52 protein-coding genes and 1 tRNA gene (2 of these 53 only partly in view) are annotated in these 57,671 nt (G+C 26.9%); 10 read left to right on the forward strand and 43 right to left on the reverse strand.

The features are described from left to right. The 30 genes from ACJA22_RS04390 to ACJA22_RS04535 form a co-directional block, all read right to left on the reverse strand. Positions 1-538: the 5' portion of a deoxynucleoside kinase gene (locus ACJA22_RS04390; RefSeq protein ID WP_406617044.1), read on the reverse strand. Its footprint begins 125 nt before the window's first position; the window shows 538 of its 663 coding nt (coding positions 1-538); it begins with the start codon at positions 536-538; the stop codon falls past the left edge of the window. A 186-nt stretch (positions 539-724) separates the two neighbouring features. Further along, positions 725-1,441: a purine nucleoside phosphorylase DeoD-type gene (locus ACJA22_RS04395; protein ID WP_406617045.1), complete on the reverse strand. Its 717-nt coding sequence runs from the start codon at positions 1,439-1,441 to the stop codon at positions 725-727. A gap of 69 nt (positions 1,442-1,510) precedes the next feature. Further along, entirely contained in the window at positions 1,511-2,206 is a 696-nt protein-coding gene (locus ACJA22_RS04400) for a variable surface lipoprotein (protein WP_406617046.1), read from the reverse strand. A 306-nt stretch (positions 2,207-2,512) separates the two neighbouring features. Next, positions 2,513-4,534: a PA14 domain-containing protein gene (locus ACJA22_RS04405; protein WP_406617047.1), complete on the reverse strand. Its 2,022-nt coding sequence runs from the start codon at positions 4,532-4,534 to the stop codon at positions 2,513-2,515. Between the two features lie 387 nt (positions 4,535-4,921). Then, positions 4,922-5,533: a hypothetical protein gene (locus ACJA22_RS04410; protein ID WP_406617048.1), complete on the reverse strand. Its 612-nt coding sequence runs from the start codon at positions 5,531-5,533 to the stop codon at positions 4,922-4,924. Positions 5,534-6,319: 786 nt separating this feature from the next. Continuing rightward, on the reverse strand, positions 6,320-7,510 hold the full coding sequence (locus ACJA22_RS04415; RefSeq protein ID WP_406617049.1) for an Mbov_0401 family ICE element transposase-like protein: 1,191 nt from the start codon (positions 7,508-7,510) through the stop codon (positions 6,320-6,322). A 48-nt stretch (positions 7,511-7,558) separates the two neighbouring features. Continuing rightward, on the reverse strand, positions 7,559-8,353 hold the full coding sequence (locus ACJA22_RS04420) for an Mbov_0400 family ICE element protein (RefSeq protein ID WP_406617050.1): 795 nt from the start codon (positions 8,351-8,353) through the stop codon (positions 7,559-7,561). Between the two features lie 399 nt (positions 8,354-8,752). After that, a complete protein-coding gene (locus tag ACJA22_RS04425) occupies positions 8,753-9,928 on the reverse strand; it encodes an IS30 family transposase (protein WP_406616729.1) in 1,176 nt (391 codons plus the stop codon). A gap of 33 nt (positions 9,929-9,961) precedes the next feature. Further along, positions 9,962-12,817 (reverse strand): Mbov_0399 family ICE element protein, encoded by a 2,856-nt coding sequence (locus ACJA22_RS04430; protein WP_406617579.1) that lies wholly within the window; start codon positions 12,815-12,817, stop codon positions 9,962-9,964. After that, the gene (locus ACJA22_RS04435; protein ID WP_406617051.1) at positions 12,751-13,008 is read right to left on the reverse strand and encodes a hypothetical protein; all 258 of its coding nucleotides are present in this window, start codon (positions 13,006-13,008) and stop codon (positions 12,751-12,753) included. Before ACJA22_RS04435 ends, ACJA22_RS04430 begins: the two co-directional genes overlap by 67 nt. 82 nt (positions 13,009-13,090) lie before the next feature. Then, entirely contained in the window at positions 13,091-13,687 is a 597-nt protein-coding gene (locus tag ACJA22_RS04440; protein WP_406617052.1) for a hypothetical protein, read from the reverse strand. Next, the gene (locus tag ACJA22_RS04445) at positions 13,669-14,349 is read right to left on the reverse strand and encodes a hypothetical protein (RefSeq protein ID WP_406617053.1); all 681 of its coding nucleotides are present in this window, start codon (positions 14,347-14,349) and stop codon (positions 13,669-13,671) included. The genes ACJA22_RS04440 and ACJA22_RS04445 overlap by 19 nt, the downstream gene beginning before the upstream one ends. A gap of 54 nt (positions 14,350-14,403) precedes the next feature. Further along, positions 14,404-14,694, reverse strand: a complete 291-nt coding sequence (locus tag ACJA22_RS04450) for a single-stranded DNA-binding protein (RefSeq protein WP_406617054.1) — start codon at positions 14,692-14,694, stop codon at positions 14,404-14,406. A gap of 129 nt (positions 14,695-14,823) precedes the next feature. Further along, the gene (locus ACJA22_RS04455) at positions 14,824-15,012 is read right to left on the reverse strand and encodes a hypothetical protein (RefSeq protein WP_406617055.1); all 189 of its coding nucleotides are present in this window, start codon (positions 15,010-15,012) and stop codon (positions 14,824-14,826) included. A gap of 77 nt (positions 15,013-15,089) precedes the next feature. Beyond that, entirely contained in the window at positions 15,090-15,896 is an 807-nt protein-coding gene (locus ACJA22_RS04460) for an Mbov_0398 family ICE element protein (RefSeq protein WP_406617033.1), read from the reverse strand. A 64-nt stretch (positions 15,897-15,960) separates the two neighbouring features. Beyond that, a complete protein-coding gene (locus ACJA22_RS04465; RefSeq protein WP_406617580.1) occupies positions 15,961-17,325 on the reverse strand; it encodes a VirB4 family type IV secretion system protein in 1,365 nt (454 codons plus the stop codon). A gap of 30 nt (positions 17,326-17,355) precedes the next feature. Then, positions 17,356-18,729 (reverse strand): hypothetical protein, encoded by a 1,374-nt coding sequence (locus tag ACJA22_RS04470; RefSeq protein ID WP_406617056.1) that lies wholly within the window; start codon positions 18,727-18,729, stop codon positions 17,356-17,358. Positions 18,730-18,742: 13 nt separating this feature from the next. Further along, positions 18,743-19,909: an Mbov_0396 family ICE element transmembrane protein gene (locus ACJA22_RS04475; protein ID WP_406617057.1), complete on the reverse strand. Its 1,167-nt coding sequence runs from the start codon at positions 19,907-19,909 to the stop codon at positions 18,743-18,745. 1 nt (position 19,910) lies between these two features. After that, on the reverse strand, positions 19,911-20,267 hold the full coding sequence (locus ACJA22_RS04480) for an Mbov_0395 family pilin-like conjugal transfer protein (RefSeq protein ID WP_406617028.1): 357 nt from the start codon (positions 20,265-20,267) through the stop codon (positions 19,911-19,913). Between the two features lie 440 nt (positions 20,268-20,707). Further along, positions 20,708-21,691, reverse strand: coding sequence for a CDS14 family ICE transfer lipoprotein (locus ACJA22_RS04485; protein ID WP_406617058.1), 984 nt, complete (start codon positions 21,689-21,691; stop codon positions 20,708-20,710). Further along, the gene (locus ACJA22_RS04490; RefSeq protein ID WP_406617059.1) at positions 21,651-22,112 is read right to left on the reverse strand and encodes a hypothetical protein; all 462 of its coding nucleotides are present in this window, start codon (positions 22,110-22,112) and stop codon (positions 21,651-21,653) included. The genes ACJA22_RS04485 and ACJA22_RS04490 overlap by 41 nt, the downstream gene beginning before the upstream one ends. Before the next feature lie 294 nt (positions 22,113-22,406). Next, a complete protein-coding gene (locus ACJA22_RS04495; RefSeq protein WP_254735168.1) occupies positions 22,407-22,622 on the reverse strand; it encodes a hypothetical protein in 216 nt (71 codons plus the stop codon). Positions 22,623-22,631: 9 nt separating this feature from the next. Next, positions 22,632-23,330, reverse strand: coding sequence for an Mbov_0392 family ICE element protein (locus tag ACJA22_RS04500; protein ID WP_406617026.1), 699 nt, complete (start codon positions 23,328-23,330; stop codon positions 22,632-22,634). Beyond that, a complete protein-coding gene (locus ACJA22_RS04505; RefSeq protein ID WP_406617025.1) occupies positions 23,330-23,548 on the reverse strand; it encodes a nuclease PIN in 219 nt (72 codons plus the stop codon). The genes ACJA22_RS04500 and ACJA22_RS04505 overlap by 1 nt, the downstream gene beginning before the upstream one ends. Positions 23,549-23,569: 21 nt before the next feature. Next, entirely contained in the window at positions 23,570-25,117 is a 1,548-nt protein-coding gene (locus ACJA22_RS04510; RefSeq protein ID WP_406617060.1) for a type IV secretory system conjugative DNA transfer family protein, read from the reverse strand. A gap of 122 nt (positions 25,118-25,239) precedes the next feature. Further along, complete coding sequence (locus ACJA22_RS04515) at positions 25,240-25,851, reverse strand: hypothetical protein (RefSeq protein WP_406617061.1); 612 nt, start codon at positions 25,849-25,851, stop codon at positions 25,240-25,242. An 8-nt stretch (positions 25,852-25,859) separates the two neighbouring features. Beyond that, positions 25,860-27,116 carry a hypothetical protein gene (locus ACJA22_RS04520; RefSeq protein ID WP_406617062.1) on the reverse strand — a complete coding sequence of 419 codons (1,257 nt, stop codon included), beginning with the start codon at positions 27,114-27,116 and terminating at the stop codon, positions 25,860-25,862. A gap of 204 nt (positions 27,117-27,320) precedes the next feature. Beyond that, positions 27,321-27,396 (reverse strand) — tRNA-Asp (locus ACJA22_RS04525). Between the two features lie 34 nt (positions 27,397-27,430). Beyond that, positions 27,431-28,225: an MAGa4850 family ICE element protein gene (locus tag ACJA22_RS04530; protein ID WP_406617022.1), complete on the reverse strand. Its 795-nt coding sequence runs from the start codon at positions 28,223-28,225 to the stop codon at positions 27,431-27,433. A 180-nt stretch (positions 28,226-28,405) separates the two neighbouring features. Continuing rightward, positions 28,406-28,630, reverse strand: coding sequence for a hypothetical protein (locus tag ACJA22_RS04535; protein WP_406617063.1), 225 nt, complete (start codon positions 28,628-28,630; stop codon positions 28,406-28,408). A gap of 300 nt (positions 28,631-28,930) precedes the next feature. Between ACJA22_RS04535 and ptsP the strand changes: the two genes are divergently transcribed. Further along, complete coding sequence (ptsP, locus tag ACJA22_RS04540) at positions 28,931-30,643, forward strand: phosphoenolpyruvate--protein phosphotransferase (protein ID WP_406617064.1); 1,713 nt, start codon at positions 28,931-28,933, stop codon at positions 30,641-30,643. A gap of 54 nt (positions 30,644-30,697) precedes the next feature. Here the strand turns inward: ptsP and pyk are convergent, their stop codons facing one another. Further along, entirely contained in the window at positions 30,698-32,131 is a 1,434-nt protein-coding gene (gene pyk, locus ACJA22_RS04545) for a pyruvate kinase (RefSeq protein ID WP_406617065.1), read from the reverse strand. A gap of 152 nt (positions 32,132-32,283) precedes the next feature. Continuing rightward, entirely contained in the window at positions 32,284-33,798 is a 1,515-nt protein-coding gene (locus ACJA22_RS04550; protein WP_406617066.1) for an MAG1430 family protein, read from the reverse strand. Between the two features lie 270 nt (positions 33,799-34,068). On the opposite strand from ACJA22_RS04550, the gene ACJA22_RS04555 reads away from it, so the two are divergent. The 3 genes from ACJA22_RS04555 (at position 34,069) to ACJA22_RS04565 (ending at position 36,343) form a co-directional block, all read left to right on the forward strand. Beyond that, positions 34,069-35,244 carry an IS30 family transposase gene (locus ACJA22_RS04555; protein ID WP_406617067.1) on the forward strand — a complete coding sequence of 392 codons (1,176 nt, stop codon included), beginning with the start codon at positions 34,069-34,071 and terminating at the stop codon, positions 35,242-35,244. 286 nt (positions 35,245-35,530) lie between these two features. Then, complete coding sequence (locus ACJA22_RS04560; protein WP_406617068.1) at positions 35,531-35,902, forward strand: hypothetical protein; 372 nt, start codon at positions 35,531-35,533, stop codon at positions 35,900-35,902. Between the two features lie 9 nt (positions 35,903-35,911). Next, positions 35,912-36,343, forward strand: coding sequence for a hypothetical protein (locus tag ACJA22_RS04565; protein WP_406617069.1), 432 nt, complete (start codon positions 35,912-35,914; stop codon positions 36,341-36,343). Between the two features lie 154 nt (positions 36,344-36,497). Here the strand turns inward: ACJA22_RS04565 and yihA are convergent, their stop codons facing one another. The 11 genes from yihA to ACJA22_RS04620 form a co-directional block, all read right to left on the reverse strand. Further along, entirely contained in the window at positions 36,498-37,085 is a 588-nt protein-coding gene (gene yihA, locus ACJA22_RS04570) for a ribosome biogenesis GTP-binding protein YihA/YsxC (RefSeq protein ID WP_406617070.1), read from the reverse strand. Beyond that, positions 37,085-37,516 carry a pantetheine-phosphate adenylyltransferase gene (coaD, locus tag ACJA22_RS04575; RefSeq protein ID WP_406617071.1) on the reverse strand — a complete coding sequence of 144 codons (432 nt, stop codon included), beginning with the start codon at positions 37,514-37,516 and terminating at the stop codon, positions 37,085-37,087. Before coaD ends, yihA begins: the two co-directional genes overlap by 1 nt. Before the next feature lies 1 nt (position 37,517). After that, positions 37,518-38,708 carry an acetate/propionate family kinase gene (locus tag ACJA22_RS04580; protein ID WP_406617072.1) on the reverse strand — a complete coding sequence of 397 codons (1,191 nt, stop codon included), beginning with the start codon at positions 38,706-38,708 and terminating at the stop codon, positions 37,518-37,520. Between the two features lie 23 nt (positions 38,709-38,731). Further along, positions 38,732-39,679, reverse strand: coding sequence for a phosphate acetyltransferase (locus ACJA22_RS04585; RefSeq protein ID WP_406617073.1), 948 nt, complete (start codon positions 39,677-39,679; stop codon positions 38,732-38,734). Between the two features lie 188 nt (positions 39,680-39,867). Further along, on the reverse strand, positions 39,868-40,845 hold the full coding sequence (locus ACJA22_RS04590) for an ABC transporter permease (RefSeq protein WP_406617075.1): 978 nt from the start codon (positions 40,843-40,845) through the stop codon (positions 39,868-39,870). Beyond that, positions 40,845-43,295, reverse strand: coding sequence for an ABC transporter permease subunit (locus ACJA22_RS04595; protein WP_406617076.1), 2,451 nt, complete (start codon positions 43,293-43,295; stop codon positions 40,845-40,847). The genes ACJA22_RS04590 and ACJA22_RS04595 overlap by 1 nt, the downstream gene beginning before the upstream one ends. After that, positions 43,285-44,907 (reverse strand): ABC transporter ATP-binding protein, encoded by a 1,623-nt coding sequence (locus ACJA22_RS04600; RefSeq protein ID WP_406617077.1) that lies wholly within the window; start codon positions 44,905-44,907, stop codon positions 43,285-43,287. Before ACJA22_RS04600 ends, ACJA22_RS04595 begins: the two co-directional genes overlap by 11 nt. 212 nt (positions 44,908-45,119) lie before the next feature. After that, positions 45,120-46,772, reverse strand: a complete 1,653-nt coding sequence (locus ACJA22_RS04605) for an IS1634 family transposase (RefSeq protein ID WP_406617078.1) — start codon at positions 46,770-46,772, stop codon at positions 45,120-45,122. A 225-nt stretch (positions 46,773-46,997) separates the two neighbouring features. Next, on the reverse strand, positions 46,998-48,467 hold the full coding sequence (locus ACJA22_RS04610) for a BMP family ABC transporter substrate-binding protein (RefSeq protein ID WP_406617079.1): 1,470 nt from the start codon (positions 48,465-48,467) through the stop codon (positions 46,998-47,000). 222 nt (positions 48,468-48,689) lie between these two features. Next, positions 48,690-49,004 carry a thioredoxin family protein gene (locus ACJA22_RS04615; protein ID WP_406617080.1) on the reverse strand — a complete coding sequence of 105 codons (315 nt, stop codon included), beginning with the start codon at positions 49,002-49,004 and terminating at the stop codon, positions 48,690-48,692. 167 nt (positions 49,005-49,171) lie between these two features. After that, entirely contained in the window at positions 49,172-51,121 is a 1,950-nt protein-coding gene (locus ACJA22_RS04620) for a DNA topoisomerase subunit B (protein WP_406617081.1), read from the reverse strand. 237 nt (positions 51,122-51,358) lie between these two features. Here ACJA22_RS04620 and ACJA22_RS04625 point away from each other — a divergent pair, with 237 nt between their 5' ends. From ACJA22_RS04625 to rplK, 6 genes are all read left to right on the forward strand, one after another. Beyond that, positions 51,359-52,954 carry a DUF2179 domain-containing protein gene (locus ACJA22_RS04625; RefSeq protein ID WP_406617082.1) on the forward strand — a complete coding sequence of 532 codons (1,596 nt, stop codon included), beginning with the start codon at positions 51,359-51,361 and terminating at the stop codon, positions 52,952-52,954. Between the two features lie 352 nt (positions 52,955-53,306). After that, positions 53,307-54,959: an IS1634 family transposase gene (locus ACJA22_RS04630; RefSeq protein ID WP_406616883.1), complete on the forward strand. Its 1,653-nt coding sequence runs from the start codon at positions 53,307-53,309 to the stop codon at positions 54,957-54,959. Positions 54,960-55,212: 253 nt separating this feature from the next. After that, entirely contained in the window at positions 55,213-55,473 is a 261-nt protein-coding gene (rpoE, locus tag ACJA22_RS04635; protein WP_406617083.1) for a DNA-directed RNA polymerase subunit delta, read from the forward strand. Position 55,474: 1 nt separating this feature from the next. Then, positions 55,475-56,350: a class II fructose-1,6-bisphosphate aldolase gene (gene fba, locus ACJA22_RS04640; RefSeq protein WP_406617581.1), complete on the forward strand. Its 876-nt coding sequence runs from the start codon at positions 55,475-55,477 to the stop codon at positions 56,348-56,350. A 107-nt stretch (positions 56,351-56,457) separates the two neighbouring features. Next, positions 56,458-57,021 carry a thermonuclease family protein gene (locus ACJA22_RS04645; protein ID WP_406617084.1) on the forward strand — a complete coding sequence of 188 codons (564 nt, stop codon included), beginning with the start codon at positions 56,458-56,460 and terminating at the stop codon, positions 57,019-57,021. 200 nt (positions 57,022-57,221) lie between these two features. Continuing rightward, positions 57,222-57,671, forward strand: the 5' portion of a protein-coding gene (gene rplK, locus ACJA22_RS04650) for a 50S ribosomal protein L11 (RefSeq protein ID WP_406617085.1). The gene runs 153 nt beyond the window's last position; 450 of the gene's 603 nt are visible here — the first part of the coding sequence; its start codon is at positions 57,222-57,224; its stop codon lies off the right edge, out of view.

Here is a 57,671-nt window from a genome sequence, read left to right on the forward strand (position 1 = left end):
TTTCAAAAAGCTTTTTGTAAACATCAAATAACTCTTTGAAGTATTCTTCGTTAGCATAAAAGTTATCAATTTCAACTTTTCTACCACGTTCAAATAAACGTTTTTTGAATGTGTCTCAAGTCATATCAAGATAAATCGCTAAATCTGGTGTTTCATCCTTTGTAATTAAATGTTCAAACAATGCGTCATAGCCTTGTAAATATTTTTTGCCTTTGGGTTTTAAATTAACATGAGCAAAAATATAATGTTCAATACTAAAACGATCTAAGAAAATATGATCTGAATGTCAATCCTTGCCTAATAAATTAAATTCATCAATTAACTCGTTTAATTTAGTTGTGTGGTTTTCAACTACATAAGCCTGAAAACCCATAGTTAAGTTAGGTTGTTTTTCATATAATCATTTTAAAAATGTATTGAAAACCTCGTTATTTTCTTCAAATTCTTCAAGCATAATGCTTGTACGATAATGACGTGTTAAATTCTTTGTTAAAGTGCTTTTACCACTACTAATCATTCCACTTATTCCTATTAACATATTGCCTCCTATTTTTATATTATTTATTTATTATAATGGTTTTAACACTCGGCAAATTTTATTTATAAAAAATTATGAAAAAACCATTTTTAAATTACAATATTAGGCAGGTTTTTTATAACAAGAAGTTATAAAAAAATAGGCTATTTTACCAATAAGCCTACATTTAAACGAATTAAGTTATTTTTATAATGATTTGTTAGTTGTAATGGTTTCAAGAACTATTTGAAAAGCATTGAAAATATCTTGTTCTCTTTCAATTTGATCAATAAATTCCATGTTAGGTAAATTATCACTGATTTGCAATACAGCAGCTGCTTTTTTATCATATTTTTTAGCTACCGCGAAGAGCGCAAAGCATTCTGCATCAACTACAGTTGAACTTGTTTCACTAATAGTATCTTTAATCGAACGGTTACTATAATACACATCAGCTGAGTGAATACTTGCTAAAGTATAAGGAATATCAAGCTTCTTAGCTGTGTTTTCAAGCTCATCAGTTAATATCTTATTTGGATAATAAACATGCGATAATTCATTATTAACTAGTCTCGACACAGCTAAATTATCACTATAAGCACGATTAATAATAACTGTATCAAGTAATTTTAATTCAGGAACATATGAACTAGCTGAACCACAACGGATTAAAACATCAACACCGTATTCAACAATTAATTCTGTTGCAATTGTACCTGCTGAATATTGTCCCATACCATGGCTACCAAAAGTAACTTTTTTACCTTTATATTCACCGGTGAAAAAGTTTTGGTTACGCATATTACTTACTTGTTTAACATTTTTTAAGAATTTATAAGCCATGAATTCCATTCTTTTAGGATCACTAGAAAGAACTACAATTCTTGCTATTTCATTTTTCTTGGCGTTAACATGTAATGACATAATCACCTCCATTTATATTAATTTATAAAATTTTACTATAATTTCTGCTTTTATAAGCGGCTTCAATTTTTATTGTTGTTTTAATAAATCTTTAGATGTAGCAATTCATGAATAAATCTTCATGAATGTTTCTTTATCAATTACATGTGTAATTAATCTAGATTTAAATGATTTGACGCCTCCAAATTGTTTTACATATTCTTCTGAAGGGGTTTTAGCAAATATTTCATCAACAATATTTTTTAATTCTTGAGTTTGAACGTCAGTTAATATAGTACTTAGTTCACTTAATTTCTTTTTTAATAAAGTAACATCTTTGCCAGCTGATTGTTCTATTTTTGTATTTAATTTTTTCTTCAAATCAAACATGTAATAAATTGCTTCAAAAATCATTTTATTTGGAGTTTCTTCCAATTCATATAAATGTTTAGCCTCTCTATATAAACCATTTAATAGAATTATTTGATCATCTTCCAAAATTGGGTTTTCTTTATTTTTCATTGAAGCTGATATAGTTTTAATTTGAGAAATAATTCGAGCAAACTCTTGCTTAATATTTAAATTTGAACTATTAGTTTGAGCAAAAATCTCATTTGCTAAATCTTGATCAATATTTCAAGCATATGATAAATATTGGTCTCCAAATTCAAGTGCTAATGTACCATCTTTAGATATTGATTTAGTTGTTGGTTGGCAACCAGCAGCTACTAAAGGTATACTCAAAGCAATAACTGGTGTTGATAATAAAAACAATTTTCTTTTCATATAAGTTCCTTTTAATATGCGTGTCTTAAGTAACAGAAAAATTTAAAATTTATTCTTGTTATTTATTTCATTTAAAATCTTGCCAAAAATATAACTTCTAATTTAGAAAATCATAAGTTAATACTCAAAGATAAGAAATAAGAATCGTTATTTTTGAAGTTCACTAAAAGCAAAAAACAACACGAATAACGTGCTTATACCTACTTTAATTTCAAGGTTTTACTTTTTTTATTATTAGTCTGTTTTATAGGTTAATTAGTTAATTTGGGCTATAATAAAAAGCACCATAAATGATGCTTTCTAAAATTAGTTTTTGGTACTGAAATAAGTAAGAATTAAAGGTTCATTAGTCTTATTAACAATTTTTACTTTGTGTTTTGTATTATTAGGTTTTGAGAAATCAAAGTAGGTAAATAATGGAGCGCTATAAGAATTAGCTATAGCTTTTGTTGAAACGTTTTCAGCTACTAATTGATCATCAACATATACATCAAATAATGTTTTCGATTCTGTGCTTGTTTTACCATATATAGTAAAGTTAACATCAGAAACTTCAAAAGTTAATGTATCATTTTTTCTTTTTGATTTAATTGAAACGCCATTAACTGGAGAGAAAGCTTCTGTACTATCATTATTTAATCATTCTCATGAACCGCTCGTATCAATAGAAGAATGATTAACTAAAGGAATAATGGTATTTTGTTTTAATGCGCTTACACCAAATTGTAATTCAGCAAATACTAAGCCTGTACCTTTACCGTCTACTCTTTTTGCTTCTACAATAAATGATTTAGCTGATGTTGGATTGAATCATAATTGATTATTTCATGTTTTACCTTCAAAAACAACTTTTTGATTATTGTTTTCATCGACTGCAATTAACTTAATAAAGTTAGGAACATAACTGCCGTGGTTATCTTTACGTGGCACGATTTTTAAAGTATCTGTTGTGATTGCTTTATCGAAGTTTACTTTAAATTTAACCTCATTTGTGCTTCATGTTTCTAAGTATGTATTTGTATTATTGTCAACAGTTGCAGCAAGATTTTTGTCTGGATTTATTGGTTTATATTTGCTTAATTCTTCTACTGTAGCTTTAAACACTGGTTGTTTAGATCAAATCAATTTAGCAAATTCGATATCGAATCTTGGATCTTCTGGTTTAAATCTTTGTTTATACTTATAAACAGGGTCTTTAAGGAATTTATCAATTTGTTCTTTAGAAAGATTTGCTACATCTAATAAATCACTTAATGAGTTTTCATAAATACTGTATTTTTGACCATTTAAATCTAAATAAGTATCGAATGAACCGCCACCGCCTTCATTATAAATACCAAGTGTTATATCGTAAATTTTGCCTTCTTCAAAGTCATATGAACCCATGTTTTCAAAACTAAGGTTATATTTATTCTTTTCAGAGATAGCTTTACCATTTACTTTAACAATCATGAAGTCATCATGTTTAGACATAAATGTGTATTTACCTGTTTTTGGAGCAACAAATTTGAATCTTGACTCAACATATTGTCTTTCTTTTCTTATGTAATTTATTCTTCCGTTTGTTTCATCTGGAATTTTAATTAAAGAAGCTTCTAAATTGTTATCTTGAATTAATTTTGGCAAATCACTAGCACCTCTTGGTTTTACGCCAGCAGGTAATTGATCATAAATATATAATGTTGGTTTATTTACAACATTTCTAACTTTGATTTTGAATTTATATGAAGGCACATAATTATCAGGTCTTCCTTCAAATTTTTCTGGAATAACATCAATATCAAATTCATCGATTTGATCATAACTTTCTGGATTAGCTGTATAAACTAATTTCTTTTTATCATTAGCATCAAAGGTTAATGTACCGCCAAGTTTAGATTTATCAGAAACTTTAATTTCTTTGAATTTAAATTTTGGATTAACTGAAGTAATTGCTTTGTTAAAGTCGAATGTATATGAACCACCAGCTGGAATTTCAAATGCTGGAGCTGTATCACTAGTATATTCAAAAGCGTTTTTACTTGGTTTATATAAGTAGGCGCCGCAAGCATATAAGTTGCCTACAAAATCAAATCCCATTTTACTTTTAATCCTATTTAATACTGCTTTTTGTTCTTTACTTAATGAACTAATGTTTTCTGGAACAGCTTTTTCAAAGTTAGGTCTATCTTTTAAATAAGGCGCAAAACTTTTTAGAGCGTAGTAGAAGTTGAAATCAAAATAATTACTTAAATATTCAGTTGTTAATAAGCCTTTATCATGAAAACCATTTCTACCTGAAGCTTTAACATAATCTACAAAGTTTAAAGGTCCTAATGAATAAACCATCGCGGCATAAAGACTATATCAGTCTTTAGAACCTTTAGTAATTGTATAAAGATCTGATAATCTTGATCATCCATCTATAAATTGTCCATTGGTTGTTATTAAGTTTCTATATCTTGTATAGTCATTTACAAATGATAAGTCAATAACTGTTGGAATATTTGTTCAACCATGGTCCCTAACATTAAATGGATCTTGATAGTTTTCAAAGTTATGGTTTACTTCGTGGTAATTTCCTCAGTTTGAGAATGAAAATTCATCTGGTCCTTGTAAGTATTTGGCTCCTCATGATACAGGAGCATATAAGTTATAACCTCCACCTCAAGCAGCAGCTCCACCTCAAATATCATCGTTATAATTTAAAGCTAATCTAGGAGCATTATATTCAGGTTATAAATATGAAACTGAATAAAAATCTTCTCATTTATTAATGGCTTGTTTTGGATAAATAACATTATTTAAATTCACTCCGCCAATACTATTTGGATTTGTGAATGGAAGTCAAATTGATGAATAAGTTGTATCGATTGAAATAATAGGAGCGGTTATTTCACCCTTTTTATATCTTTCAATTTGTTTGTCTCAGTCTTCTTTAGTTGTTTGATTATGTACATAGCTAATAGTTTCAACAGCATTATGAACTGTAAAACTGATAGGAATTGTTGAGCCTAGAGCATCTTTCATTTGATTTTTTATATAAAATGAAATTCCGCCACCAAAAGGTGAAGCTATTTTAACTCTTCTTGTAATAGGATCAATTTCTCTAAATTTAAAACCAAATATAGTTCTTAGATGTGGGTAACGATTAGAAATTTGTCCTGAATTACCATATTCTCTATTTTCTCAATAGTTTTGGTTATAAATAAATTCAATAGGGATTGTTCCATCACCCTTGTTATAACCATATCATGCTTTAAAAATATTGTAAGTTCTTTCACTAAATTCAACTTCGATAACTTCACCAGCAGCTCCATATAATCCGCTAGTATAATGACCTGTCATTAGTGTATTAATCGTAAATTGTTTTTCAACAGCAAGAGTATCATCACTAACATTCTTTTGGAATCATTTTTCAGCAAATGGGTGTTTTTTAAGTGTTCCTTTTTGAATTTCTTTTTTGATTCAATCAGTTGAGTTGTATTGATATGCTGGTTCGCCTTTTACTTTTTCATTTAATAAAGCAGTAGAGATATTAAAGTCTTTTTCAACTTCTTTACCTCCCTCTTGAGTTTTAATTTTGATAAAAGCGTTCCTTCCAGATTCATAATTGAAATCATAACCTGGATATTTAAAACCAAATTTGCTGTATTGTTCTAATAAATCAGTTTTATAAACTTGCTTATTAATTTTTCTAGCTTCTTGTTGAATTATTTTGGATGTGTAGGAAAATGTAGGGTTAGCAAAATCATAAAGTGATTTTTCTTATCAATATAATTCTACCAAAATTTTATTAAATAATATAAATTTCTTTTTGAGTTTGCACTAGTGCAAGCACAAAAAGTGGCCCTATATACGCGCGCGTATGCGGGCGCGCACCCTTGAATAGGGCAAGGGAAGAACCACTAAAACTACTTACCGTAGTGCGGTTTTTCCCTTTTTAATATATTATTACAAAGTAATAATATATTATTTTTGCATGCACTTCAGTTTGCACTTTTTGATTTTTTAAAAAAAGTGCTTGCTAATTGTTAGCACTAACAACTTTTATATATAATTACTATGTAATTATATATAATTTTTTACAAAAAGTGCAAACTCAAAATAAAAAGGCAATAAAAAAACGTGATTTTATAAGAAGATCACGTTTATATTTTTAGGAATATTTAATAGAATTTTTAGTTTTAAAAGATTAATATTTTGTCTTGAAAATGCATTTTTTGTATATTTTTTTAAGTAATGTCCAATAAAAGTTTCAGCATTTCCACCAAAATAATTAGCATTTTCATAGGTATTTATAAGATAGTTTTTATTATTTTTTCACAGTCTTAATAAGCTTTTTATTTCTCAAATTTTTAATTTTGATATTTTATTTTTCTTTAAAAAATCAATGTTTTTTCTCAATAAATTTTCAAATTCATCATATTTTTTATTTTGCAAAAATCATAAAAATAAAGGAAATTGATTGCCAAATTCTTTTCCAAAAATATTTTTGTTTTGTTTATTTTTATTCTTGCTATAACCAAGACAATTGAACAAAATTTTATGAAAATGAAACTTATCATAGTGTCTAATAGCTTTAATATTTTGACTAAATTTTGTAATACATCTAGCACCATCACCTGATAAATTTATATTTTTATAGGTATAAAATTTATCTATTATTTCTTTAGTTTTGTTAGTTAAAAAGTCCATATTTTGATAAGCTAAAGCATTCTTATCAAATTGAAAAATAATCGTTTTATTTAATAATTTATGATTATTTTTATCCTGATATCCATTATGAATTCCTACCATTCTTACTCGATATTTACCATTATTTAAATGTATAAAAGCATCATCATTTTCTATCTGAATTGTTTGATATTTTTGAGTTAAAAATTTATCGTATTGAACCATAAAAGTTATGTATTTTATTTTTAAATAATAATGATAAATATCATAAGGAATTTTGCTTTTTAAAGCTTCATTTTGTTCCTTATTTCTACGTCTTAAATTTTGAGTTTTTATAGCTACTAAAACACTGCCTAATCAGTATCTTTTCTTACCCATTAATTTCAATATTTCATTATGATAATATGTAAATTTTTTACCTGTTTTTTTATCTAAATATTGAGTTAAATTGATAGTATATATTTCGCCATCGATAATAATAGTTTTAATTCTTCAATCCGAAACAATTCAATCTTTATATTCTTCATTTTCCAATCTAGTTTTGGTTCGAAATATTTCTTCTTCATCATTTAATTTTTCTATTATCATTTGTCCAGTAGATAAAATATCTTTCTCACTTACACCATTAACAAATAAATCTGTAGTCATAATAAATAAAATTAAAACAAAAAGCTAGAATAAACTAGCTTTATAGTTTTAACGTGAACGTCCTTTCGTTTCTTCTTCATCTTCGCTATCGTCATTAGAATTAGTGTTCTCTTCTTGATTAACAATAAAATAATTACCAGATTCTTTATCTAATTCATATTGAAAGAAATATTCATTAGCTATATTTTGTTCTTTATCGATACATAATTTAATATCTTTTAAAGCTTCTTGTGTATGTTCTATATTAGATGTATTTACATTGTTAAGAAATTCATTTTTATCAAAATGTTTAGAATAATAATCTTTTACTTCTTGATCAATTAATTTATTGTTAGGGCTAATAGTAGAATAAAATTGATTAGTTATTTGTTTATTATTTGTATATAAAACTAAGTTATTTTCTAAATTATTAGATATTTTTAAAATATTTAAATTAGGAGGTATTGAATTAATACGTTTTTCCAAATCATTTAATATCAAACTTTTATCTTGATTATTTAACGATAATGTATTTTGATATATAGTTTCATCAATATTATTTTCCAATAATTCCTTATCAACAATAAAAATATCTTTTGTAATAGCAATTCCTTGATGGTTTGTTCAATAATAATCTTTTTGATAAGTTTTATTATTTACCCAAATATTATTTCTTATGGTAGAAGGAGTAGCAGTTTGCAAACGAATACAATAATAAGTTTTATCTTTTTTGCTTTCAAAAATAATTAAAGGATGTACTTGTATTTTTCCATTAGATAATACTTTTCCATCTATAGGTAAATTAAAAATATCTTCTAATATTGGATTATTTATTTTTAGGGGTTTTCATAAATCTAAAGACATAATTAAAATTATACAAAAAAAGAGGCATTAAACCTCTTTTTAAGACGAACTACAGCTTAAGTCGTATAAGTAGATTCTCATAATGTATAAGCATATCTACCGTTCGATTACTTATACAAATCATCATAAGCTAATTAAAATTATAATACCATAGAAAAAAATATTTTTTTATTTTTCTTAATTTTTAAGTATTATAAATTCCAATTTTAAAAGTCCTAATTTTGCGTAAAATCAAAAATGTTACAAAAATTATAAATTATTACCAAGAAAAGCTTTAAAATCCTAAAAAAATTTAAACGAAAATACTAAGTTTTGTAAAAAACTTGAGTTTTTTGCTTACTTTTTTCCAAAAAAGTAAGTGCCTTTTTGTCAAACTTTTTAGCACATAAAAAGTTTGGATTAGAAGCGAATGCTTCTCTTGTAATTATTTATAAAATCCATAACAGGAGTCAAATCTTGACCGTAGTAAGGGTCTATAGACTTGCCTTTTTTAAAATACCGTCTTAATAACCTGTGGCAGTTTTCGATAGAGCCTTTTTCTCCCGAACAATATGGGTGACATTTATATATTTGCTTAATACCTGGCACTTCATCTAGTTTCGCATTTTCACTACCATTATCTATGGTTAGCGAATCTATTGTCAAGTTATATTTTTGCATTAGGTATATCAGCCCATCTCTAACACCAGTGCTAGTCCGCCGTACCATATGAAAATAGAAGCGTCTAGTCTTTCTATTAATTAGCGTTACGAAACAACATTGATCAGTTTTTGAACCAATAACAGTATCTAATTCATAATCATTATCTCTAAGTCTTTCATTGATTTCTGTGCTGCGTTGATCAATGCTAACTCCAATCTTTTTAAGCTTTCGACTGTCTCTTTTTGGGGGTCGTTTTTGTTTAATTCCTTTGGTGGATAAATTGACCAAAATGCCTATTTCAAGGTCTTTAAAGACTCTTTGTGATATCAAATTATATACCATAGATTTTGAAGGTTTATAGCTGTTTGGATACTTTTCTTCAAATCTTCTTAATATTTCGTTAGCGCTTAGCTTAGGCGTTCTTTTTGCTAAATCTTTATTATTTCTATTTTGGGTATAATCATCAAAAAGCTCTGTTCAAAAATTTCTAAAATCTTGATATTGTTCTATTTTCTTTTTTGAATATGCTATTCTTTTACTTTTATCAAAATTAGCAACATTTATCATAAATTCATCAAGATTTAAATAACGAACTTTTTTAATTTTAGCATCACAACAATCACAGGTTTTTCTATCGCCTTTGCCTAAATATATTCCTTTTGAATATTTAAATAAAAACCTTTTAATCGCTTTAGTCGATATTTCAATATTTTGAGATATTTCTTTTAAAGATTGAAAATTTAGTAATCCATATATTATCTGAAACACTTCTGCAAAACCGATATGGTTTTTGTGTGTCGAGTAGTTTTTCGAGCGGCTTAAAATTTCAGAGTAATTCTTATCAACAGCGAAATGAATTTGTGAAGTTTGAATTTTGTTATGCACATTTTTACTTCTAACCAAAGTACAGAAAATTTTTTTATCGTTTTTCATATATAATTATGTTGTCCTTTCTTTTTATCATTTTTATTTTACCAAAAGGACAGAAAAATCCCGACATTTTCAAATGTTGGGACTTTTATTTCTGGAATGAATATAATTTTTAAGTATATTTTTCTTTTTTTCTAGTTCTTTTTGATTTTTGTTATGCTCTTTTTTTAAAAATTGTTTGCGTTTAACTATAGCTTTTTCACATTTTTTATTTTTATTATGTCTAGCTCTTTTACCAAAACTTCATCCATATTTTCTTAATAAAGTTTTAGTCAAGAATATTGCTCCTATTAATAAACCAATAATACTAATAACCATAACTAAAGGAAATCATCATTTTTTGCTAATAGATTTTAACCTATTTTGTTTATCATCTGGATTGTTTTTCTTTTCTATTGGTTTAACTCATGGATCATCAATAGATGGATCATAATCTTTTTCAACTTTATTAAATACTTTAAGCTGCGCAAATCCTTCAGTGTTTTTTGTTGGCATTATTACAACTCATTTTTCAAATAAATTAAGATTTAAATTTCTATTAAAAATATCATCTTTAATTTCATTTTTAATCTTTTCATAATACTTAATAAGTTTATTTTTTAAAATTTTGTCTGTTGGTTCAAATTCAATATTAATTATATTATTATCGATAACTATTGTTTTATAGTCATTAATGAATTTTAGGCTTTTTAAAAGCTGCTTTTTAAATTCTGGGTTTTTATTAATTCTAGGATCATCATAAGCTTGCACAAGTTCATACCAATAAGCTACAATATCAATACAATATATTTGATAATCCTGTTCATATTTTAAATTAAGCTGTTTAGCTTTTTCTTCTATAAAATTTTGTACCTTTTGAATTATTTGGTTGGGTTGTGTTTCTTTAAGTATTAGTTTATCTTCAAGAAACACATGGCTTAAATTTTTTAAATTAAACTTTCCACCATCACCTAAATTTTTAAAACTTATTTTTTTAACATTTAATAAATTTGCATTAATACCTTTTATCTCAGCTTCAACTGCTTTATTTAAAGCTTTGCCTCTAATGAGTTGTGATACAATTCCTTCAATATTACGTAATTCAACATCTTTATCTAATCACATTTCAATATTGTGTTTAACATAATAGTTATTTAATTCTTCAATAATTAGTTCTTTAATTTTTTGTTCAATTGCTTTTCTATAATCAGCATCAACTTCATCTATTGTTTTATTTGGCAGTTCAAATTCTTTTTTATCTAATTTAAATTCAAAGCTATCTTTTATATCTAATTTTGATAAATCAATTTCTTTATCATATTTATGTCAAGCTTCATTTCTAATATTAAAGTTTCTTTTTTGGTTTGCTATTTTGCCATTTCCTCTAAGAGTAAAATTAATTCCTTTGTATTCTTTTTGTTCTTTAGTATTAAAAATATAAACCTCAGCCGCTTGTTTTAATCAATTAGCTTTTGAATTTTGATCAGCTCATTCTTCTATAAATCAATTATTCGAACTAACTTTTCATCACTCATTTTGATATGGAAAATATTCACTAAGTTTTGCAGATTGTTTTAAATTAAATTCAATATAATCAATAATTGTTTTTTCTATACGCTCTGTATTTGTATTTCCATTTAAATTATTTAATTTATTTCATTTCATAAATGAATCACTAAATAAATCAATATTTTGTATTTCAGCAGGAATTATATCAGGCAGATCATATCTTTGACTTCATGTAACAAATCTTTGATATTTTTCTAGTAAAGACTCATAGCTTAATTTTTGAGCTTCTTCTTTAGATATATTATCCTCTCAATATAAATAATTGTAAAAAGCTTCACTTATTGCATTTGTAGAATTTCAAAATTTATTAAATTTATTAATTAATTCTATTCCGTGATTATCTTTTGCATGTCTTATTTCATCTGTAAAAAAGTTTTCTGGTTTATTATTCTTATCAATTAAAACTAATTGTACGTTAGATATACTAGAATCGATATCAGTGAATACAATTCATAGTCCCTCCTCAGACATATAACTAAATTCTGAAGTTCCATTAGTTAAGGGTATTTCTGTTAATTGAATATCATTTTCTTTTGTTCATTCTAAAGTTTTAGTTTGATCATTATTAATTCTAAAATCTCCAATTTTACACTTTCAATATTTTGTTCCAGAAGCTTGTTGTATGTCTTTATCAATTGATATATTTCTTAAAGCACCCATTCCTAAAACAGAAGCTTCTGCAATTATTCCATAATCTAAAATTTTATTTCCGTTAGGCAAACAAGGATAAACAAAAGATAATTTTTCTTTAATTTTTTTAGATAATGAAGAATTATTAATTCAAATTATTTGTTTTTTGGTTCCTGTTGTTGGATTTAATAATGGATTATATTTAGGATTTTTTATAGGATTACCATCTTTATCATTTTTTATTTCACCTTTTGAATCTAAAATATATTTAGTAATTAATTCTTTTTGATGTGGATTTTTATCTGGATCTCATCCATAATATTTAAATATTTGATTTGTTGGTTTTTCAACTATTTTATAAATAACTTTATATCTTTTAATTGGCTCTCCTGTATTGTTAGTTCCAACCGCAAATTGTTTAATTTCAATAACATATTCATTTTTAGCTACTGAATTAGTACTATTAAATTTATCTTTATCTAATCCTTCTTGTAATCCTATTCTTGAATCATCTTTGATATTTTTTCTATTATCAATTAATTTTTTGTTGAATTCTAAATTCAATACATCTATTTTTTGACCATTAACAGTTATAATCTCATTTTCACTTTTTGAGCTCCGGTAATTTATATCAATTGGTCCATGAATTAATCATTTTCCGCCATATCATTCTTTATCTTTATCTGGATCATCTTCATTATCAGGTAATTTAATTGGTTCATCTTCCTTAAAAAAACACTTTCCTTCTTATCATCATAATAATTAGTGTTTGAATTTAAATCTGATAATTTGTAGTTGTTTGGAACTTTTGATTTTGTAATTTGCAATTTAGCTTTCAGTGAATCTGATGAATATTTTTTGTATATATCACTCTCTACAAATTTGACTGTTTCTTTTTCTCTCAATACTATTTGTTTTTCTTTTGTTATTTGAAAAAGAAAACTAAAGGCTTGTTGTCAAAGAATTTCTTTATCATTTGTAATAGAATTAAAAGTTTTCTTTTAAACTTCTTTTTAAGTTATTATGTTCTTTATCTTCATCGAAATCTTTTAAATTAATAATCATATCCATATTTGAATTTGCAACATCAATTACTTTTAATAATTGAATTGAAATATCAATTTTATTATCAGGTTTTATTAATGGCACATATTTATATTCAAAATTGAAATTATTTATTTTTTTTGTAAATATTTTGTTGAATAAAATATTCAATTTTTCAATATTAGAAATTCCATTTTTAAAAACTAAGGTATCAATTTTTGTATTAATGTTGCCCATTGAATCACTTTCAATTTCAATCCATTTTTTACCATTGCATATATTCTCAATATCATTATTAATATTTGATTCATTACAGAAAGTTTTTAATTCTTTAAATAAATCTATAATTCGGTTTGTTTTAATATTTGTATTATAAAAACGATTATCTATATATTTTAAATAAGCTTCTTTTTCATAACTGATATTAAAATTTTTCATATAAGCTACATAATAATTATATCAATTAAAATGCCCATCTTTGAATGCATATTTAAACTCAAAACCCTTACCGTTATCAAGTTTTATAGCTTCATTAAACACAGAATCAAAATTAGAATTAATAAAATTGATTCTATGTTTTTTTCTAAAAAGGAATAATAACCGTTATCAAATAAATTTTTATTTAAATTAAAAATATTATCTTCTAAACTTGTATCTGACATATAGTCTTCTTTAATTGAATATGTACCATTTTTATATAGTCAACCTCATTTATCAACTTTATTTATCATACTTTCATAATCAATCATTGATGTTCCTGTTTTGTATGATAAATTCATATTTAAATGATTATCAGCATTTGAAAAACCAACAAAAGGGCGATGTTTTAATATTTCATTGCTAGATGTATAATAACCATTTGAGTATCCTTTTGTTCTGCCAACAGCTATATGTCTATTTATGCCTCAAGAATCATTTTTTTTAATCTTTGCATCATAATAATTTAATGTTTTATTTTCTGTTTTTGTTAAAGTTCTTATTTTATAATCCATTTTTAAATTTTGTTCAGTAAATTTATATAAAAATTTGTAATTGTTTAAATTATTGAAGTTTTTATTTGTAGTACTTTCTCTTTTTGAATATGAAACACTACTACTTATAGAAAATAAAGAAGCTGAAACTAAACTTAAACTTCCAACTATTAATAATTTTTTATTTTTATTCATCTTGAATTGTTTTAAAGCCAAATTCGTTAAAGTCATTATTTTCTTCATTTTCTATTTCATTATTAATTAAATTTTTATTCTTTTTAGCTTTTACAGAGAAAGTAATATTTTTGCTACTATCTCTGTTTTGTAAATTGTTTCATCATTTTTGTCAATATATTTAGAATTATTTAACTTACCTTCTATTTCTAATAAATCTCCTTTTTTAATATACTTAGAAATATTCATAGCTATTTTGTTAAAACATACAATTTCAACGAAATTAGTATTTTTACTTTTTTCAATTAAAGCAACTTTAAAAGTTAAAGACGCTCCTTTTTCTGATTCAAATAATTTAAAATCGTCATTAACTACTCGACCACTTAATATAACTTTATTCATAGTTTTTTTCCTTAGTAATTTAGTTTTATATAATGTGTTTCACATTCAGCAGAGCAAAATTTTAAAATACCTTCTTTTGTATCTAAAAAATATTGCTCATTATTAATTTGTTTTTTGCAAAAGCAACATTTATATATCATTGTTTAAAACCTTTCTAATTTTTAATGGTATTTTTTTATTTCTAAATGAAATAGGATCACAATTTCTTACATAAAAAATTTGATCCTCCTTATTTTTATAATAACAAGTTATTTTAGTTTCACATTCTTCTTCACCACAATAATCACAAAATAAAGAATATTCAAAATCATAAGTCATAATAAATCCTTTTTTGTCTTGCACACGCTCGAGCGTGTGCCTATTAATATATGCACACGTGTCTACGCGTGCTAAACTTATTTTTCTTCAATTTGTTCTTGAGCAGTAGAATTAGTAGCTCCTATTTCTTCCAAAATATCATCAAATTCATTTTCACTTAAACTAGCTAAAAAATCATTTCAAGCACGTTCGCCATTTTGAATTTTCTTAGCTATTTTTTTAGTTCAATCTTGAGATAGTTTATTTACCGCACCTCTAATTGTTTTTTCAAAGAATTTAGATTCAGTAAGTATTTCAGAACTAGGATTATCTATTTCTTTTTCTAATTCATCATTGCTCTTAAATAAAGCGTTAATAATCATATTAAGCTTTAAGTTAATAATCGACAATTCAATATCCATACTTCTAAATCTTCGATTTATTTGTAATTGATATGGACTTAAAGCTGACCAACTTACTTTTCTTAAAGCTTGAAATAAATCATGTTTCCATTCACGCATTATTTCTTTTTTCTCATTTGCTAATAAATAGCTCCGAATAATATTATTTATTTCTTTATAAACTGTTTTGCCATTCTTTTCAATTTCTTTTTTTCAGCGGTAAAACATTCCTACATCTTCAGCTTCAGTAAAACGACCGGAAAATTGAGCATCATAAGCACTTTGTGTTTTATCTCTCAATTTTTCTTTTTTAGTCATTTCTTTTTCTTTAGCTTCTTCTGTGTTTAAAGAATTCATAATATTATCTATTTGGTTATCTCCACTTAAATTAATACCATCAATGAAATCATTAACTTCCTTTTCTTTTTCGAGTTCTTGCAATCTTTCTTTTGATGGTAATAATGTTTCGATAGTTTTATCACTAATTTTATTTTTCTTTTTCATAATTTCCTTTCATGCGCACGTTCGAACGTGTGCCTATTAATATATGCACACGTGCCTACGCGTGCTAGTCTGATGCATAAGTAAAAAACATCTCTTGTTCAATTTGGTTATAATGAATATTTACTCTAATACGTTTATTTGAACTAATATTAAACAAACATCTTCCTTTTTTATGATTAGTCAAATATCTAATTTCACTATTTAATAATTGATTAGAATTTTTAAATAAAGTTTGAACTTTTTCTATATCAGTATCTTTAAGCCCAAAAAATACTGAATATTGAGAGTTTTGAATAATTCTAGAAGCATCTTCGACTGTAGAACTAGTAATGGTAAAATCACCTGGATTTTGAGTAGTAAAAATCATACCTGCATTAAATTTCCGAACTGTTTTAGTCATTTGAACCATATATTTTAAAATCGAAGGATTATCAGGATCAACGTATAAATGTGCTTCATCTACTATAACAGCACAAAATTTAATAGTATCTTCAATTTGTTTAGCATTCATTAAGTGAATATTATTTTTAGCAATATATTCTCGTTTTAATATTTCATTATTCATTCAATTATTAAAAACAATTTCGCTAACAAAATTTAATAAACACATTGTTCCTAATTTTGCACCTGTATTATCAGCACCATTAATAAGATTTTGTGTATTAAACACTACAAAATCATTATCAAGCTTAATATTAGAATGTCCATTAAATAAATCTTGATATCTTCCATCATTTTCAAATGAAAAAGTTAAGTTCTCTACTAATTCATCTAAAATAGCCTTTTTAGCCATAGGGTTATTTAAATGATTAGTTTTGTATTTAGACATATATTTTATCAACTCACTCATTGTAGGCCATTTAGAAGCCTTTAAATGCTCAATATCATTAAGTTCATATATTTTATTTTCTTTATAGAAATCTTTAATTACATTTTGAAGCAAAATTCAACGATGAGATTCTAAATTTAAAAGTGTTTTAAAAAAACTTTCTAATCAAGATAAATGATTATTAATTAAAGAAACTACATCATTTTTAATTGAATCTTTTAAAGTATTTCTAACTTGTAAAGGATTAATAATAGTATTTTTACCTGCTCCTAAATCGATAATTTGTCCATTTAATTTTGTAGCTATATCAGTATATTCACCTTGTGGGTCAATAACTACAACTTTATTATTAGCAGCTAAAATAGAAGTTAATAATTTTTTAGTAAAAGTAGTTTTACCCATACCACTAGTTCCGTTAACAAACATATTAAAATTAGTTCGATTTGAATGATACATATCAAATAATCTAAAACTAATAGGTGTTCTAGTGTTCTCTGTAAAACCTAATAATAAATTATTGTTATCATTATGGGTTTCACTTTCAAAAGGTCAACCTAAAGCTAAGTTAATCGAAGTAATTTGATAATATTCTTGGTCTAATCTTTCAAATGGATAATTACATACTTCAGATTAAGCTAATAATTGACGATATCTCAAATCATTAAGTGTAATATTCTTTTTGCTTGCTATATTTTTAGCAATTCGATATTTATTATTTAAATTGGCTATATCTTGATCTTTAATCACAAAAAAGAAATTACTATCAAAAAGTTTGTAATCGTCTCTATTTACTTGCAAAGCCATTTCAGTTGTAGCTTGTTCGTCAATAGACCCGACCATATTAGAAACAGGACTTCCTACTGCATTAGTAGTGTCAATAGAAGCGAGAATTGATTTATCTAATTTTTTATTAGCAAAATCATCAGATAGAGGGAAATTATTTCATACACAAGTTCCTTGAATAGAAAACAATATTTTTATTCATTTATCATTTAATTCAAATGGTAAAGTATTTAAACAGCTAACTTTTACTAGTTCATTATTTATCATTAAATGATCATTTTTAATAATGACTTTATCATAAATAAATAATTCATCCAAAGAATTTTCATTATTATATTTAGCTTCTAATTCATTACAATAACTTTCAATTTGTAAATTATCAATATTAAACATATTTAGTTTAGATAAAAAGTTTAGTAATTTAACTTTTTCTAATCTTTCCAAACCAATCCCATTATCATTAAATTTATCAATAATAATTTCTAATGCTTCACTTAATCCAGATAAAGAATCACCATTAACAATTAAATAGTAATTATTTTGTAAAGCTTCTGTGTTTAATTTAGAAAAATCATTTTTGTTTAATTTGTAATAGTCATTCCAAAATGAATCATTATGTAATTTATTTTCTTTTGTTTGAATATATTTTATATTTTCATCATAATTAACTTTTTCTTCAAGCTTAACAAACGAAATTTTATAAGGAACATTATTTAAACTTTTAGCAAAAGCATCAATGAAAGAATCACGAGTAAATTCATCTTCGTTTCAAATATTAATTCCATTAAGTTTAAAAACAGATAAATAATTTTCTCTATCATTTTTAGGATTATAAAAACTAATTTTAGCGTTTTTATTTTTAATAGTATATTCATTAACTAAACAAGAATAAGGATTTAAATCAATGCTTTCACGCATATTTTTATCCTTATTTTTAGAATAATGTTTTGGTGTCGTTCAAAATACAAACATTCTTCATATGAGAATATAAACTTTACAGTTATTTTTACGATTAGGCAAAATAAGTATTAAACCTAAAATAAAAGTAGGAACTCAAAAGGCAAAAAAGATTAATCTAACATTTACTAATTTACTTAAACCAAAACTAATAAAAAACGAAGATATAAGAATAACGGTAAATTCAATAACATCTCTAGTTTTAAATTTCTTTCAAACTTTACTACTTCGATTTTTTATTCTACTCGGCTGTAATTGTGTCATATTATCTCCTTATTTATTTAAGGGCGGAAGTAATTAAACTTGCTCCACCAGTAGCCTTAGCTTTTGCTGCCTTAGCTCCCATTTTAGCTATATTCATACCAGCCTTAGCGCTTTGACCACCACTTACTTCGCTACCTATAAATGCAATTGCTATTTCTGATAATTTTTTGAATGCAAAACAAGAACCTAATACTAAAATAACTGTAGAAATTAAAGTAAATATAGCTTGATAACCACTAGCAACAATAGAAAATGAACCTAAAATATTATTTATTTGTGAATTTATAAACGTGTTAGATAAACCAATAAAAGCACCTAACATCATAAGCCCCAATCCATAAACTGAACAAGCTAATAAATTACCAAAATATTTTTCTTTTCATATTCTCATTTTCTTTCCACCATCATTAATTCCAAAAGCCGGAATAAATGGAAAAGAAATAAATAATAATCAGTTAATAAAAACTCTTGAAACAATATCAAACATAACAAAAATTAAAGGTATAGAAATTAATATTCCTACAAGAGCAATAGAAATACCAGTAGAAAAAGCATACCCCACAATATTAGCGTGTATATCTCATCAAAGAGGAAATGTATACACCCAATAAAGATTAGGGAATATCCCACCAATAAAAGGATCTGTATAATGTTTAGGATTAAATCCTTTTGATGGAATCATATTTCTAATAATATTATTTGCTATATTATCAAAACCTAAAGAAGAATTAGTAGCTCCATTAAAAATAGCTTTAGTTATTTCAATGAATAAAATATTAATAAATAAAATAATCACTTGAAATAATATAAGTGTTAAAATGCCTCCTACCGTAGCCTTTAAAGCACTAACATATATTTCTTTAGCTTTGGCTCCATTTGTTTCTTTAGCATATCTAAAAATGAAAAAGAAAAAATTAATAAGTCAAAGAATAAAACTAATAATTAAAAATTGATATCAAGGTCTAGCTGTAGCAAATTGACTATAGCTTTGGCCTGGAACTAAATTAAACATTAAGTAATTATTAAGATCTAAACTAAACAATTTAAATAAAATGAATATTAAACTAAATAAAGTAAAACCAATCAATCCAATTGTTGCTAATGGTGCAAATATTGCTAATCTAATTGGAGCAGAAACAGCATTAATAATTGGATTTATTATTGCTTGTATTAATTTCATCTTATACCATTAAATTTAGTTTAGGTAATTTAAGCATTAAAGCATTTTGTATTACTTGATTGATTAAAGAACTTTGTGCTGCTCCAGAACCACTAGGTTTTTTAACATTAGATTTAATAAGTTCAATTAATGGTCACATAACAATAATGATAATAAGTGCAGATAAAGCACCTCATACCTTTAAATTATTTTGTTTTCTTTCATTAGGATTCTTTGTAGCGGCATTTTGGCTTCTGGCTCAAAGTATCATCCCAATTAAAACGATAATAGCTACAGGAATTAAGGCAATAAAAATACCTCTCATTACTGTTTCGCTAAAATCTCCTAAAAAACTAAAACTTTTATCATTGATTTTCATATTTTCCTTTCATGCGCACGTTCGAGCATGTGCCTATTAATATATGCACACGTGCTTACGCGTGCTAACACAATAAAGTTTTAAAGTAATAAAAAACTAATAGAAATAAACAATTCGTTAAAATTGTTAGTTTTTTCTATTAGTTAGTTAGTTTTGTTTTTGTTTGCACGCGTGATATTAATATACGCACACGTGCACTATGTTAAAATTCATTGGTTTTAACATTTATTTTAAATTGATAATTTCAGTGTTTTAAAACATTATCTAAAAATTTTTGTTTTCAAAAATCTTTATTTGTAATGTTTAAATAAGTTTTACGTTTTTCTAATAAGTTTATATCAGGAAATTTATCTTTAAAAATAACATTTAAATATTTAAAGATGTAATCATAAATATAAGAATCTTTACGAGTTAGTATCTAATTAAATTCTTTTTCAAAATTATCAAATTCATGCAGGCATCACTCAATCATTAGCAATCATCGTAGGAACTAATTTTTCATATAAAAATTCATAAGCAAATCTATAAGTATATTCAAAATCAATTTTATTATCATCAAATGCTTTCATAGCAAATAAATCAGCTAAGGTATTTTTTTTATCACTAGGATCTTCAAATTCGCCAAGCAATAAATGATGCCAATCTAAATATTTGATTAATGTTTTTACTAAATTAATTGAAGCATTTTCTAATTTAGATTTATCTTCAATTTCACTTCATTTATTTTTATTTTCTGGATTTAATCTATTAAAAGCCTTAAATCATTTAATTAAATTTTTATAAACTTCAAAATTTAATCTTTCTGATAAATAAAATCTACTCATTTGATGAAAAGAAAAAGCCACAGGATTATAGTTATTATAAGATTGGTTATTATCAGTTTCATCTAATCCTTTTTTATGGGTATACATATTAAATTGTTTATTAGGAAATTTATTATTTATAAACTCATTAGAACCAAAAGAATAAGGAGCTATAAATCAATTTCTAGCATCATTTGCTTCATTTCACCCATTTTCCATAGCGTAAGTATATTGCTTTAATAAATTAAAAACAAAAGGATCTTTACCATCTTTTTTAATTTTTTCTAATAAAGAATTTAAATAATTATTTCTAATATAAGAAGAAGGCATTTCAGTAGAAGCAGAATAAATAAGCTTAGTTTTTAATCAGTTCTTATCATTTTGAATTTCTGGAATTACTTTGTAATTAAAATAATCTTCACTACGATAAAGGCTATTAAATGCCATAGATGGATTTAAATAATCATCCATTTCATTTAAAAACCGCATTAATGCTTCATATTTTGTCTCATCATCTCTAGCTTCAAAATGTCCACCTTCACTAATTCCGTGCTTTGTAGCATCGCTATTAGCAAAAGTTCTAATAATATTTCAAATGCCTACGGCAGCTTTCAAAATCATTAGTATATTCTTTATCAGTTAAATAAACTCCTAAAGCCTGAAATTTAGCAAGTAAATTATCCGCTTCTTTTAATGCCATTCACATTCTAGGACGATAATTTTTTCATCCCTGATTGTTATAAACTTCATTAGTTAATTTAACAGGTTTATAAGTTAATTCTTTAAAATAATAATTATTATTTTTCTTTAAATAATTTTCATTAGTAGATTTATATAAGACATAGCCATCTTTTTTAAGAGGTTTATTATCTTCATCAGGATTATTTCCATTAGGTTTATTAGGATTAGGAAATTTAGGATTTTCTACTTTATTATTTGGGTTAAAAGTCTTATTTCACCAATCACAACTCATAGTAGTTAATGGTAAAATCGAAATAGTTAAAGCAGAACCAAAACCTAATCAAATTTTATTTTTTTTCATATTTTTTCCTTATTTAAAATTTAATACACTAAAATTATAATACTAACTAATAGATTTAATGAATTTTCGCCTTTTTCTAACTCAAATATAAGGATAAATAAGGCTACTTAGTAATATTGCACATATAATATATAAAGCAATATTAAATTGTTTAATGCTTCATATCTTTTTTCTACTGATATTTTTGCTCCAAAAACATACATTCCGCAAAATAATCAAATAATAATTAAGAAAATAAAATATCAGATAAAACTTTTCCAAGTTAATCAAAAAGGTAAAAGCATTTTGATTTGCTTAGTAATTCTTATCACCTCCTTTATCACCTTCGTTTCTAACAATTTTGATAATTTGAATACGTTCAATTTGAACTTCTTTATATTGTTTCTTATCAATGACTTCTTTTGCTATTTCCATAGCTTTATCATATTGATAAGCTGAACCACAAGGGAAACTTTTTGCATTCTTACCAGTAGTATTACTTCCTCTCAAACGATAAAATCATTTAGCCATAAATACCTCTTATCTTTTTAATGAATTAGCATTGGTTTCTTCTTTTGATTCTTCATTATCACTATTGAAAAAACCAAAAAAAGTTATTTGATATTCATTATTATTTGCATCAATACTTTCTTTATTATTTAAATCAATGATTTCATCTAATTTTAAAGAAGCTAAATTTTCAATGTATTCTTCTTCAATATCCTTAATATCTTTATTATGCATATGTAAATATGGATCAATATATACATAATCTCCATATTCATTATTTAAAGCACTAGATGAATTAAATGAATAAATATATTGGCTATTTATTCCATTTTCTTTAAAATCTTGATCAATGATTTCTAGCATATCTTCTTTTAAAGCGTAATTATTTTCTGACATAAAATCACTCATACCATATTTTAAGTTTTGATCACTTTGATTTCATACATCTTCATTTCCAAGTGTTTTTAACAATACGTTATATTGTTTTAAATTTTCAATATTAGTATCACCGCCAAGTAAATTTCAACATATTTTTTGATTTATATCATCATGCACATTTGGCATATTGTTATTAATCTTAATAACTTCATTTTTATAATGATTTTGTAATTCATTATCATTAATTACCTTTAATCAGTAATTAAATTGATTTAAAACATCTTGGTCATTTTCTAATAAATCGGCATATTGAGTTAAATAAGAAATATCATCATATTTAAAATTAATCATTATTTATCTCCTTTATTTCTTAAAGCATCTTTTAATTCTTGAATACTTATTTTTTGATTATCTTCAAATTTAATAGGATCAAGTTTTTTTAAAGTGTCTAAATAAGGTTTTAAATAAATGCTTTTAATCCCATTTTGTTTTAAATCTTGATCTAATTTTTGTTTTGATTCTTCACTTAATAAAGTTTCATCAAATTTATTGTTTTTAATTTCTTGCATAATTTTTCCTTTCTGATAAAACTATGTCTTAGTCTTATCATTTTTATTAATTTGTAATTTTTGATCTGGATGTAATAAATCAATTAAAGTATCTGCATCTAAGTCATGATAATTAGGAATTTGTTTTTCTTTAGCTTCAGCTCAAAGAATATTAATCAAATCATTTTCTAAATCATCATTAACATATTGATCTCACATTTCAGAAAATATTCGATCTAATTTACCTTTAAGTATATTTTTCTTATGAGGAATTAAGGTTCGCATATGATCATTTTTAGTATTCTGATATTCATATCAAAGTTTTAACTTACCAAAAACTATTTTCATACGTTTAATTTTTTGTGCTTCAGTTAAACCATTATTTTCATTATTATTGGTATCAATTTGTTTATTTTGATTATTTTGTTTTTCTTCAGCTGCATTAATTCGAATTATTTTTTCTAAGCTACGAATATCAAATAATTCAAAATCTGCATTTCTAATTAATTTACTTTCATTTTTTGTATATACATAGTTATCATTAGAAAAATATTTATAAGCTAATAAAGTTTTAATTAAAATTGGCTTATATCCATTTTTAATAATTATTAAATCATCTGGTTTTTTAGATTTTAATTCTGCTACTTCCATTACAGGTTTAGATTTTTCACTCTCAGTAGAACTAGAATTATTATTTGTATTTGAAGAAGTATAACTTTTAGCAACAACTTCTTTAGTTCCTAAAGCTTTTGAAATATCATTAAGTGTTTGTTCATCATTAGAAGCTAAAAAATATACTACTTGACAACTATTTTTAATAACTTGTGCTGTTCCCTCTCCATAAATGTTATATTTTTTAATTTGATTGTAATCTTGAACAACTAACATAAAAAATATATTTCTAGAACGACAAATAGTTAATTTATTATCAAAATTTACAACTACTGGTAAATTTCCAAATTCATCAAGTAAAAAGAATGCTTTTCTATCTAATTTGAGTGTATCCGTTTTATTAGCAGTTTCAATCAAAGCTTGATAAATTTGTTCTACTAACATGCTGACTAAAAAATGAGAAGTAGGTTTATGATCTGGATAATGTATAAATATAGCAAAAGGTTTCGTATCAGAAGCAATATTGACTAAATCAAAACTATCAGTATCTCTTAAAATCATTTTTAAATTTTCATCATTATTAAAAACGTTTAAAACACTTTGTGCTTCGGCTAATATGCCACCAAAAGTTTCTTTAGGAGTTTTAGATAAATCTTCAATATTGTTATAAATTTTCTTTCAATAATAATCATTATCAACAAGAGCACGTTTTTTAGCATAAAGAATTCAACTAGAAATTTTCTTATCATTTTCTCAATGAGAAGTATTTAATAAAGAAGCAATAGTTTCAAAATTAAAGTTATCCTTATGAATTAAATTTTTATCATCAAGTGCTAAAAATAAAAGAAAGTTAGCGATAACAATTAAAGATTTTTTGCCTTGGCTAATTCACATATTACCATTCGTAGCCTTACCTCAATTAAGACTTTCAATAACATTATTAATTACTTCTAAAGCTTTATTGATTCTATCTTCCATAGTTAAATCTTTAAATTTATTATCATTTTTAACTAAATCTCAGGCATAAGATAATGGATTTCACTTTAAAGATAATTTTGGTTCACTAAAATCAATTGTATAAATTTTGTAATTATTTTCTTCTAAAAGTTTACCTGTAAACTTAATAATTTCTTTTTAGGATCACTAATAATCAAATGAGGTTTTTTATAATAATCAAGCTGAGCCATAAATTCTATATTAGGCAAAATTACTCTATGTGTTTTACCAGAGCCAGGCGGACCATTAACTATTGCATTATCATCTTTATCATTTATATATCAATATTTTTGACTTTTACTAAAAGTAAATAATCAATTAGCTTCAGTTTTATTAGTAATCATTTTTCTAAATAATTTATTGTATTTACTTTTAGAACCTTCATTTAATCGATAATTTCATAGTCAATTTTGGCTAGCTTTGGCACCCAATAAATAGTTTGATATTTTTTTACCTAATGATTTAATTTGAGGCCAAAAAATAAAACCAAAAGTAAAAATCACAATTCCTATACCAGTGTAAATAAAAATATTAGTTTTTGTTTTCATTACATTAACTGTAGATTTTCAAAACAATTGATAATTTGTTGGACTTTTGTTTTTGCCTATCAAAATATTAATAATAAAAGCAAAAACAAAGAACAAAAATACACTAGCTATAATAGAAAGCAATGTTTTTCCAACTATTTTACCTTTTGAAATTCTTTCATCATCCATAATTACCTCTAATGTAATCTACTACGATATACATCTTCTATCATTTCTAGTTCTTTCATATCTTTAGCTAAGAATTCTCTTTCTGCTAAATTTCTTAATGCAAGTTCAGAACGGTTTAAACCAAATATATTCATAAACGATCTAAAAAAATTTCCAAAACCTTTAATATTGCTAAAGGCTTTTTTATTAGTTTCTTCATAAGCCTTTAATAATGATTTAATAATTTTGTTTCCAACTTGTTTTTGAAAATCGTCCATTTCTTTTTCAATAATTTTATTAATTCGTTCTTTAAGAAATTTATCTTCTATATCCAATTTGTTTAAATTTTCAATTTGCTTTTGATATGAATTAAACAGCTTAGAGTAATCATTATCAGAATTTAGTAAAAATTTCTTAATAATTTCAATGTTTTCTTTGTTTTCATCAGATAAACGCATATATGAAATATTCTTTTTATTATTTATTTCATCGAGAATATTTTTAGATGCTTTAATAAATTCACCATATAAATTTTTGTTATTATCAGTTTTAATATTATTTTGAAAATGTTTACTTATAGTTTCTGTAATTTGTTTTCTAGTATCTCAAATTTCTTTAGTAAGTTCATTTATCTTTTGATAATCTTCATCATATTTAATTGACAAACCAACTTTATATCCAAATACATTTATAGAATTTAAGTCTAATTTTGCTCTTTTATGCTTAGGTTCTTTTTCATATCAAAACATATGCACATGAGGATAATTAGTATTTCCATGGATTGAATAATAAACATTAACATTATCTATATCAAAGTTATTAGCTTTTAAAAATCGCTTAAAGTTTTCTTGTAATACTTCATGTCATTTATCTTTACATAAAATATTATTATCAAGTCCCAAATCACCAGGATTAACAATTAATTCTCAAAAATTACCTTTCAAATTTTTTAAATCATTTTTAACTTTTCCAAGTTCTACATCATTGGGTTCAGTGTCTAATAAGTTATAAAGACCAGATTGTTCGCTATTTTGATTAATTTTTAAATGTGAACGATATCAAGCAATTTTTTCTTCTTTGTTCATCATTAAATTCATAGCATCATAGTTATTTTCATCATTATTAAAAACAACGCATTTATCTTTTCTAGTAATATATTCAACTACCATTCCAGAGTTAACTCAGTTTTTAAAATTATGTTCGTTTCCTAATCCTGTTTTGTATGAAGTATTAGGAGTTATGAAATTAAACTTTGTTTCTACTTTAAACACTACTTTCCCCATCATATGCAATGATTCACGGTAATAAATATTTATTACCGTTAATAATTTAAATTAATAATTTTGTCCTTAACAACATTACTTAATTACAAATTTATTATTTTTTTCATCAACTTAAAACTAAAATAGACACATAGTGCCAAAATCATTATCAAAACATAAAATTCAATTAGTTTTTAAAACAGCAATTTTTTTTGAACTTAATCCATATGGCGATTTAGACAGGAATTGAACCCGCGATCTCTTCCGTGACAGGGAAGCGTATTAACCACTCTACTACTAAATCATTTATTACCGTTTTAAAAAAGTTTTAAATCTAATTAAATTTGCATTAACAAATAACGTAAAGTTTTAAATTCATAACCAATAAATTTATGAATAAGTTTTTCTTTCTTACTTTTAACCGTTATAAATTTAGTTTTTCGTTTATGAATAATTCCAAACATTTCTCTATAACGAACTAAAAAATAATTACAAATCATTTTATTCAATAAGTAAATTTTTGTATCCGAAATGTTTAAATTTTTATAGTAAGCATTCTGCAAAATTACCCTTCGTCTTGTAGGGACTGAATGCAATTTTTTATCTCACTTATAAACCTTACTTTTGAAGCTATTAATCACATACATAATAGCTGCATCTAAACCATAAAGCAAAAAGATTTTTCAAGTATCTTTTTTCTTCAAAATTCAAAAACTTTCTTTAGGTTTTTTAAGGACTTTTTTTCTTAATTTTAACAATCTAAATTCTTTATAAATTTTTGAATCTAAAATTCCTAAATTAAGTAGTTTTTTAATAGCATTTTTGATACTTGTTTTTTTAAAACCGAAAGCTATCAAATCAGAAGTTTTAATTCCTTTTTTGCCTAATGTTTTTAGCACTATAAATATTTCAAGTAATACCTTATTTGTTTTTAGCTTTTGATAATAACTTTCACCAATAACTATTTTTGATTTTAGTATCACCTCAATCAATTTTTCATCTAACTTGTCATAGATTTTTTTATCATAATTTTCCTTTCATTTCTGTTCTCTTCAAAATTTATCCAGTTCACTATAATCATTGTTTAATCTAGCTTCTTGTTCTAATAAATGAAGTTCACTAAATTTACCCATAAAATGTCTCCTAACAAATTAAAAATTTTTTAAACGAAGGAAGAACATTTCTTGTATAATATATTTAGTGTTCTTCGAGGGGGTTCTTCCCTCGTTTTTTTATTCTTTTAACTAACTAATTTTTTTAACTAACAAAACGATAAAAAAACAAGACCTTACGATCTTGCTTTTCCTTTTTTCTTAAAGGTTCAACCCTACATTTTTAAACACTTCCATTATTTTTGAAGATGCATTGATATATGATGGCTTATCGTAACTTACTAGTTTTTTCGCTTGTTCGATAATACTTGGATTTTCATTCGTTGAACTATTATTTTTGCATGATGGTACACATGAAACAACTGCAAAAGGAGTTACAAATGTTGTAACTGCTAAACTTAAAATTAATTTTCTATTATTTTTCATCAATCTCCTTTAATGCTATATTAACATTTATGTTAATATTTTATACATTTTCGTAAAATCTAATTAAAATTATTTTCAATAATTTTCTTTAAATTTTTCTTACAAATTGTTTAAAAGTTCAATACTAAATTTATTGTATATTACTATAAAAAAGGCAGAATTGTTAATATATGTGTTTCAAAAATGCCTTTAAAGCACTTGATATTTTTGCTTAATAAATTTCATATCTCTATTTGTTTGAACAATTTTCAGAAAATAATAAAATATTAGCACTTATAAATAATAGAAAAGAGTTTTGCTATGAAAATTAAAGGCCTAGGAACTTCAAGAGGTATTGTAATTGCTAAAGTTTTTGTAATCAATGATATCTCTTCAAACATTTTATATAATGGTAAGGATGCCGAAAAAGAGTTAGCTTTTTATGAAAAAGTTCTTAAAAAAGTTTGCTCTAAAATTCAAGAAATTATTGACTCGATTGATGATAAAAATCAAAAACAAATTTTTGAAGCACATCTTGCGATTGCTAAAGATCCTGAAGCACATGAATACATTAAAAATGCTATCTTAAATCAACATAAATCTGCAATTTATGCAACTAATGAATATTATTCAAAGATTATTAAAAGTTTTAACCAAATGGATGACGAATATTTCAAAGAAAGGGCAAATGACATCAAAGATACATTAAGAAGATTCATAATGTATTATGAAAATCAAAATGAAGTAGAACTAGATCAGATTAATCATGATGTCATAGTTATAGCAAGTAATCTTAGACCATCTCAAACTGTTAAATTAAATACAGAGTTTGTAAAAGGTTTTGCTACTGAATTTGGTAGTTATACATCACATAGCGTTATCTTAGCTAAAAATATGAATATACCTTGTGTGGTTAATTGTAAAGATCTAGTTAATAAAGTTCAAACTGGCGACTTAGTAATTCTTGACGGAAATAGTGGAACTGTAATTATTAATCCGGATGAAAAAGATCTTAAAAAATATAAAACTTTAAGAGATGATTATTCTAACTATTTAAATGAATTAAATAAGTTTAAAGAATTACCTTCAATTACCCAAGATAACTATAAAATAGAGATATTAGCAAATATTAACTCTTGCCATGATGCTAAGGTTGCATATGAATGTGGCGCTGAAGGAATAGGTCTTTTTAGAACTGAATTTCTTTATTTAGATAATGATCATTGACCTACCGAACAAGAACAATTTAATGTTTATAAAAAGATATTACAAATGTCTAAATCAAAAACTGTAATTATTAGAACACTTGATATTGGCGGAGACAAATTATTGAACTATTATAACTTTGATACTGAATTAAATACTTTTTTAGGTGTAAGAGCTATACGTTTTTGTTTATCTGAAAAGCACCAAGATATTTTTAAAACACAATTGAGAGCGTTAATTAAAGCAAGCAAGTATGGTAATCTATCAATTATGTTTCCAATGATTACAACTATTGAAGAATTTTTAAAAGCTAAACATATCTTTATTGAAACATATAATGAAGTTAAAAAAGAAGATGATGACATTAAATCTTTAAATGAAATCAAAGTAGGTATGATGATTGAAACACCAGCAGCTGCTATATTAGCAGATAAGTTTTGTAAATATGCTGACTTTGTTTCAATTGGTTCAAATGATTTAATCCAATACACAATGGCTGCTGATAGAATGAATCAAAACCTTTCTTATTTATATCAACCACTTAATCCATCGATTTTAAGAATGATTAAAAGCATCATTGACGGGGCTCATAAGAATAATAAACCTGTTGGTATTTGTGGCGAAATAGCAGGTAATAGACAACTTGTACCTTTATTAATTGGGCTTGGAATTGATGAGCTTTCTATGAATAATAGTTGTGTCTTAAAGATAAGAGAACAACTTAGCAAACTTAATCAAAAAGATTTACAAAAATTGGCGAAAAAGGCTATAAAAATGGAAGATGAGACACAAGTGAAGAAACTTTTACTTAAGTGAAACATCAAATAAAGTATGAAAAAATATCGTTTTTGAGGACGATATTTTCATTATCAATTTTTGAAATTATAATTTCATTTCAGTCATGCTTTCGTTTTCAACTACTAGGAATCTGTCGCCTTTTTTAACACCATAAGGTTTAAGAACTTCTAATGCAGCAGCTTTGTCTTTTTTGATTAAATCAAAGTATTTTTCTGAATCTAATGATACTCAAACACTTGATGTTACACCGAATTCACCAATTAAGTTTTTGTCATTTACAACACCAACAATAATTGTGTTTGGACGGAATTTAGCAACTTCTTCTAAAAGTTTACCAGTTCTTGAAAGAACAACTGCGAATTTGTAATCACCAAAACGAGTTCTGTTAGCAACTTCATAAGCAATTCTTGCTCTCTTGTTTTCACGTGGATTAGAAATCTTTCTAACTTCTTCTAATTGGATGCCGTAATAAGTTTTGTCGTAGAATTCCATTTCAGCGCGTTTGTTAATATTTGTCATTGTTAATACTGATTCAACAGGGTATGAACCTGATGCTGTTTCACCTGAAAGCATTGTTGCATCAGCTCCTAATTCTGTTGCATAGTAAACGTCTGTGACTTCAGCACGTGTTGGATGTGGGTTGTTTTCCATTGAGTCTAACATTTGTGTAGCAACAACGATTGGTTTACCAGCTTCACGGCATTTTCTGATCATCACTTTTTCAAAATATGGAACATCATAATAAGGAATTTCAAGACCTAAGTCACCACGAGCTACCATAATACCATCTGATGCTTCAATAATTTCATCGATGTTTTTAATACCTAAATGGCTTTCGATTTTTGAAATAATCTTAATATGTTTTCCACCATTGTCATCTAATAATTTTCTTAATTCTTTAACGTTTTGAGCATTATTAACAAATGATGCAGCGATATAGTGAACACCTACTTGAATACCAAATTTAACATCATCAATGTCTTTTTCACTTAAGAATGGTAATGAGAAGTCAACACCTGGTAAGTTAATTCTCTTGTTGGTTTTAAGTTTGTGTGAGTTTAATATTTTAGCAATTACATAACCTTTGCCAACTTTTGTAACTACTGATGTTAATTTACCATCGTCAAATAAAATAACATTTCCTTCTTTTAAGTCTTTAGACATATCGTATGAAACTGTTACTTCATCTGAAGTTCCTTCGAAGTTTTCGTATTTTTCTTTTGTTGTGTAAATTTTAATTTCATGTTCAGCAGGAATTAATTGAATTCCGTCTTTCATAACACCAACACGAATTTCAGGACCTTTTGTATCAAGCATTAATGATACTGGTAAGTGCATATCTTCTGAAATTTTCTTTGCTAATAAGAATTTGTTTAAGTGTTCTTCATGAGAACCGTGACTAAAGTTTGCTCTAACACATGTTGCTCCAGCTTCAACAATCGCACGTAAAGTATTGTAGTTGTCGCTTGATGGACCAATTGTTACTACTAATTTGCTTCTTTTATCTGTTAAGTTCATTTTTTCTCCTTAAAAATAGTCGAACCACATATTTTCAATTATTATTTTATTAAATTTAAAAATGTATTTATAAATATATTATAAATATCTATTATGGATTATGGTAATATTACCATTTTTTAAGGGATTATTTTTTATTTGCAATAGGAAAATTATTCCGGTTTAAAACCAGATAATTCATAGAAACCAACGTATTGTTTATTGCTGTCGTTAGCATTTTCAATAGTATAAACAAAGGTTGCTTTACCAGCTTTTGGATCTGAAATAACAATTGGTTTACCAAAAGTTGCAGCTTCAGGTTTATATGTTGTATTGTTAAATACTTCACTGTTTGCGTTGCTTATTGTATAGAATTTAACTGCTGGATTAAAACTAAGATTCTTTGGATAATCAGGATCTTCTGTATTTAGAATAATATTAAGGTTGTTGAAGTAACCACCTTTTGTATTAACATGAATATCGCTGGTTGTACTTCATGAGTTAAAGATTAAATCAGAAACTTTAATAGTATTTAATTCAACTCCAGGTACTGGTACAACTTTAATAAATTTTCCCAATTCCTTTAATTTATAGTAATCAAAGTGATATTCGTATGTTTGTTCTTCCTTAATTTGAATTTCTTTTGATTGGTTTAAACTGTCTTTATCATTATACTTAGCATCTGAAATAAATGATTTGATGTAGTAGTGGAAAATTAACTTATCATTTGAACCAGCTTCTTTAGTTACTCAAATTGGTTTAGTTTTATCAATTGAGAATTTAGGGCTATGTTCATCATTCATTGAAACTGTTTCAGTAATTCAAAATACACTGTTAAATGCTGAATGAGCAGCTTCTATTTGTTCTTTATTTTCGCCTTTAACTGTTGGTAATTTATCATTACTTTTAAGTTGATCGTATGAATTTACTAATAAGTCATCAAGTTTTTTGTATCCGTTTTTAAGATCAAAATCACCTTTTCAAAATAGGTATCTTATTGAATTATGCATATTGAACTTGTGGAAACCTGGATTATATTGTTTTAATGAGTTAGTTTGGAAATCGGCATTATTAATGTCTCTTTTCTTAAATCCATCCATTACATAATCAACAAATTCTCAAGATGGTTTTCTTTTTCTAACTTCTTCAGTTGTTACAGCTTTTGATGATAAATCTTTGGTTTTCTTTTCAAAATATACTCTTAAGTATAATTTGCCATCGAAGTCATTAGCATATGAGTGGAAGTAAAAATAATAATCATTTTCAAAGTCTTGAAGAGAAAGATCACGCTTTTCGTTTGCTAAATAAAATGTTTTATTAAGTTGTGAAGGATATTTGTAAATAATGTCGTCTCAGAATTTTGAATTGCTAATTAAAGCTGGTTCAAGTTGTTTATAATCAGTATAATAAACAGAATATGATGCGTAAGCATATTCACTAGCATAATGAGTGGCTTTATTATATTTAACATTTGGTGTAGCTACAATAGTTCCATCCTCTAATTTAGCTGGTTCACCACTAGGTTGTATAGCTTCAGGATTAATCATGAATTTAAACTTTTTAGCTTGGGCAATTACATCATTATCATGTTTTTGTTTAGAAATGTTAAAAGCTAAAACAGCAGCAGGAGCTATAGCAGCAACTGTTGCAATTGAGCTTAAAAGAATAATTTTACCTTTTGAAGTCATAATTAATATCCTTTACTAGTACTAAGTTAAATAATATATTTAATATTTTATCATAATTACAATAAAAAAGCCATTTTATAACTTGGCACAAAATAGATTATTAGATTGTAATTACAAAAGCTACAATATAAAAAAGATGAAGAATTTTTTGAATAAAAAAACGGAAATATTCATTCCAGAAATAAAAGTCCCAACATTTGAAAATGTCGGGATTTTTCTGTCCTTTTGGTAAAATAAAAATGATAAAAAGAAAGGACAACATAATTATATATGAAAAACGATAAAAAAATTTTCTATACTTTGGTTAGAAGTAAAAATGTGCATAACAAAATTCAAACTTCACAAATTCATTTCGCTGTTGATAAGAATTACTCTGAAATTTTAAGCCGCTCGAAAAACTACTCGACACACAAAAACCATATCGGTTTTGCAGAAGTGTTTCAGATAATATATGGATTACTAAATTTTCAATCTTTAAAAGAAATATCTCAAAATATTGAAATATCGACTAAAGCGATTAAAAGGTTTTTATTTAAATATTCAAAAGGAATATATTTAGGCAAAGGCGATAGAAAAACCTGTGATTGTTGTGATGCTAAAATTAAAAAAGTTCGTTATTTAAATCTTGATGAATTTATGATAAATGTTGCTAATTTTGATAAAAGTAAAAGAATAGCATATTCAAAAAAGAAAATAGAACAATATCAAGATTTTAGAAATTTTTGAACAGAGCTTTTTGATGATTATACCCAAAATAGAAATAATAAAGATTTAGCAAAAAGAACGCCTAAGCTAAGCGCTAACGAAATATTAAGAAGATTTGAAGAAAAGTATCCAAACAGCTATAAACCTTCAAAATCTATGGTATATAATTTGATATCACAAAGAGTCTTTAAAGACCTTGAAATAGGCATTTTGGTCAATTTATCCACCAAAGGAATTAAACAAAAACGACCCCCAAAAAGAGACAGTCGAAAGCTTAAAAAGATTGGAGTTAGCATTGATCAACGCAGCACAGAAATCAATGAAAGACTTAGAGATAATGATTATGAATTAGATACTGTTATTGGTTCAAAAACTGATCAATGTTGTTTCGTAACGCTAATTAATAGAAAGACTAGACGCTTCTATTTTCATATGGTACGGCGGACTAGCACTGGTGTTAGAGATGGGCTGATATACCTAATGCAAAAATATAACTTGACAATAGATTCGCTAACCATAGATAATGGTAGTGAAAATGCGAAACTAGATGAAGTGCCAGGTATTAAGCAAATATATAAATGTCACCCATATTGTTCGGGAGAAAAAGGCTCTATCGAAAACTGCCACAGGTTATTAAGACGGTATTTTAAAAAAGGCAAGTCTATAGACCCTTACTACGGTCAAGATTTGACTCCTGTTATGGATTTTATAAATAATTACAAGAGAAGCATTCGCTTCTAATCCAAACTTTTTATGTACTAAAAAGTTTGACAAAAAGGCACTTACTTTTTTGGAAAAAAGTAAGCAAAAAACTCAAGTTTTTTACAAAACTTGGTATTTTCGTTTAAATTTTTTTAGGATTTTAAAGCTTTTCTTGGTAATAATTTATAATTTTTGTAACATTTTTGATTTTACGCAAAATTAGGACTTTTAAAATTGGAATTTATATAAAAAAACGGAAAAATACTATTACTTTTTGCAAACTAACTTTAAGTGTATAATTAGTTTGTAACAAAGAAAGGTATATATGAACGAAAAAACAAACAAAGCATTAAACTTAACAAATATTATTCTTTATTCTATTACATTAGTTTTATCAGTTCCGCTTACAATACTTTCCATAGCATATTGAAAAAATGCTTCAGGAGCTCAAAGAATTTCTATAATGGTCTCATCTTGATTATTATTGACACCAAATGTAATTCTTCTTATTGTTTTTTATTGCATCAATATTTATTTGATTTGTAAGTGTCCAGTAACAAAAATATATGTACTATATGCTGTTGGAATTGGAGTTCCATTAGTTGCTTTTATTGGTTCAATAATAGCAATGGTTGAACTATCGAAAAAACCAAAAGAAGAAGCAAAAGTTGAAGAAAAAGTTGAAGAAACTAACTAGGAGTATAAAATGAAAATAGATAAAAGCAAAAAACCAAGTATTTTATATATAGTATTTTGATCATTCCAAGCACTTTTTTGTTTCATGGTTCTTTTATTATTTCTTTCTGCATTACTATTTAATGTAGCAGATAAACAAACATATGAAGCACTACACGAAATGAATCCTACATTCACAAATTCTCCTTTTTCATATTTTGTTACTATTATGTTTAGACAAGATCTATCTATAGTTCTTTCATTCTATTTTTTAGCATCTTGTGCATTATTATTCCACCTCATTTGTTTCGGTTTTAATATTGCATTAACAGTAAGAGCAAAAACAGCAAGAATTCAAACGATTACTATAATCGGTTTATTTATCCCATTTTTAACATTAGCTGCTTCAATAATGAATTTAAAAAATGTTGATTTTAATAAAAAGAAGACTTTAAGCGAATAAGAAAAACAAAAAACCTTTTGTTACGAGATTATAATTAAAAATCTACACCTTACATTAAGAAGATATATCTTTATAATAGGTATATCTTTTTTAATACAAAAAAACGCACCCACATTAAGGTGTTGCGTTTGTAATTACAATATAGTAAGCAATTTTATAGCACGGCATAAAATAGTTCTTGAATGAACTCAATTAACTCATCTAAATTGATTCTTTTTTCGCTCGAAACTAAAAAGGCTCTTGAATTATCTTTAAATAAATTATTAGCAACATATTCATTATGTTTTTTGATTAATTGCGATTTTTCTTTTTGGTTTAATTTATCAATTTTTGTATAAATAATATGGTAAGGTCATTTAATTTTTTTGACGAATTCAATTGTTTCAAAGTCGTTTTTGGTAATTCCGGTACGAGCATCAATTAATAAGAATAAGACTTTTTCATTTGGTTCATGCGCTAAATAATCACGAACACATTTATTCATATGTTCAATTTTTTCTTTAGACATTTTAGCATAACCATAGCCAGGAAAATCAATTATATAATTATCATCTTCATTAAAATAATTAATAAGTTGAGTTCTACCTGGACGCTTTGAAACGTATGAAATATTTTGACCAATTAAAGCATTTAAAAGCGAACTTTTGCCGACATTTGAACGTCCTCAAAAGCAAATTTGCATATGGCTTTTAACATCTAATCATTGGCTTTTATCTAAAACAGATTTAACAAATTTTCACATTATAATCCTAGTTTTTCTTTATGTCTAATTAAGGTTGAAGAATAATCAATCATGTCGTAATTAGGTAAGATCAAAATTGTTTCAAGTTTATTATTTAATGCATGATTACCAGCTGCTAATTCTAATTCATAAGCATAATCAGTTGTATTACGAGCTGATCTGATTATGAAGTTAGCATGATATTGTTTAGCAATATTGGCAATTAAATCATTCTTATTAAGAATAACTTCAACATTTGGATACTTACTTAATTTAGCTTTAGCTTCTTGATATCTTTGCTCAATGCCTTCTAAATTGTCTTTGTCCGGATTAATTGATACAACCATAATGATTTTGTCAAATAATAAAAGACCTTTTTCTAAAACTGAAATATGACCATCGTGAAGCGGGTCAAAAGAACCTGGATAAATAGCAATTTTATTTTGTTTCATATTATTTATATAAATCAATAGCATGTTTTGCTATTAATAATTCTTCATTTGTTCTAATTACATAAACTTTAACTTCTGAATTTTTAGTTGAAAGTTCAACATAATCATCGTATGGTTTTCAGTTTAAATCTTTATCGATTTCAATGTTTGCAAAGTGTAAGTTTTCAATCACTTTTTCACGTAATTCAGGTGTGTTTTCACCTACGCCAGCTGTAAAGACAATAGCATCAACTTTGCCTAATTTGTTAGCGTAAGATGCTGCGTAGTCAATTATTCTTTGGCAATATAAATCGAAAGCAAATTGTGCTTTTTTATTTCCATTTAAAATAGCAGCAGTAATATCTCTTAAGTCACTTGAAAGTTCTGATACTCCAAGCATTCCTGATTGTTTATTTAGCATGTTGGTAAATTCATGGATATCCATTCCGGTTTGATTAATTACAAATTCATGAATAGATGGATCAATATCGCCTGAACGAGAACCCATCATAATACCAGCAAGAGGTGTAAGACCCATTGATGTATCAAATGATTTGTTATCTTTAATAGCGCATAATGATGCTCCATTACCGATATGCATACTTAATACATTAACTTTATCTTTTTTAAGTAATTCTCTTACTTTAAGCATAATGTATTCGTGGCTAATACCGTGTGCACCATATCTTCTAATTTTGTATTTTTCACTGATTTGTAGTGGAATTGGGTAAATTGCATTAACATCTGGAATGCTTGTGTGGAACGCTGTATCAAAGTCAACAGACATCTTAGCATCAGGCATAACTTTTTGGAAAGCACGCATAGCTTGTACAGCTCCAGGGTTATGTAAAGGTGCATAAATTTTGGCTTGTTCAATTAAATCAATTTCTTTATTTGTTAATTTAACTGTATGTGTGAAGAATGGTCCACCATGCACAACTCTAAATCCAATAAGTTCAATTTCTTTAATATCATCAATGATATGTAATTCTTCTAACATTTCTAAAATGTGTTCTACAGCAACTTTGTGATCTGGTAATGGCACTTCTCTTGTAACTTTTGAGCTGGCGGCTTTAATTGTAACAGCACCAAAACCTTCAAGTGTAATCCTTTCAGCTAATCCACTAGCTACAACAAATAATTTTTCTTTATCAAGTAGTTGTAATTTAATTGAACTACTCCCTGCATTAATAACTAAAACTTTTTTATTCATATGTTTCTCCTAATTTATTTATTTTATTTTGATTGAATAGCGGTAATTAAAACAGTATTAACTACATCATTTACTGTACTACCTCTAGATAAATCATTCACAGGCATTTTAACTCCTGTAATGATAGGTCCAATTGCTCCAAAATTACCTAATCTTTGAGCAATTTTATATCCAATATTACCAGCATTTAAATCTGGAAAGACTAAAACATTAGCTTTTTCATTATAAGATTCATGTTTGTATTTTAACTTTCTAACTTCTAAATCTAAAGCAGCATCTAATTGTACTTCACCAATAGCTTTTGTGCCTTCATATACTTTATTAAATTCAGCACATGCTTCGCTTACCGCAATAGTACTTGGATTCTTTGCTGACCCATCAGTTGAAAAACTTAGGAAAGCAATTTTTGGATCAATATCAAATGATTTTACAAAATCAGCGGCATTCTTAGCAATATCTACTAAGGCTGGTACATCAGGACTTGGATTGACTGAAATATCTGTGAAAAAGTATAATTCGTCATTTTTGTGCATAATCATAACTGATGAAATTGTCTTAATTCCTACTTTTGGTCCAATTGCTTTAAAAGCGGCTCTTAAAATATCAGCTGTTGAGTAATTTAAGCCACCAACTACACCATCAACTTCTTTAGTAGCAAGTAGCATCATAGCGTAAAATGGTCTAGTTTTTAAAACTTCTCTAGCTGCTTCGATTGTATCTTTGCCTTTTCTAAGTTCCACGTATTTTTGAGCTAAAGCTTCTATTTTGTTTGGATCTTCATTCATATTTAAGATAGTAGCTTTAGTTTTAATATTTAATGGTTTTTCAACTAAAAGAATAATTTTAAGGTTAGGGTATTTTTCTAATTCCTTAGCAGCATCAATTGCTCTTTTATCATCACCATCAATTAATAAAATGGTTCTAGATTCTAGTTTTTTAATATTTGAATCTACGATATCTATGAAATTCATATTTCCTCCATTAGTGTGTTAATTTTAAACATAAATAACTAATAATACAATTATAAGTAAAATAGTAATTTTTAGCAACTTTTTAATTAGTTAATGGAACAAAATTCCACATAAAGCAAATAAAAAGATATATCTTAAAAAAGATATACCTTATTATTAATTGTGAACATTGAGTACATAGAACAAAATTAACGTTTTGACTTGTCGTAGTTAATACCGGCAGCGGCAGGTCCGGGACTAAGTTTACTAAATGCGACAAGAGCGATAATTGTGATTGCATATGGAATTGTTTGGAATAATGGTCCATATGTACCCAAGTCTTTTTTGAATAAGTTCATTGTAAGTTGTCTGAAGTTTGCACCGATAGCAAAGACACCAATTGTTTGGAAGAAGGCAAAACCAACAGCACATAACACTACATAACCAACATTTCAGTGTCCCATAATCATAACAGCAAGTGCTAGGAAACCCAAACCAAGGGTATTACCTGAATAAGCACCTTGAAGGCTTTGAGCAAAGACACCTCCTGCTACTCCAGCAAAGATACCACAGAGAATCATACCTTGTCATTTGAATTTATAAACGTTTAAACCAGCAACGTCAACAGCTTGTGGATTTTCACCAACAGCTTTGAAACGTAAACCTCAACTTGTTTTGTTCAATAAAACATATGCTAAAACTACTAATCCAATAAATAAGAATACTTTTAATGAAACTATTTTTTCAAAATCATAGTATTGTCTATCGTAGTTTAAAGCTAATTCATGAACTTTTAAAGGAATTTTGTTGTTGTTGTCCCCAAGCATTGAAGGGTTTAAAAGAACAACAGCAATACCTAAAGCAAGAATGTTTAAAGCAACACCACTTATTGTATGGTCTCATTTAAGTTTAATGGTTGCTAAACCATGAAGAAGAGAGAAGGCAATTCCAAATACTATAGCAAATCCAAATAAAGGAAATTGTAATCAACCACTTGTGGCTTGTGGGTTAATTTTGGCTAAAATTCCACCACCAATAGCATATCCGAGACCACCCATTGACATGATGCCTTCGATACCAATGTTAATGATGCCTGCTCTTTCTGAGAAGATACCAGCAATAGCACCAAGACCAAGGACTATTGAGTATAAAACAATAGCGGTTGTAAAGTCACCAAATATTTGCATTATTGTCCTCCTCTCTCGATACGAAGCATTTTTTCGTAAAGGTTTCTAAATTTATCAAATTTAGCAGGTTCGTGAATATTTGAATATTCATGTCTCATTTCAGTTCATTCTTTCTTAACTTCTTCAGCAATAGAAGCATGTTCTGCTTTTAATTTGTCTATTGAGTCTAAATCTTTTTGTTTATTAGCTTTTTCTAAAGCTCTCTTGTTAAGCATCATACGAATTGTTGCGTATGAATAGAATGTTTGAACATCATCTTCAAGTTCTTTAATTTTTTCATCGTATTCTTTTTGGGTTAATACCTTATGTTCTAATTGTTCATCATAATCTTTTTTCACAACTTCAAGTCTTGCTTCTAAAGAAGTTAAGAATGAAGGTGAAACGTTGAATTTTACTAAACCTGAAATTACTTTAACTAAGAAATCATATCTAGCAATAGCTAATTGAATATGTTTCTTGTTATTGATTTTAGCTTGAGCAATATTTGCTTTAGTTAATAATTTCACGTCTTGAACTTGTGAGTAACCAAGAACATCAAGTTTATCTTTTGATTGTAAGTTGAATTTAGATAATCCATTAAATAATTCTTCAATTTCTCTAGCGTTTAATTTATCAAATGATTCAACGTATTCTTTTCTAGCCTTGACTAATTCATGTTTTAGTTCTTTTTCTTTGGCTAATAAAGCAACAATGTTTTCTTTATTTACGTTAATTACTTCTTGAGCTTCTGCTATTTTAAGATCAAATTCATTTGAAAAATCGGCAATTGCTTTGTCTCTATTTTCAGCTAATTCTTTATAAGCATTTACTTTTTGAAGTTGAAGATTTTTAACTTCTTCTGTATCATCTTTTCCTGCTTTAATAGCAGCATCAATAGCTTTAATATTATCTAAAAATTCTTTTGATGTAATTTCATATTGATATTCAACTTTAGAAATTTTAATATTGTATTTTTTTTCTCTTTGAAGTTTTTTCACTTCGAAATAGCCTAATTTTTCAAGTTCTTTATTAATTTCACTTAATTCCTTTTGAATTTGTTCATAGTTAGATTTGGCTAATTCGTGTTTTTCTGCATCATAAAGGAATGATTTCTTATTTTGAATTTTTGATTGATATTGAGTAATTGAAATAATGAGATTTTGATATTCTTTTAATTCTTTAAGAATCTTCTTGTATTCATCCTTATTATATTGTTGCAAAGCTTTTGCTCTGCCTATTGCTATTTTGTATTCTCTTTTAATATGAGCAAGTCTTGCTTTATATACATTTTTCGCAAATAGTTTATACGACTTTTGCGAAGACATAGCAATATGTTTCTTGCAAAATTCAATTGGTCTAAAGTTAGACAACGCATTCGACAGAGCGGCAACATAAAGAATGATACCAATAATAATTTTGTCACCACCTTCAACGATTGATGAAGTAGTGTAATATTGGACATTTGCAATATTAATAGCACCATTTTGTAAACTTGCGTAGAAAATTGATGATAATAAAATTCCAATTGATGAGTTCATACCTAATAATGAAATAGCAATTGTATCAAAACCAATCAATAATGGTTGGGTAAATTTAGCACCTTCTGTACCTTGGTTAAACATTAAGAAGTATGTAAATCCAGCAAACCCGGCGAGAGCACCACTGAATCCCATAACCATAATAGTTGTTAATTTTTGGTTAACACCAGCATATGTACTTGCGTCTTTGTTGAGACCATTCATTTTAATTTTGTAACCTAATGAAGTAAATTGTAAAACAATAAATGTACCAGCTGCAAGAACAAATAAGAATACTAAAGCAAAAATTCAGAAGGTGTCTCTATTGAATAATGTACCAGTAAATTTGAAAACTGCTGATCTACCAGAATCATTTGGCGCAATACTTAATGATGTTAAATCAAATTTATTAAAGAAGAATTGAACAATGAAAACTGTAATTCAGTTTAATAAGATAGTTGTAACAACTTCATGTATCTTGAAATAAGCTTTAAGAATGCCGGCTAATGCTGAATAAGCAAAACCGATTAACATTGCTACAAGTAATATACCGAAACCTAATGCATCATTTCCACCAGTTCCAGTTGTTCCTACATATTTACCAAAAATCAAAATAGAAGCAACACCAGCGAAAGTCATTTGACCAGCAACCCCAATGTTGAATAACCCTGATCTAAAGGCAAATCCGACACCAATTGAGGCTATACCATAAATTAAAAAGTTATAAACTAAACTTGTTTTGTTAAGAGAGAAGCCAGAATCAAATAAGCTTCAGAAATATCTAAATGGGTCTTCTTGATAAGATATTGCAATGAAAATTGCAGAAATCGCTAAACCGAAGAAAACAGCTCATAATGAATTGAAGATTCCTCTTGATGTTTTTTTAGTTGAATCCAACATGAAAAAACCACGTACTTTATCTCCAAAAGAAGTTTTTTGAGTACTATTCTTCATTTCTGTCTCCTTTCTGTATTTCAAAGTCTTCGTCTAAATCTCATTCTTGTTCATGCTTATTATCATCTTTTTTAGATTCAGCCATTAATAAACCAATTTCGGCTCTTGTGTAATTCTTAGCAGGTTTAACACTAAGAACTCTACCATCATTCATAACAGCAATTGTGTCAGCTAATGCTAAAACTTCATCTAATTCATATGAAATTAAAATAATTGCTTTACCATTTTCTTTTTCTTTAATAATTTTGCTATGAATTAAGTTGATAGCACCAACGTCTAATCCACGAGTTGGTTGCACAATAACTAAAATATCATGTGGATTAGTCATTTCTCTACCAACAATTGCTTTTTGTTGGTTACCACCTGAAAGTGATCTAGCTAAAGAATCACCTTGGTTAGTACCACGCACATCATAATCATATTCAATTGTTCTAAATAATTCTTCTTTAGCTTTAGAATTAATTCAACCATGTGGAGCATATTTTTTATCATTTAATAATCTAATGATTGAATTATCTCTAATAGTAAAATCAAGAACTAAACCATGTTTATGTCTGTCACCTGGTACTACATTAATACCCGCTGCCATATTTTTCTTATTAATACTTCATTTTGTAATATCTTTTAATTGACCATCTTCTAGATTGTATAGAAAAATGTTGCCTTTGTTTGGTTTTAGCATACCGTCTAAAGCATATTCAAGGGTTTCTTGTCCATTACCTTCAACTCCAGCAAATGCTAAAATTTCACCTGCTCTTACTTTAAATGAAACATCTTTTAAAGACACACCAAATGGGTTTTTAACACAAACATTACTAAATTCAAGTAATGTATCTGTACTATTTTCATCAAATGGAACAGTGTTCTTAGGCATAACAACCTTTTTACCAACCATTGCTTTGGCAAGTTCTTCGATTGATGTTTTCTTAACATCATATGTTCCAATAACTCTACCTTTTCTTAAAACGGTTGCTTCATCACAAACTTGTTTAATTTCATTCAATTTGTGTGAAATAAAAATAATTGTTTTTCCATTTTTCTTAAATTCAAGCATTGTTTGTAATAAACCTTGGATTTCTTGGTCTGTTAAAACAGCAGTGGGTTCATCGAAAATTAATATCTCTGCATCACGATAAAGCATCTTCATAATTTCAACTTTTTGTTGTGTTGCAACAGTTGCTCTACCGGTTTTTTGTTTCAAATCAAAATGCAAGTTATATAAATCTTGGATTGACTTAACTTTAAAAGCCGCTGATTTTAAGTCAATAAGGTCGGTAAAACCATGATTAAATTCAGCACCCATAACAACATTCTCTAAGTTTGTATACACATCAACAAGTTTAAAGTGTTGGTGTACCATACCAATACCAATGCTGTTTGCGTGATTTGGATCTTTTATAATCATTTTTTTACCATTGATTTTAAAAGAACCTTCTGTTGGTTCATATAAACCAAAAAGAATTGAGGTAAGTGTACTTTTACCTGCACCGTTTTCACCAATTAAAGCATGAATATGTCCTTTTTCCACTTTAAAAGTAACATCATCGTTAGCTTTAATACCTGGGAATTCTTTTGTTATATGATCGAACTCAACAGCGTATTTGTGTTCCATGCACCCTCCTTTTAATTTGTAAAAAGATTTAACATCTAAAAATTAAAAATAATTTAATTAATATTAAATCAATTAAATTTTACTAAAAATTTCTTGTTATTGATTTATGAATAACTTACAAAAAAAGAAATAATTCCATATTTTCCCGAGTTTCCAACTTTTACAATGTAATTTTTAACAACTCATCTGTTTGATGAGCTGTTTTTAATAATTTAAAATTTTAATTCATTTAAAATTCTTAAATATGTTTGATAATCTTGAATTGCTTGATTATTGTTGTCGTTAATAATATATTCTTCACTTTCAATTTTTCCGTCAATAATCTTGCATGTTTTGATTGTTTCTTTTATTACATCTTGTAATTTTTTGATTGTGATTTTTTCATCTACAACACCGAGTTCTTTCAAACCTTTGTTTAAATAATAAATAACAAAATTTAATAAAACAAGAGATAAGAAGCAAAGTACGAAATGACCTTCAATATGCTTTTCACTTCATACATAAATAGGTCTTACAGCTAAAGCACTTTTTAAAGCTCTAAAGTTTGATTCTATTTGCCATTGTTTTGAATATAAATTCACAATTTCTTCAGGTGATAAATCAAATCTAGAGGTTTCATAAGCATAATATCCGTCAAACTTTTCATCTTCGATAATTTTGTCATAGTTAAGTTTGTAATAACCTTTACCACCAACTTTTTCGAAGAATTTAAACTTCTTTTGACCGAACATTACTTGATCATGAACTAGTCCGTCTTTATCTTGTCTTTTAATAAAATTATCGATTAAAATTTGTCTATCATTTTTATCTTTTAATGCTCTTTTTTTACTATATGTTACTACCAATCTTCTCTTGTGTCCGTTTGCTCTTCTATTCTTTCAAAACGAATAAAAAGTAGTTTCTTTATATTTAAAATTATTGTCTCCAAAATAGCCGGATTCATCTATTGCAAAGGTCTTTCGGTCATTTGAAGCCGCTTTTAATCTATAAGATAAAATGTAATCAATATCGTTATCTTCTAAGAATCTTATGTTTCTATTTGTACTCATTCCTCTATCAGCAATGAGTGTTACTTTGTTTAATTCATATTGTGATTTTATATTCAAAATAAAATTAATAAATGTTGATGCATCAGCAGTGTTCCCTTTGAATAATTTATAGTGAATTGGAATGCCGTTTTCATCTGTTGCTAAACCTAAAACAATTTGATCTTCTTTGAATTTTCCATCTTTAGAATAACCTGGATATCTCAATCCTTCTCTTACAAAACTTTCAAAATATACCGTTGAAGAGTCGTATCAAATAATATCTATTTTTCTATTTTTATCTTTGATCAATGTATCGTTAACACTCTTTAAAATGTTATTTTTATTTTCAGCTAAATAGTCTAAAGTATTATAAAATGTCGTCTTTTCAACTTCTAAATTTATATTGAATTTGTCTTTATTTTTAAAGGATGAAAGCATGCTACCCGGATTTACAATTCTATTTGAAATCATATATTTTAATAAATCATTTAAACACTTGGATTTTGATACTTTAGCATCTTTAAAAGGATTTAATTTTTCTAAGAAACTGTATAACAAATCATATCCATAATTGAACTGTTTTGTTTCAATTTTAACCTTGCTTATATCTAACTCTAATTGTCTAATTATCATATTTCTATCTCAATCAGTATTGTAGTTTTGAGATAGTTTTTTAATTTTTTCTACTGGATCAGAACAATATTTTTCTCATTTTTCAACTGTACCGATACCGATAGATTTCTTATAACCTTTGCCAAATCCTCCTGAAAGTGCTAAAGATAAGTAAGTAGAGTTCTTATTTTTTCTTGAAATTAATAGTCATTTCTCTTTTTTCATATCTTTATTATACCACAAATTACAATGTAATTATGTAAAAAAATAACTTTTTTTATTTATGTATAAATAACACTGAAAAAAGTAATAAAAAAAGAGCTCCAACTTGGAAACTCAGGAAATAATTCCATATTTTGGTTTTTTACTTAAAATACTACAAAATAGATATATAAGAAAAAGCTAGATTTCTCTAGCTTCTTTTTTTTATTTTAATTAATAATTTTTCAATTATTTTTGTGCATTAATTGCTTTAGCTAATCCATCACAAATATCTTGGAATACTTGAGGAAGTTTGTCAGGGTTCTTGCTATATGTGGTACCTAATTTTGCATATTCAGCTAAAATTTCTGCAGAGTGTTCTTCATAGTATTTTCTTGCAGCATCTAGATATTTATCTGCTATTTTATCATTGTCTGCATTTTCTAATGATGCTTTCGCAATATTTACATATCTTTCAGTTGGGGCTTCAATGCTATAGCCAAATGGTAAAGCTTCTCCTGTTGTAGCTCAGTTTTTTAATTGAGGCACTTTATCTACATTACCATATGTATAGAAGTTACCTAAAATGTTGTAAATTGCTTGACCAACTAATTTCATAACAGATGTGAAGATTTTAACATTTGCAAGAGCTAATGCTTGATCTGCATCAACACCAATAAGGAATTGATCTTTTGATAAACGTCCGGCAGCTAGAACTGAAAGCGAACCAGCAACTGGGTATCATGCTTCAGCAGCTTTAATTTCATCAATAGCGCTAGTTGCTTTAGCAGTACCTGATTCGAAACCAGAGTCTAAATTAATTGTATCTCTAATTGAGCGAGTTGTTTTTCCTCCGAGTGTTTTATTTGCATCATAAATTCCTTGGAATGTACCCATAATAAAGTCACTAACTCCTGGTCATGGAATACCACCAAATGCACCGATTGTTCTTTTAGCAGCGTCAGTTGGGTATTTTTCAGCAAAGTAATTTGCTAATGCATATCCAGCCATATATCCAGCTATATTAGTTGTAAAGTTAACAGCAATACTGTGTTTTTTCAAGATTCCATTAAGTTCAACCAAGTCATATTTTGCATTTTCTTCTTTAGCTTTTTTCTTAGCTTCTTCAGATAATGGTTTTCCATCTTTATCTTTTTCTTCATCCACTTTCTTAATTTCAGGAACAAAGTCAATACAAATGAAAATCATGTTCTTGTCTTCAACTATTTTTCTTAACTTGTCATCTTTAAATAGTTGAGCAAGAGGTGCGTTGTGTGTGAATCCACAAAGAACAACATATTTATATTGTTGGCTTTCAACAACACTAGTATATGTACTGTATAATTGTCCAGGACCTGGTTGACGGTATGAGTTTACTAAATTTCTATTACCTTTTGATTTAGCAACGTCAATACGTAATTCATATGAAAGTTTGTGAACTGCTTCTCAACCTGATTGGTTAAATGATTTATCTTCAATAGAACCTTCATCAGTAATAAATACTGTTTTATAATCCTTTTGACTTTCAGCTAATTTAAAGTCTGGGTTAGATACAATAGGTGCTAAGGTTGTAACGGTTTTTCTACCTTCAATAGGTTTACCATCTTTACCTATCATATCTGTTTCTTTAAAGAATTCGTCTTTACCACAGCTAACTGTTAATGCTACGGGAGCAATAGCGGCAAATGGTGCTAGACTAAAAAATAATCTTTTTTTCATTTTTTAAATTTCTCCTAATTTAATAGTGTATGCACTGTTAAATCCGAGAAGCGAGCGTTTCATGTCTTGTCGAATTTAACTATATTATTATACTATTTATATTATATTAATGCGAATTTTTCTAAAATGTGTGGAATGTTCCCTTTTTACAAATTTCCCTATTTTATATGTTAAAAAATATAAAAAGGACATATCAATATCGATATATCCTGAGTTTAAATACTATTTAACTTGTGAAACAATTTGTTTTAATTCTTCATAAGGAACATATCCATTGCCCTTATAAACAATTTCATTATTTTTGAAAATAAATCATGTTGGAATAGACATAACTTGGAATTCGCCGGCTAATTCTTTGTTTTGATCAATGTCCACTCTATAAACTTTTACTTTGTCTTTGTTAGAAATTTCTTCTAAAGAATTTTTAAACATTCTACATGGAGGGCATCATAAAGCGTGAAAAACTAAAATATATAAATCTTTGTCTTTATCTTGAATTGTTTCATGGTATTCATTTTGTGTAATTTCTTTGAACATTTTAACTCCTTTATATATTTAATAATAATTTAATTTTATATCAAAAAGTGCGTTTTTGTTAGAAAAAAATTAAAAAATCTAACTTTTTGTGTTTTGTGTGGTTTTTTATTGCTAAAGGACTTAAGTAAAAGAAAATTAGCTAATTAATAGCTAACTTTCGCATTATTTTAAGCATCAATATTTTTAACAAATTTTGCATTCTTTTCAATGAATTCTCTACGAGGAAGAACATCATCACCCATTAAGGTTGTGAAAGCTCAATCAGCTCTCGCAGCATCTTCAATTTGAACTTGAAGCATTTTACGGTTTTTAGGATCCATTGTTGTTTCTCATAATTGTTCAGGGTCCATTTCACCAAGACCTTTGTAACGTTGAACTGTCACTTTAACATTAGGATTTAAAGTAGACATGATTTGTTCTTTTTGGTCATCGTTATAGGCATATGCGACAAATTTGTTTTGTTGAATTTTATATAAAGGAGGTTGCGCAATATAAACAAATCCATATTCAATTAATGGTTTAAAATATCTATAGAAGAAGGTTAATAATAAGGTTCTAATGTGGGCGCCATCGACATCGGCATCGGTCATAATAATGATTTTGTGATATCTTAATTTATTAATGTTGAACGATTCATTTAAACCAGTGCCTAATGCTGTAATCAATGAAATAATTTCAGCATTAGCTAATACTTTTTCAGGTGCTGATTTTTCAGAGTTAATGACTTTACCACGAAGAGGTAAAATAGCTTGAATATTTCTATCACGGCCCATTTTAGCTGAACCACCAGCTGAGTTACCTTCGACAATATAAAGTTCACAAATTTCAGCATTTTTACTTGTACAGTTTGCTAATTTACCAGGCAATGATGCTACACCGCCATTATCTTGGCTGGCTTGAACTGCTTTAGAAGCAGCTTCAGCAGCTAAACGTGATTTCTTAGATTGTAAACATTTTGCAACGATTTCACGTGCATCGATTGGGTTTTCGTCAAAATATCTTTCTAAAACAGGGGCTAATATTTCACGTACAGCAGCACGAGCATCTTTATTATTTAATTTACCTTTTGTTTGACCTTCGAAAATTGGGTTAGGGTGTTTGATTGAAATAGCAGCAACTAACCCTTTGCCAACATCTTCTTTTGTAAGTTTATCACTATCACTTTTAATTAAGTTGTTCTTTAAACCATAGTTATTAATGATTCTTAATAAAGCATCATAGAAACCTTGTTCATGAGTTCCACCTTCACCAGTTAAAATGTTATTAGAATATGTAACAACATTAGTTTGGAAATTTGCTGTATATTGTAAGGCTACTTCAACAGAAATTGTTATTTTTTCTTTTTCATCTGTGTAAGAATTATCAGCATAAATTACATCTTTATTTATAACCTTTTGACCATTGTTAAGTTCATTAACATAATCGACTAATCCACCTTCAAAATAGAATTCTTCGACAACATCATGTACTTCATCCTCAACGATAACTTTAGTTCCTTTTGTAAGGTATGCAATTTGTTTTGCATGGTCAAAAATAACATCAGCTGAAAACTCGTTCTTTTCCATAACTGTAAAATCTGGATGGAATCTAACTCTGGTTCCTGTTTCATCTTCAGGAATATCTCCAATGATTGTTAAAGGTGTAATAGTTTTACCACCATTTTGGAAGTGTGCATAGTAAATATGACCTTCTCTTTTTACTCATACTTCAAAGTCATCACTTAAAGCATTAACAACGGATGCACCAACACCGTGAAGACCACCAGAAACTTTATAAGCATTAGAGTCAAACTTACCACCAGCATGTAAAACGGTTAAAACTGTTTCAACTGTTGAAATACCTGTTTTAGGGTGTTTAGCAACTGGAATACCACGACCATTATCACTTACATCAATGTAGCCATTTTTAGCAATTATGATTTTAATTGTGTTAGCATAACCAGCCATACATTCATCAACTGAGTTATCTACAATTTCTCAAATTAAGTGGTGTAAACCTTTGATCCCGGTTGTACCAATATACATCCCTGGACGTACTCTAACTGGTTCTAGACCATCTAAAACTTTAATATTTTCGGCACCATATTCTTTTTCATCATGAATTCTTTTTTCGTCCATTTGTCCTCCTCTTATATTTATTTATAAATATACATTTATTTATTATACCAAAAATGATATTTTTTGTTAAATAGTTATACCAGCTAATCCATAAAATTTTACTAAATTAAACAAAAATTTTTGCCTTGCATTTTGCTTATTGTGCTTAAAATACAATTATTTTGATAAAATATATTAGCAAACAATTCGAAGCGTATTTATTACGTTTTATTTTTTAATACTAAAAAAGGAGGTTTGATGGCAAAAATGAATAATATCTCCGAAGAAGAAGACAAAAAATTAGATAAAGAAATCGAAAACGAGCTTTATCCATCTGAAGAAACTCTTGAAAAAGAGGAAGATAAATCTACAAATATTAGAATTGATGATGTTTTAAGTGACAGAATTAAAGTCTCAGTAGATAAAGCAGAGCATTATTCTTCTGAAGAGGCACATGAAAATACAGTTGCTCAAGAAAACAATTATAAAAAGACTGTTTTATCAACAAGTTCATCTCGAGTTGCTTCACCACATGATTTAAAAATTAATAGATTTAAATCTTTAGAAGTCAAAGAAAATGTACTTAAAGATGAAAATAACAACTACAAGCCTGTTGTTGATAGAAAAAATACAAGATATAAATACACAAAGATGTCAAACTTTGTATTAAAGCTTTCAAGATTTTACGCTTTAATGCCTTTATGAAAACTTGGTTTAATTACTGCTGGTTTGGCTATTTTATTTGGGGTTATCGGTATCTTCTTAGTTAAGAACCCAGGTATTTATAACTTTGGTTTAGCTGCTTTAGGTCAAGCTACATCAAAATTAACAATGACCTTATTAAGAAAAAATCCAGCTATTACAGAAGCTGTATATAATGCGATTGACCAATCATTATTCTGGATTTTATACCTTGTACTAAGTATCCCAATCTTCTGATTTGGATGAAAGAAGTTAGGTAAAACCTATACTTTAATTACTTTAGAGTTCTTGGTGCTTAGTAGCTTAGTTTCAGCTGGTTTAGGTCAAATTCCAGCTCTTAACAGTTGAACTTTATTTGGTACCTTTAATCACCCAGAAATTACAACTGCTATGAAAGAGGCTGTCGCGAAAGCAAATGACTGAAATGCTGGTAGTCAAAAGAACTTGCTTTCATTATTACCACTTCAATGAAATGATGGTGGCGCAATTATTGCTCAAATTATTTATGCAGTTGTTTATGGTATTTTATTAGCTTACTTCTTTGCTATCGTTGCTATTATTGGTGGATCAGCAGGGGTAACCGGTATTATTGGTGAATATGTATCAGTATATAAACAAAAGAACTTCGGTACAATCAACGGTTACATTAACTTAATTATCATTTTAATCAGTGTTATCATTGGTAACTATATTCCAGGTAGCATCATAGCTGCTGACTTTGAAAATGTTAAGGCAACAGCTGGTGTTGATCCAACTACCGTAAAACAAATTGCTGATTTAAAATGAAATTCTGAATTATATTTCTCACCAAACTTTGTTTCAACATTTATCTGTAACTTTACTTTCGTTGGTTATCTTGATAGATTATTCCCAAGATTCAAAATCGTTCAATGTAAAGTTTATACACACAACATGGATGTTATTAAAGAAGCTATTATTAACGATGAAAGAACCATCAACAGTTTCACAATTCAAAAAGGTGAAGGTGGATACTCAGGTAACAAACTTAAAGTGCTTTCATCAATTACACTTTATAGACAAGTCCCTCGTTTAATTAAGAAGATTAGGGAAGTCGATGAGGACGCTTTAATCACCGTCTCAGATGTAGCATCGGTAGATGGTAAAATCTACATTCCTAGAAACAAATTCTAAAATAATTAATCTTATAAATTATGCTAAAAAGTTAACATCATTGCGGTGTTGATTTTTTATTTTTCCACAGTTTTATAGGCCAATAAAGAAAATGAACATATTAAAAATTTAAGCTTTAACTCTAGCAAAACGAAACTAATCTAAGCATTATATTAAAAATTTAAGCTTTAACTCTAGCAAAACGAAACTAATCTAAGCATTCTTCAGCCTTACAAAAACCAAACTCACTAACCCGCCCCTGAGTTTCCAAGTTGGAGCTCTTTTTTATTACTTTTTTCAGTGTTATTTATATATAAATAAAAAAAGTTATTTTTTTACATAATTACATTGTAATTTGTGGTATAATAAAGATATGAAAAAAGACAAATGACTATTAATTTCAAGAAAAAATAAGAACTCTACTTACTTATCTTTAGCACTTTCAGGAGGATTTGGCAAAGGTTATAAGAAATCTATCGGTATCGGTACAGTTGAAAAATGAGAAAAATATTGTTCTGATCCAGTAGAAAAAATTAAAAAACTATCTCAAAACTACAATACTGATTGAGATAGAAATATGATAATTAGACAATTAGAGTTAGATATAAGCAAGGTTAAAATTGAAACAAAACAGTTCAATTATGGATATGATTTGTTATACAGTTTCTTAGAAAAATTAAATCCTTTTAAAGATGCTAAAGTATCAAAATCCAAGTATTTAAATGATTTATTAAAATATATGATTTCAAATAGAATTGTAAATCCGGGTAGCATGCTTTCATCCTTTAAAAATAAAGACAAATTCAATATAAATTTAGAAGTTGAAAAGACGACATTTTATAATACTTTAGACTATTTAGCTGAAAATAAAAATAACATTTTAAAGAGTGTTAACGATACATTGATCAAAGATAAAAATAGAAAAATAGATATTATTTGATACGACTCTTCAACGGTATATTTTGAAAGTTTTGTAAGAGAAGGATTGAGATATCCAGGTTATTCTAAAGATGGAAAATTCAAAGAAGATCAAATTGTTTTAGGTTTAGCAACAGATGAAAACGGCATTCCAATTCACTATAAATTATTCAAAGGGAACACTGCTGATGCATCAACATTTATTAATTTTATTTTGGATATAAAATCACAATATGAATTAAACAAAGTAACACTCATTGCTGATAGAGGAATGAGTACAAATAGAAACATAAGATTCTTAGAAGATAACGATATTGATTACATTTTATCTTATAGATTAAAAGCGGCTTCAAATGACCGAAAGACCTTTGCAATAGATGAATCCGGCTATTTTGGAGACAATAATTTTAAATATAAAGAAACTACTTTTTATTCGTTTTGAAAGAATAGAAGAGCAAACGGACACAAGAGAAGATTGGTAGTAACATATAGTAAAAAAAGAGCATTAAAAGATAAAAATGATAGACAAATTTTAATCGATAATTTTATTAAAAGACAAGATAAAGACGGACTAGTTCATGATCAAGTAATGTTCGGTCAAAAGAAATTTAAATTCTTCGAAAAAGTTGGTGGTAAAGGTTATTACAAACTTAACTATGACAAAATTATCGAAGATGAAAAGTTTGACGGATATTATGCTTATGAAACCTCTAGATTTGATTTATCACCTGAAGAAATTGTGAATTTATATTCAAAACAATGACAAATAGAATCAAACTTTAGAGCTTTAAAAAGTGCTTTAGCTGTAAGACCTATTTATGTATGAAGTGAAAAGCATATTGAAGGTCATTTCGTACTTTGCTTCTTATCTCTTGTTTTATTAAATTTTGTTATTTATTATTTAAACAAAGGTTTGAAAGAACTCGGTGTTGTAGATGAAAAAATCACAATCAAAAAATTACAAGATGTAATAAAAGAAACAATCAAAACATGCAAGATTATTGACGGAAAAATTGAAAGTGAAGAATATATTATTAACGACAACAATAATCAAGCAATTCAAGATTATCAAACATATTTAAGAATTTTAAATGAATTAAAATTTTAAATTATTAAAAACAGCTCATCAAACAGATGAGTTGTTAAAAATTACATTGTAAAAGTTGGAAACTGGGAGAAAATGAACATATTAAAAATTTAAGCTTTAACTCTAGCAAAACGAAACTAATCTAAGCATTCTTCAGCCTTACAAAAACCAAACTCACTAACCCGCCAAACTCGCTGGTTTTATCTAAAGAACAAAATAATAATAAAATTTAATTAATATATTAAAATATAAATAATAAATTTAGGAGGAAGATATGTCAACAATGTTAGATCTTACAATTGAATACACACTTAAAAATTGTGCAAATAATAAATATGTTGAATTCAATAAAATCTTTGATGCCGTTGAAGCTCAATTAAAATACAAATGAGAACAAGAAGCTAGAGAAAAAAATGTTCCTTACGACAAAATTCGTTTGAATAAAGTTGGTGAATTATACCGTTTATTAACAGTTGATTCACGTTTTGAAAGAAATGCTGCCGGATTATGAACAACTAGAGAAGGTTTTGAATAATATGATAACTAATAGCTATTTAGTAAACGCTAAAGAAATGATTAATAAAGCAAGAAAAGGTAAATACGCAGTCCCACATATTAACATTAATGGTGCTTTATGAGCTAAAAACGTTTTAGAAGCAGCTAATGAAGAAAAATCACCAATTATTATTGGTGTAAGTGTGGGTGCCATTAAATATATGGGTGGCTACGAAACAACTTTTGCAATCGTTGACTCTTTAGTACGCGACTTAAATATTACTGTGCCTGTTGCTTTGCACTTAGATCATGGTAATTATGAAGCTTGCATTAAAGCAATTAATGCTGGTTTTACCTCAGTTATGTTTGATGGATCTTCATTACAATATGAAGAAAACTATGATATTACTAAAAAAGTAGTTGAATTAGCTAAATCAAGAGATGTTTCAGTTGAAGCTGAAGTTGGTTCAATCGGTGGTCAAGAAGACGATATGATGTTTATTGGTGAATTAGCTGACCCAACCCAAGCTAAAGAATTAGCAGATTTAGGTATTGACTTTTTAGCTGCTGGGATTGGCAATATTCATGGTAAATATCCTGAAAACTGAAAATCATTAAACTTTGATAGATTAAAAGAATTAAACAAATCATTAGAAATTGGTTTAGTACTTCATGGTGGAAGTGGCATCCCTGCTGACCAAGTTCAAAAAGCTATTAAACTTGGTGTATGTAAAATTAATGTAAATACTGAATTACAATTAGCCTTTTGTGCTGGTGTTAAAGATTTTATTATCTCAGGTAAAGTAGACCAAGATAAAAATTATGACCCTAGAAAATTATTAGCTGATGGTTTTTCAAATATTAAAACAACTACTAAAGAATTAATTAAAGAATTCCATTCTAACAATAAAGCATAAATCACAAGAAGACAATTTTGTCTTCTTTTATTTTTGGGAAAAATAGCACATTTTTCTCATTTTAGTTCTTTTTATTCTTCATCTAAAAATAACACCAATATAAAGGTATGAAAAAACTTTGACCTTTAGGCTCTATTATTATTTCAACTATACCTACTTTATTTTCAGTTTCATGCCAAAATGAGTGACAGACTATTAATGTTTCTGATTCATATCATGTGATTGATGGTGACACAATCCGTATTTATGATTCAAGAAAAACAACTATTCGGCTGTTTGGAATTGATACTCCAGAAACTAAAAAAGATAGCTCACAAAAGTTAGCAAAACTAGAAAATTATTATGCTCAAAAAGCTAAAATTTATTTGCTTAACTTATTAAAAAATAAAAAGTTTTATTATCAAATTATCACTAAAGATAAGTATGGTAGGTATGTTGCAAAATTGTTTTACGAGGATCAAAATCAAAAATATGATGTGGCTTTATCCTTATTAAATGAAGGCTTAGCAGTTGTTAAATATATTAATGTGGATGGTAAAAATAAATTCACTGTTAAAAATCAAGATTTAAAAGATTATTTTTATAAATTAAAAAATGCTGAAAATGATGCCAAGAAAAATAAGAGAAATATTTGGAAAGAAAATCTAAGTGATGTTTATTCAAAATTGTAATATTTAACTGTTTTATAGGGAAATTATTCAAAAATACAACTTTAAAAAACAGTTTATTTTAAGGCTTAAAATCACCTAAATATTTTTTGGACTTATTTTTAAGGTTTATATTATAATTTTAAATGCAATTTATAATTAAATTGCTCTTAACTAGTGGGAGAGAAATCATTAGAACCACATTATCGAAAGGATAACAAAATATGGCAAAATCAAAAGCTGATATTGTCCGTGTTCGTAAATTGCAATTTAATGCTGGTCAAGCTAAACCTGGTCCTGCATTAGCAGGTGTTGGTATTAACATGCCAGAATTCACACGTGCATTCAATGACGCAACACGTGATAGAGGTAATGAACCAGTTCCTGTTGAAATTACCGTTTACAATGACAAATCATTCGAATTTAAATTATTTACATCACCAGCTAGCTACAAATTAAAAGAAGCTGCTAAGATTCAAAAAGCTAGCCCTAACTCAAAAACTACTATTGCTGCAACAATTACAGTTGATCAATTAAGAAAAATTGCTGAATACAAATTACCAGACTTAAATACAGATGATGTTGAAGTTGCTATGAGCATTGTTGCTGGTACAGCTAAAAACATGGGTATTTTAATTGATGGTTATGACAATGTAGCCGCTGCTAAAAAAGCT

The organism is Mycoplasmopsis adleri (assembly GCF_045276205.1).
In the GTDB taxonomy this organism is placed as follows: domain Bacteria; phylum Bacillota_I; class Bacilli_A; order Mycoplasmatales; family Metamycoplasmataceae; genus Mycoplasmopsis; species Mycoplasmopsis adleri.